The sequence below is a fragment of the Pseudogulbenkiania subflava DSM 22618 genome (genome assembly GCF_900177275.1).
Lineage (GTDB): Bacteria > Pseudomonadota > Gammaproteobacteria > Burkholderiales > Chromobacteriaceae > Pseudogulbenkiania > Pseudogulbenkiania subflava.
This window is the reverse complement of the sequence record NZ_FXAG01000009.1, coordinates 57672-112591: the sequence shown is the minus strand read 5'-3', so window position 1 is coordinate 112591 and position 54920 is coordinate 57672. Positions and strand designations below refer to the sequence as shown.

60 protein-coding genes, 1 pseudogene and 1 riboswitch (2 of these 62 cut by a window edge) are annotated in these 54920 nt (G+C 62.8%); of the genes and pseudogenes, 38 read left to right on the top strand and 23 right to left on the bottom strand.

The window, feature by feature from the left end; all coding sequences use genetic code 11:
- From B9N72_RS10215 to B9N72_RS10205, 3 genes are all read right to left on the bottom strand, one after another.
- A protein-coding gene (locus tag B9N72_RS10215) for an inorganic phosphate transporter (RefSeq protein ID WP_085276296.1) crosses the window boundary here: on the bottom strand, positions 1–268 show its start. The gene continues 824 nt to the left of window position 1, outside the view; 268 of the gene's 1092 nt are visible here — the first part of the coding sequence; the start codon lies at positions 266–268; its stop codon lies off the left edge, out of view.
- A gap of 34 nt (positions 269–302) precedes the next feature.
- Positions 303–1340, bottom strand: a complete 1038-nt coding sequence (locus B9N72_RS10210; protein WP_085276295.1) for a methyltransferase domain-containing protein — start codon at positions 1338–1340, stop codon at positions 303–305.
- 61 nt (positions 1341–1401) lie between these two features.
- On the bottom strand, positions 1402–2040 hold the full coding sequence (locus B9N72_RS10205; RefSeq protein WP_085276294.1) for a TIGR04282 family arsenosugar biosynthesis glycosyltransferase: 639 nt from the start codon (positions 2038–2040) through the stop codon (positions 1402–1404).
- Between the two features lie 206 nt (positions 2041–2246).
- On the opposite strand from B9N72_RS10205, the gene B9N72_RS10200 reads away from it, so the two are divergent.
- Positions 2247–2699, top strand: a complete 453-nt coding sequence (locus tag B9N72_RS10200; RefSeq protein WP_085276293.1) for a hypothetical protein — start codon at positions 2247–2249, stop codon at positions 2697–2699.
- Positions 2700–2756: 57 nt separating this feature from the next.
- Here the strand turns inward: B9N72_RS10200 and B9N72_RS10195 are convergent, their stop codons facing one another.
- The 5 genes from B9N72_RS10195 to B9N72_RS10175 all read right to left on the bottom strand — a co-directional run bounded on the left by B9N72_RS10195 (position 2757) and on the right by B9N72_RS10175 (position 6138).
- On the bottom strand, positions 2757–2981 hold the full coding sequence (locus B9N72_RS10195) for an SHOCT domain-containing protein (protein WP_085276292.1): 225 nt from the start codon (positions 2979–2981) through the stop codon (positions 2757–2759).
- Between the two features lie 114 nt (positions 2982–3095).
- Positions 3096–3317: an anti-sigma factor family protein gene (locus B9N72_RS10190; RefSeq protein WP_200810937.1), complete on the bottom strand. Its 222-nt coding sequence runs from the start codon at positions 3315–3317 to the stop codon at positions 3096–3098.
- Entirely contained in the window at positions 3314–3928 is a 615-nt protein-coding gene (locus tag B9N72_RS10185; RefSeq protein WP_085276291.1) for an RNA polymerase factor sigma-70, read from the bottom strand. Before B9N72_RS10185 ends, B9N72_RS10190 begins: the two co-directional genes overlap by 4 nt.
- A gap of 109 nt (positions 3929–4037) precedes the next feature.
- Entirely contained in the window at positions 4038–4994 is a 957-nt protein-coding gene (locus B9N72_RS10180) for an HD-GYP domain-containing protein (RefSeq protein ID WP_234985941.1), read from the bottom strand.
- Entirely contained in the window at positions 4975–6138 is a 1164-nt protein-coding gene (locus B9N72_RS10175) for an FAD-dependent oxidoreductase (protein WP_085276290.1), read from the bottom strand. Before B9N72_RS10175 ends, B9N72_RS10180 begins: the two co-directional genes overlap by 20 nt.
- Positions 6139–6331: 193 nt before the next feature.
- Between B9N72_RS10175 and mtnP the strand changes: the two genes are divergently transcribed.
- The 14 genes and pseudogenes from mtnP to B9N72_RS10105 all read left to right on the top strand — a co-directional run bounded on the left by mtnP (position 6332) and on the right by B9N72_RS10105 (position 15350).
- A complete protein-coding gene (mtnP, locus tag B9N72_RS10170; protein WP_085276289.1) occupies positions 6332–7204 on the top strand; it encodes an S-methyl-5'-thioadenosine phosphorylase in 873 nt (290 codons plus the stop codon).
- A gap of 148 nt (positions 7205–7352) precedes the next feature.
- Positions 7353–8075, top strand: coding sequence for a TVP38/TMEM64 family protein (locus tag B9N72_RS10165; protein ID WP_085276288.1), 723 nt, complete (start codon positions 7353–7355; stop codon positions 8073–8075).
- A 93-nt stretch (positions 8076–8168) separates the two neighbouring features.
- Complete coding sequence (locus B9N72_RS10160) at positions 8169–8444, top strand: BufA1 family periplasmic bufferin-type metallophore (RefSeq protein WP_234985940.1); 276 nt, start codon at positions 8169–8171, stop codon at positions 8442–8444.
- A gap of 11 nt (positions 8445–8455) precedes the next feature.
- Positions 8456–9319: an MNIO family bufferin maturase gene (gene bufB / locus B9N72_RS10155; protein WP_085276287.1), complete on the top strand. Its 864-nt coding sequence runs from the start codon at positions 8456–8458 to the stop codon at positions 9317–9319.
- Complete coding sequence (locus B9N72_RS10150) at positions 9294–10085, top strand: HvfC/BufC N-terminal domain-containing protein (RefSeq protein WP_085276286.1); 792 nt, start codon at positions 9294–9296, stop codon at positions 10083–10085. The genes bufB and B9N72_RS10150 overlap by 26 nt, the downstream gene beginning before the upstream one ends.
- Positions 10085–10633, top strand: a complete 549-nt coding sequence (locus B9N72_RS10145) for a DoxX family protein (protein ID WP_085276285.1) — start codon at positions 10085–10087, stop codon at positions 10631–10633. The genes B9N72_RS10150 and B9N72_RS10145 overlap by 1 nt, the downstream gene beginning before the upstream one ends.
- An 89-nt stretch (positions 10634–10722) precedes the next feature.
- Positions 10723–10986, top strand: a complete 264-nt coding sequence (locus tag B9N72_RS10140; RefSeq protein ID WP_085276284.1) for a thioredoxin family protein — start codon at positions 10723–10725, stop codon at positions 10984–10986.
- Between the two features lie 10 nt (positions 10987–10996).
- Entirely contained in the window at positions 10997–11419 is a 423-nt protein-coding gene (locus B9N72_RS10135; protein WP_085276283.1) for a heavy metal-responsive transcriptional regulator, read from the top strand.
- Positions 11416–11685 carry a glutaredoxin family protein gene (locus B9N72_RS10130; protein ID WP_085276282.1) on the top strand — a complete coding sequence of 90 codons (270 nt, stop codon included), beginning with the start codon at positions 11416–11418 and terminating at the stop codon, positions 11683–11685. The genes B9N72_RS10135 and B9N72_RS10130 overlap by 4 nt, the downstream gene beginning before the upstream one ends.
- Entirely contained in the window at positions 11675–12370 is a 696-nt protein-coding gene (locus B9N72_RS10125) for a cytochrome c biogenesis CcdA family protein (RefSeq protein WP_085276281.1), read from the top strand. Before B9N72_RS10130 ends, B9N72_RS10125 begins: the two co-directional genes overlap by 11 nt.
- Before the next feature lie 8 nt (positions 12371–12378).
- Positions 12379–12804 carry a hypothetical protein gene (locus tag B9N72_RS10120; protein WP_085276280.1) on the top strand — a complete coding sequence of 142 codons (426 nt, stop codon included), beginning with the start codon at positions 12379–12381 and terminating at the stop codon, positions 12802–12804.
- Between the two features lie 231 nt (positions 12805–13035).
- A complete protein-coding gene (locus B9N72_RS10115) occupies positions 13036–14049 on the top strand; it encodes an IS110 family RNA-guided transposase (RefSeq protein ID WP_085276279.1) in 1014 nt (337 codons plus the stop codon).
- Positions 14050–14466: 417 nt separating this feature from the next.
- A pseudogene (locus tag B9N72_RS10110) lies at positions 14467–14661 on the top strand (heavy-metal-associated domain-containing protein); the annotation flags it as partial.
- Positions 14658–15350 carry a hypothetical protein gene (locus tag B9N72_RS10105; protein WP_085276277.1) on the top strand — a complete coding sequence of 231 codons (693 nt, stop codon included), beginning with the start codon at positions 14658–14660 and terminating at the stop codon, positions 15348–15350. The pseudogene B9N72_RS10110 and the gene B9N72_RS10105, both read left to right, overlap by 4 nt.
- Positions 15351–15575: 225 nt before the next feature.
- Here B9N72_RS10105 and merA read toward each other — a convergent pair whose 3' ends face one another.
- From merA to merT, 4 genes are read right to left on the bottom strand one after another with little or no spacing between them, the layout of a single operon-like run.
- Positions 15576–17264 (bottom strand): mercury(II) reductase, encoded by a 1689-nt coding sequence (gene merA / locus B9N72_RS10100; protein ID WP_085276276.1) that lies wholly within the window; start codon positions 17262–17264, stop codon positions 15576–15578.
- A 36-nt stretch (positions 17265–17300) separates the two neighbouring features.
- Positions 17301–17723 (bottom strand): organomercurial transporter MerC, encoded by a 423-nt coding sequence (gene merC, locus B9N72_RS10095; protein ID WP_085276275.1) that lies wholly within the window; start codon positions 17721–17723, stop codon positions 17301–17303.
- Between the two features lie 15 nt (positions 17724–17738).
- A complete protein-coding gene (gene merP / locus B9N72_RS10090; protein WP_085276274.1) occupies positions 17739–18014 on the bottom strand; it encodes a mercury resistance system periplasmic binding protein MerP in 276 nt (91 codons plus the stop codon).
- 13 nt (positions 18015–18027) lie between these two features.
- The gene (merT, locus tag B9N72_RS10085; protein ID WP_085276273.1) at positions 18028–18378 is read right to left on the bottom strand and encodes a mercuric ion transporter MerT; all 351 of its coding nucleotides are present in this window, start codon (positions 18376–18378) and stop codon (positions 18028–18030) included.
- Positions 18379–18449: 71 nt separating this feature from the next.
- Here merT and merR point away from each other — a divergent pair, with 71 nt between their 5' ends.
- Both merR and B9N72_RS10075 read left to right on the top strand, forming a co-directional pair.
- Positions 18450–18857 (top strand): Hg(II)-responsive transcriptional regulator, encoded by a 408-nt coding sequence (gene merR, locus B9N72_RS10080; RefSeq protein WP_085276272.1) that lies wholly within the window; start codon positions 18450–18452, stop codon positions 18855–18857.
- Between the two features lie 53 nt (positions 18858–18910).
- Positions 18911–19867 (top strand): site-specific integrase, encoded by a 957-nt coding sequence (locus B9N72_RS10075; protein WP_143477796.1) that lies wholly within the window; start codon positions 18911–18913, stop codon positions 19865–19867.
- On the opposite strand, the gene tnpC is transcribed toward B9N72_RS10075, so the two are convergent.
- From tnpC to B9N72_RS10050, 5 genes are all read right to left on the bottom strand, one after another.
- The gene (gene tnpC, locus B9N72_RS10070) at positions 19855–20214 is read right to left on the bottom strand and encodes a Tn3 family transposase post-transcriptional regulator TnpC (protein WP_085276270.1); all 360 of its coding nucleotides are present in this window, start codon (positions 20212–20214) and stop codon (positions 19855–19857) included. The genes B9N72_RS10075 and tnpC overlap by 13 nt on opposite strands.
- 10 nt (positions 20215–20224) lie before the next feature.
- Positions 20225–23236 carry a Tn3 family transposase gene (locus B9N72_RS10065; protein ID WP_085276269.1) on the bottom strand — a complete coding sequence of 1004 codons (3012 nt, stop codon included), beginning with the start codon at positions 23234–23236 and terminating at the stop codon, positions 20225–20227.
- Positions 23237–23368: 132 nt separating this feature from the next.
- The gene (locus tag B9N72_RS10060; protein ID WP_085276268.1) at positions 23369–23641 is read right to left on the bottom strand and encodes an urease subunit beta; all 273 of its coding nucleotides are present in this window, start codon (positions 23639–23641) and stop codon (positions 23369–23371) included.
- Between the two features lie 155 nt (positions 23642–23796).
- The gene (gene ureA, locus B9N72_RS10055) at positions 23797–24099 is read right to left on the bottom strand and encodes an urease subunit gamma (RefSeq protein ID WP_085276267.1); all 303 of its coding nucleotides are present in this window, start codon (positions 24097–24099) and stop codon (positions 23797–23799) included.
- 19 nt (positions 24100–24118) lie between these two features.
- Positions 24119–24979: an urease accessory protein UreD gene (locus B9N72_RS10050; protein WP_085276266.1), complete on the bottom strand. Its 861-nt coding sequence runs from the start codon at positions 24977–24979 to the stop codon at positions 24119–24121.
- A gap of 359 nt (positions 24980–25338) precedes the next feature.
- On the opposite strand from B9N72_RS10050, the gene B9N72_RS10045 reads away from it, so the two are divergent.
- The 9 genes from B9N72_RS10045 (at position 25339) to B9N72_RS10010 (ending at position 32283) form a co-directional block, all read left to right on the top strand.
- Positions 25339–26724, top strand: a complete 1386-nt coding sequence (locus B9N72_RS10045) for a sensor domain-containing diguanylate cyclase (RefSeq protein ID WP_085276265.1) — start codon at positions 25339–25341, stop codon at positions 26722–26724.
- 338 nt (positions 26725–27062) lie between these two features.
- Positions 27063–27422: a COG4315 family predicted lipoprotein gene (locus tag B9N72_RS10040; RefSeq protein ID WP_085276264.1), complete on the top strand. Its 360-nt coding sequence runs from the start codon at positions 27063–27065 to the stop codon at positions 27420–27422.
- Positions 27423–27434: 12 nt separating this feature from the next.
- A complete protein-coding gene (locus tag B9N72_RS10035; RefSeq protein WP_085276263.1) occupies positions 27435–27962 on the top strand; it encodes a sigma-70 family RNA polymerase sigma factor in 528 nt (175 codons plus the stop codon).
- Entirely contained in the window at positions 27959–28744 is a 786-nt protein-coding gene (locus B9N72_RS10030) for an anti-sigma factor family protein (protein WP_085276262.1), read from the top strand. The genes B9N72_RS10035 and B9N72_RS10030 overlap by 4 nt, the downstream gene beginning before the upstream one ends.
- A gap of 45 nt (positions 28745–28789) precedes the next feature.
- Positions 28790–28948 carry a hypothetical protein gene (locus tag B9N72_RS21235; protein ID WP_200810934.1) on the top strand — a complete coding sequence of 53 codons (159 nt, stop codon included), beginning with the start codon at positions 28790–28792 and terminating at the stop codon, positions 28946–28948.
- Between the two features lie 64 nt (positions 28949–29012).
- On the top strand, positions 29013–29432 hold the full coding sequence (locus B9N72_RS10025; protein ID WP_085276261.1) for a cupredoxin domain-containing protein: 420 nt from the start codon (positions 29013–29015) through the stop codon (positions 29430–29432).
- A 3-nt stretch (positions 29433–29435) separates the two neighbouring features.
- The gene (locus B9N72_RS10020) at positions 29436–30062 is read left to right on the top strand and encodes a LolA family protein (protein ID WP_085276260.1); all 627 of its coding nucleotides are present in this window, start codon (positions 29436–29438) and stop codon (positions 30060–30062) included.
- Between the two features lie 29 nt (positions 30063–30091).
- The gene (locus B9N72_RS10015; RefSeq protein WP_085276259.1) at positions 30092–30583 is read left to right on the top strand and encodes an SRPBCC family protein; all 492 of its coding nucleotides are present in this window, start codon (positions 30092–30094) and stop codon (positions 30581–30583) included.
- An 86-nt stretch (positions 30584–30669) separates the two neighbouring features.
- Positions 30670–32283 carry a DUF3300 domain-containing protein gene (locus B9N72_RS10010; protein WP_085276258.1) on the top strand — a complete coding sequence of 538 codons (1614 nt, stop codon included), beginning with the start codon at positions 30670–30672 and terminating at the stop codon, positions 32281–32283.
- 81 nt (positions 32284–32364) lie between these two features.
- On the opposite strand, the gene B9N72_RS10005 is transcribed toward B9N72_RS10010, so the two are convergent.
- Positions 32365–33477 carry a nickel/cobalt efflux protein RcnA gene (locus B9N72_RS10005; protein WP_085276257.1) on the bottom strand — a complete coding sequence of 371 codons (1113 nt, stop codon included), beginning with the start codon at positions 33475–33477 and terminating at the stop codon, positions 32365–32367.
- Positions 33478–33579: 102 nt separating this feature from the next.
- On the opposite strand from B9N72_RS10005, the gene B9N72_RS10000 reads away from it, so the two are divergent.
- Entirely contained in the window at positions 33580–33852 is a 273-nt protein-coding gene (locus tag B9N72_RS10000; RefSeq protein ID WP_085276256.1) for a metal/formaldehyde-sensitive transcriptional repressor, read from the top strand.
- 55 nt (positions 33853–33907) lie between these two features.
- Here the strand turns inward: B9N72_RS10000 and B9N72_RS09995 are convergent, their stop codons facing one another.
- Complete coding sequence (locus B9N72_RS09995) at positions 33908–34912, bottom strand: sodium:calcium antiporter (RefSeq protein WP_085276255.1); 1005 nt, start codon at positions 34910–34912, stop codon at positions 33908–33910.
- 6 nt (positions 34913–34918) lie between these two features.
- Positions 34919–35118, bottom strand: a riboswitch (yybP-ykoY riboswitch).
- 474 nt (positions 35119–35592) lie between these two features.
- Between B9N72_RS09995 and B9N72_RS09990 the strand changes: the two genes are divergently transcribed.
- Together B9N72_RS09990 and B9N72_RS09985 are read left to right on the top strand one after the other, a co-directional pair.
- On the top strand, positions 35593–35979 hold the full coding sequence (locus B9N72_RS09990) for a hypothetical protein (protein ID WP_085276254.1): 387 nt from the start codon (positions 35593–35595) through the stop codon (positions 35977–35979).
- Between the two features lie 281 nt (positions 35980–36260).
- Entirely contained in the window at positions 36261–36605 is a 345-nt protein-coding gene (locus B9N72_RS09985) for a cupin domain-containing protein (RefSeq protein WP_008954152.1), read from the top strand.
- A 118-nt stretch (positions 36606–36723) separates the two neighbouring features.
- On the opposite strand, the gene B9N72_RS09980 is transcribed toward B9N72_RS09985, so the two are convergent.
- Positions 36724–37239, bottom strand: a complete 516-nt coding sequence (locus tag B9N72_RS09980) for a lipocalin-like domain-containing protein (RefSeq protein WP_085276253.1) — start codon at positions 37237–37239, stop codon at positions 36724–36726.
- 466 nt (positions 37240–37705) lie between these two features.
- On the opposite strand from B9N72_RS09980, the gene B9N72_RS09975 reads away from it, so the two are divergent.
- The 5 genes from B9N72_RS09975 (at position 37706) to prmB (ending at position 42840) form a co-directional block, all read left to right on the top strand.
- Entirely contained in the window at positions 37706–38284 is a 579-nt protein-coding gene (locus tag B9N72_RS09975) for a hypothetical protein (protein WP_234985939.1), read from the top strand.
- 391 nt (positions 38285–38675) lie between these two features.
- Complete coding sequence (locus B9N72_RS09970) at positions 38676–39245, top strand: aminodeoxychorismate/anthranilate synthase component II (protein ID WP_085276337.1); 570 nt, start codon at positions 38676–38678, stop codon at positions 39243–39245.
- Complete coding sequence (gene trpD, locus B9N72_RS09965; protein ID WP_085276251.1) at positions 39245–40273, top strand: anthranilate phosphoribosyltransferase; 1029 nt, start codon at positions 39245–39247, stop codon at positions 40271–40273. Before B9N72_RS09970 ends, trpD begins: the two co-directional genes overlap by 1 nt.
- Positions 40274–40343: 70 nt before the next feature.
- The gene (locus B9N72_RS09960; RefSeq protein ID WP_085276250.1) at positions 40344–41720 is read left to right on the top strand and encodes a phosphomannomutase/phosphoglucomutase; all 1377 of its coding nucleotides are present in this window, start codon (positions 40344–40346) and stop codon (positions 41718–41720) included.
- 217 nt (positions 41721–41937) lie between these two features.
- Complete coding sequence (gene prmB / locus B9N72_RS09955; protein ID WP_085276249.1) at positions 41938–42840, top strand: 50S ribosomal protein L3 N(5)-glutamine methyltransferase; 903 nt, start codon at positions 41938–41940, stop codon at positions 42838–42840.
- Between the two features lie 158 nt (positions 42841–42998).
- Here the strand turns inward: prmB and B9N72_RS09950 are convergent, their stop codons facing one another.
- Both B9N72_RS09950 and B9N72_RS09945 read right to left on the bottom strand, forming a co-directional pair.
- Positions 42999–43625 (bottom strand): LysE/ArgO family amino acid transporter, encoded by a 627-nt coding sequence (locus tag B9N72_RS09950; RefSeq protein WP_085276248.1) that lies wholly within the window; start codon positions 43623–43625, stop codon positions 42999–43001.
- 70 nt (positions 43626–43695) lie between these two features.
- Positions 43696–46074: an EAL domain-containing protein gene (locus B9N72_RS09945; RefSeq protein ID WP_085276247.1), complete on the bottom strand. Its 2379-nt coding sequence runs from the start codon at positions 46072–46074 to the stop codon at positions 43696–43698.
- A 171-nt stretch (positions 46075–46245) separates the two neighbouring features.
- Between B9N72_RS09945 and B9N72_RS09940 the strand changes: the two genes are divergently transcribed.
- Positions 46246–47157, top strand: a complete 912-nt coding sequence (locus tag B9N72_RS09940; protein ID WP_085276246.1) for a LysR family transcriptional regulator ArgP — start codon at positions 46246–46248, stop codon at positions 47155–47157.
- A 176-nt stretch (positions 47158–47333) separates the two neighbouring features.
- Here B9N72_RS09940 and purL read toward each other — a convergent pair whose 3' ends face one another.
- The gene (gene purL, locus B9N72_RS09935; protein WP_085276245.1) at positions 47334–51290 is read right to left on the bottom strand and encodes a phosphoribosylformylglycinamidine synthase; all 3957 of its coding nucleotides are present in this window, start codon (positions 51288–51290) and stop codon (positions 47334–47336) included.
- A gap of 142 nt (positions 51291–51432) precedes the next feature.
- Between purL and B9N72_RS09930 the strand changes: the two genes are divergently transcribed.
- The 3 genes from B9N72_RS09930 to pgaC all read left to right on the top strand — a co-directional run.
- Positions 51433–51771 (top strand): P-II family nitrogen regulator, encoded by a 339-nt coding sequence (locus B9N72_RS09930; protein WP_008954086.1) that lies wholly within the window; start codon positions 51433–51435, stop codon positions 51769–51771.
- 294 nt (positions 51772–52065) lie between these two features.
- Entirely contained in the window at positions 52066–54033 is a 1968-nt protein-coding gene (gene pgaB, locus B9N72_RS09925; RefSeq protein WP_085276244.1) for a poly-beta-1,6-N-acetyl-D-glucosamine N-deacetylase PgaB, read from the top strand.
- 8 nt (positions 54034–54041) lie between these two features.
- Positions 54042–54920: the 5' portion of a poly-beta-1,6-N-acetyl-D-glucosamine synthase gene (pgaC, locus tag B9N72_RS09920; RefSeq protein WP_085276243.1), read on the top strand. It continues 390 nt past the right edge of the window; only the first 879 of its 1269 coding nucleotides appear in the window; its start codon is at positions 54042–54044; the stop codon falls past the right edge of the window.

The following is a 54920-nucleotide window of genomic DNA, read 5'->3' as shown; positions in this document are numbered from 1 at the left end:
CCGTGCCGGCGCCGACACTCGCAAGGAACAGCGGTGCGCTGGCGACGGCATCGGGCACCAGTCCCTTACCGGAGAACTGCTGTACCAGAGTGTCGGCCAGCAGCAGCGACACCGCGCTGCCGGCCACCGTGGCCACGGTAGCGAGAATGAGCGCGCTACGATAACTCAAGGTATCCGAGCCCCAAACGGTGGCGAATCCCTTGAAGTTGTCGTTGGCGCCGTTACTGAAAGCCACGAGCAAGGCGGCGCCTATCAACAGATATTCCATTTCGTCTTCCTTTGGCCGCTAAGGTGTGGCCCGTTCAGCAGCAGGCGCTGCTGACGGGCACGGACTCCCGGCTGAATGGCAGAGTGCTCCCGCATCCTTCGAACAGGCCGTAGTGCTGCGTGAAGTCGCCGATGAAGTCGAAGTGCGGGCCGAAGCGGCTGTCGTGCAGCATGCGCCAAGTATTGCCGCACACGGGGAACACGCGACCAGCCTCGATGTCATGATGCTTGTCGAGCATGAAGCGGTGCGGGTGGTGGGGCACCGTGCCGCGATAGATCACCGCCTGCCCGTAGTCCTCGCAGGCGTTTTCTAGTCCGTCCAGCTTGAACAGGCGGTAGGTGGCCGAATAAAAGCGGATGCTCCCTGCTTTTTCGGCCAGTTGCGCATCGTCAATCACCAGCGGGCGGTCCGTCACCAGGCGCGGGTCGGCAAAGCCGTGGCGCTGGGCCAGCCGGAGAAAGTCGTTCCAGTACAGCGCCCCGCCCAGGCATTCGCCGTACAGTACCGGGTCGTTGCGCACCGACTCGGGCACACGCCGGTCGGCGTAGACGTCGGAGAAATAGAATTCCCCGCCCGGTTTCAGCAGCCGATAGACTTCGCGCAGCACCGCCTGCTTGTCCGGCGACAGGTTGACCACGCAGTTCGAGACGATCACGTCGAAGCTGGCGCTCGCAAGACCGATCTCGTCGAGACTCTCGATGTAGCCTTGTGCAAACGACACGTTGTCAAAGCCGAACAGCTCGCTGTGGTAGGCATGGTGGCGTTCGGCGACGGCGAGCTGTTCTTCGGTCATGTCCACCCCGAGCACGTGACCGTGTTCGCCCACAAGCTGCGCCAGCACATAGACATCGCGCCCGGCGCCACAGCCCAGGTCGAGCACGCGGCAGCCTTCCAGCAGCGGCGGGCACACCAGGCCGCAGCCGTAGTAGCGGGCGGTCACTTCGGGATGGACCCTGGCCAGGAGCGGCTTCAGCCATGCGGGCGTTAGCGAGGGGTCACAACAGGCGGAAGTTTTCAGGTCGTCGGAGTGTTGCAACTGGTGGCCGTAGTAATCTTTGACGATATCGTGCATGACTCAACTTCCCTTGGAATCGGACGGGTATGCACCTTGGTCGCCACCCGGCGCGGTTTGCTTACACCGAGGTCGTGATGACTCCACCCGGTGACACCCAAGCAGCGGGCAGCCGCCGCAGATCCGCCGGTTCGTCGACGTCGTGCAGCATGGAGCCTTGCCGCAGCGACCAACCCAGCCTCGCGATGCGGCAAGTGGTATCGAACGCGACGGTATCGGTACTCCAGGCAATGTCGGAGAACAGCAGCGGGTGATAGCGGTTGAGCCCGAGCAAGGCGTAGCCGCCGTCGACGGTGGGATACAGCACCGCATCGTGCCGGCGCAGCGCAGCGGCCGCTTCGCGCAGCAACGCCGCGCTCATTTCCACGCAATCGGTGCCGATCAGCAGCACTGTCTCGCCGCGCGCGACGGCCTGCTCTGCGGCCCGTGCAAGGCGAGCGCCCAGGTCCCCGGCTCCTTGCTCCCCTATCGCAACCGCGCTGGGCAGGGTGACACCATGCCACTCCGGGGTGTCGATAGCAGGTGTCACCCGCAGCTCGATCGGCCCTAGTTCGGCCGCCAGCGCGCTATCCACCGTGCTATCGAGCATGCGCCGCGCCAAGTTGGCGGCTCCCTCCGCATTGAGTGCCGGGATCAGGCGGGTTTTGGCAAGCCCGGGGCGCGGGGCTTTGGCGAAAATGATGGTTCTGACCGGTTGCATCGTAGGCTTCCCCTCGTAGCATTCATTCACCTGTCTCTTGATCGACAAGCAATGAGCCGTAGTCGTGCGGGAGGGCTAGGTTCTTACATCAGTGCGCACGAGCTTTGGCGATTTTGCTGGCAGGACGATTCTGGAAATCCGGGTGTAAGAAAGGGGTTGGGGTGCACGACTACTGACCGTTTCGTTTAGTCGCTGGAGAGACTGCCATGAACTGGTACGCGCACCCCGAATCCTGGTCGTTTATTCTGCGCAGGTATCTCCCGCGTCTGGCGCTCTGCAGTCTGGTTTGGGAGATCGTGCAGTTGCCGCTTTACACACTGTGGGCAGCGCCGCGCGTGGGGTGGATCGCTTTTGCGGTCGCGCATTGCACCGTGGGCGATGTCATGATCGGAGCGACGGTCTTGATCCTCGCCATGATCCTGAGCGGCGCCGGTGAGCCCGTCAACTGGCCGAGGACAAAGCTCAATGTGATAACGGTTGTTCTTGCGGTTACCTATTCGCTGCTGAGCGAGCGAGTCAATCTGGCCAGCGGGAGTTGGGCGTATTCCGCATGGATGCCGGTATTGCCCGTGATCGAAGTGGGGCTGGCACCGCTGCTGCAGTGGGTCATCGTGCCTATTGCGACTTGGTGGTGGGCAAACCGACAGCCGCCAGCCTAAGCCAGTCGTCTCGGATAAGCCGGCCCACACGCCACGCCAGCCCCTCGGTCAGGATGGTTATTCTTGCAGCTCTCGGCGCTTTTGCTCGTATTCTTCCTGATTGATTTCCCCGCGCGCATAGCGTTTCTGCAAGATTTCGAGCGCTGAGCCCCGTCGAAGTCCGCGGCCGGCCAGCAGCCAGATCAGCGCGATGATGCCGAACACGGCAAGACCCCAGAACAGGATCATGAAGATCCAGCCGAATCCCATTCCCCAACTTGCGCCACAACCCCAGGACATCATCACAACCTCCTATTCCTACTCCATTCACCTGATACCTTCATAGCTCGGCATCACAGAAAGGCCGTGATCCAGCTCAAAACCTTGCATGGCCATGCAAGCTGGGGGCGGCGAATGCTACACATCCTGCGATGGAACGCTTGGCTCCGACTCACCCTCGTCCGGCTTGTGCGCATAGGTTTTAGCGATCAGCCGCAGCATCTGCATCTGCTTACCGAAGTTGCGACAGCCAGAACACATCATCGTATGCATGTTGAGCGCCATCCGTTCCTTGATGACCAGGTGGCGTTCCAGCGATTCGGAAAGCAAGCGCGTGGCATTGAAGCAGTTCAACATCATTGGACTCCCTGAGCGAACCAGTTGTTTTCCAGGCATTCGCGCAAGCGCAAGCGCGCCCGGTGCAGCATCACGAACAGATTGCTGACAGTGATGCCAACGGCTTGGCAGATCTCCTCTTTTTCCAGCTCGACGACTTCGCGCATCATGAACACCCGAGCCTGTTGCGGCGGCAGCCGCTCGAGGCAGGCTTCGAACATCTGCCAGAACTGCTTCTGATGAAACGATGCCACTGGGTCACTCCACGGGATCGGGCGCTCATCCGGCTGCCAGAAGCCCTTGCGATCGAACAACGAGGTGAAATCTTCCCCTTCCTCTTCCTCGCGCAGCAGCCGGCTGGCATCGACTAGGCGCTGATTGCGCCGCAGGATGTCGGCGATCTTGTTTTTCAGAATCGCCAGTACCCAGGTCTTGAGCGCCGCCCTGCCACCGAACGAGCCGGCGTTCTTCAGCGCACCGATCAGTGCCTCTTGCACCGCGTCTTCTGCCGCGTGGCGATCGCCCAGTTGCAAGGTGGCGAACTTGAGCATCTGCCGGCGCAAGTCCTCGATAAAGTTGCTGTCGTGCAGGGCATCCCATGCCAGCGACGCGGCTTGGCCGTTTTCATGGCTCATTTACAGACCTCTTCTCGATTTCGTTCTTGGCCCCACTATAGGTGGAAACACATCCAATGCATTGCCGACGATGCGCGACCGTATCGCAGCCTTGAGCAGGGGGGCATCGTCACGCCCCGGCGGTCGAGTAATGCTGCTGCATGAGCTCTCGCACCGGCATCGCGCGCACCGCAGCCTCCACCGCACGCGCGATTAGCGCTTCGTCGACAACCGTTTGCAGCTCGGCTGGGGTACCACAGCGCCCTGTAGGCTCGGCCAAGAGCGCACGATCGCCGTCCACAAGCACGAATTCACCGCCGCAATTGCGGCAGTAGACATGCTCGCCCGGCAATTGCTCCCGCCTGATCGTAAGTGTCGGGCCACACATCGGGCAAGACTGCAATGGAATGCCGTCGTCACTATGGCCGCGGATATGATCGAGCTGGCCTGCTTCGCCGAGCTCGATCAGCAAGCGGCCGAAACCTTGGTCGAACTGGTGTCCCAAGTAATCTCTCACAATGCCCAGTGTGCACTCCTGCGGCATGCCGGCACGGTAAGGTCGATGGCTGGTCATCGCATCGAAGGCGTCGCATATCCCTACGATCCGGGCTTCCAACGGAATGCTTTCGGGCTTCAAGCCGCGTGGATAGCCCAAGCCGTCTGGGCGCTCGTGATGTAGGTAGACGGCGTTCTTGACCAGGCCGGCTAGTGGATGCCCCGCAAGCATGTGCATGCCCATTTCCGGGTGCGTCTTGATTACGGCGTATTCTTCGTCGCTCAAGCTAGCCGGCTTGCGTAATATGGCATCCGGTACTCCGATCTTGCCCAAATCATGCAGGAACCCGCCCAAGCTGATGCGTGCGACTTCGGTCGGTTCCAGCCCGGCGGCCTCGGCAAGCAGGCGTGCGTACTGCGAGACGCGCCACAAATGCCCGCCGGTGTACGGGTCGCGCGCCTCGACAAACCACGCCATCACCATCAGGCTCGCCAGCATCTGGCTGAAACCGATTGCCGCCTCGCCGTCCGGTTCCGGGCAATCAGCCCGATGCAGCAGCTGAACGACCCGCTCAATGAGATTCATGCTCATATGGTGACTCCTGTAAAGGGTGGTATGGCTCCGTCACATCGTGTGGCATACGATGACGGCGGATGAAACGTCGATCGATCCAGTCTTTCCAGTGCCAGACCCAGGCGCCCTCGGTGCTCCAGCTTCCCCAAGAAGCGATGGCGTGCTTGGGACCGGTCGAGATCAGATAGAGTGAGCAGGCGCGCGGGACATACGCGCGCATGGCGCCACCTTCCAGCGCGGCGCGCAGGTTGTACGCCAGTACCGGACCGGCATGCACCGCATGCACGCCGGAGCGCGCCACGGCCGCATCTTCGCGCGCACAGACGTCGCCGGCGGCGAACACGTGCGCGTGTGAACGGCTACGGTGGGCGTCGTCCACTGCGACATAGCCGTCTGGATCGAGCGCCAGTTTGGACAGCGCGAGCCAGCATGGCGCCCTGGCGCCGGTGGCGGCGACGATGCGATCCGCCGCCAAGTGTTCGCCATTGGCCAGCAGCAGTCCGCTGGCCGTTCCGGCGGCGCGCGAGCGATGCACGGCGATGCCACGAGCGACCAGCCAGCGCTCCGCCCGCGCGACGACCGCCGGCGCATGGCCTGCCAACAAGTCCGGGCCGGACGCCACCAGGTCGACTTGTGCGTCGATACCGCCCCGCACGAACCCCTGGCGCGCGGCAAACGCCAATTCGACGCCGGCGGCCCCGCCGCCGACCACGGCCAGACGAAAACCGGCACGGCTTACCGCCTGTTCGAGTACTTGCGGCCAGGCGGCAACAAAGCTGCCAAGCGGGCGCACCGGCAGCAGCCGCCGTTGCGCCGCATGCAGCCAGGAGACGTCTGTCTCACTGCCGACGTCGAGCGACAGCAGGTCGTACTCGAGATACGTGCCATCGGGCAAGACAATACAGCGGCGCTCTGCATCCAGCCCGGCCACCGGCGCCAGAATCAGCCGCGCGCCGGCCGCCCGCGCCAGTGGCTGCAGGTCGATACCGCACTGATCCAGCCGGTAGTGGCCGGCCATCCAGCCCGGCACCATGCCTGAATAAATCAGCTGCGGCTCAGGTGTCACCAGCAGGACCTCGGCCGCCCGGAGCCGGCGCATTGCCAGCGCGCGCAGTACGCCGAGATGGGCATGCCCGCCGCCGACCAGGATCAGGCGCTTCATGGCCGCCTGCCTGCCCGATTCGGGCAGGAACGATGCCGAGCGCGCATCATGGTCTTATTCATAGCCGCCATCTCTTCAATTGTTGGACTGTCTGTAGTCGTGCCATGGCCTCGCTTTCTTACAGATGGGTTGTAAGATCCGCTTCCTTCCCTGCGACTACAGTCCGAAGGTTGCTCAAACAGGAGGAGATCACATGTCGCAAGCCAGAATCGGCATCATCGGCGGTAGTGGGTTGTATCAAATGGAAGGAATCGAACAGGCGCGGGGATATGAGCTGACCACCCCATACGGCACGCCGTCCGACCGGATCGTGACCGGTGTCTTGCACGGCGCACCGGTCGCGTTTCTGGCGCGGCATGGTCGCGACCACCGCTACCTGCCAAGCGAAGTTCCATACCGCGCCAATATCTACGCACTGAAAGCGCTCGGCGTGCGCTACCTGATCTCGATTTCTGCGGTCGGCTCGCTGCAGGAACCGTTGCGCCCGCTGGATATGGTGCTGCCCGACCAGTTCATCGACCTGACCCGGCGGCGTGACAGCACTTTCTTCGGCAATGGCGCCGTCGCGCATGTTTCGATGGCTGCGCCCGTCTGTTCCGTGCTCGCCGATGTGCTCGCGCAGGCGGTTCACGACACCGGTCTCGACAACATTCAGCTCCATCGGGGTGGCACCTATGTCTGCATCGAAGGCCCTGCGTTCTCGACCTATGCCGAGTCGCAGTGGTACCGCAGCATCGGCGGCAGCGTGATCGGGATGACCAACATGCCGGAGGCCAAACTCGCGCGCGAGGCGGAGATGGCTTATGCCACGCTGGCCCTGGTCACCGATTACGACTGCTGGCACCCAAGGGAGGCACACGTCACCGCCGAACTGGCCATCGCCAACCTGATGCAGAACGCCGCCAACGCGCAGCGTGTGGTCAGCCAGGCGGTACGGTGGCTGGCACTCGACTGGCCTCGCTCGGCTGCGCATGACGCGCTCGCAGCCGGGCTGGTCACGCGACCGGCGGCGATGGAACCAGCAACCCAAGAGCGCTTGGGGGTGTTGATTCGTGACTATCTGTGAGTCGCGTGCCGAATTTTTCCAGTTTTGTAAGCAAACGGCTTGGCTGAGCGACCGATACGCGATCGCTGATGCAACCGCATCGCCCCCCAAAAAAACCGGCCGGGCGCGAGCAAAACACGCGCCGCGTGTGACAGCGCAGGAAATCGCAATGAAACCCGACCGCACCACGCCAACAGACCACCGCCCGTCATCATGGCGGCGGCTGGAAATCGTTGCCGTGCTGCTGGCGGTCGGTGGCTGTGTTTTCTTGGTCTTATGGCTGGTGCCGCACCGCTTGTCGTTCGACTTTCCTGCCACAGCACAAGGAATCGTACGGTGGGTACGCTCGTTGGGCGCATGGGGCGTAGTGGGGTCGCTCCTGCTGATGGTGGCGCATTCTTTTCTGCCGTTTCCCGCCGAGATGGTCGCGCTGGCCAACGGCATGGTTTATGGTCCGTTTTGGGGCGCGGTTATCACCTGGTGTGGTGCGATGCTGGGGGCGGCAACCGCCTTCGGGCTCACCCGGCGACTGGGCCGGCCGTTCGTCGAGCGGTGGATGACGCCGGGTTCTCGGCGTGAACTAGCGCGCTGGTCGCAGCTGCATGGTGCCACCGTGCTGTTGGCCTGCCGCTTGATGCCGGCGATTGCCTTCAACCTGATCAACTACGCGGCCGCCTTGGCCGGCCTCTCGTGGTGGACCTTTCTGTGGACCACCGCGCTCGGCATTCTCCCGTTGACGATCCTGCTTGCCGTTCTGGGCGACCGCATTCTGACCATCCCGTTCACAGGCTGGCTGCTGATGAGCCTTGCTGTCGCCATGACCGGATGGCTATTGATCCGGCTGCGCGCCAGGGCACGGCGCTCGACGGATTCGAGTAACGGTACGTCGTAAAAGTTGCGTGCCGACGCATCCGTGTAATGGATCCTGCAGGCCACGCGACTAAGTCGGCACCGGAATATTCCGGACATCCAACAGGAGACCACCATGCAATCGCAAAATGTCATCAAGGCTGCCTTGGCACTGAGTTTGATTGGTCTGGCCGCAGGCGGCCAGGCCGCAGAGAAGAAGATGGAACAGCCCGAGAAGAAAATGGAACAGTGTTACGGCGTCAACGCCGCCTACAAGAACGACTGCAAGGCGCCTGGCCACTCCTGCGCCGGCCAGGCCACCAAGGCGCGCGACCCGAATTCGTTCGTGGCGATGCCGGCCGGCCTGTGCAACAAGATCGAAGGCGGTTCGACCAAGCCGAAAGAATCGTAAGGAGGCCGCCGATGCTCGCCGCCACGTTGCCGAACACTGAAATTCCGGCGCACGCCGGTATCGGCCTGCGACCCATACACTTTGCCCAAGTGCTGGCCGAGCGGCCGTCCGTGCCGTGGTTCGAAGTGCATAGCGAGAACTTCTTCGGTGCCGGCGGCGAGCTGTTGTCCGTGCTGGAGGGGGTGCGGCGCGACTACCCCATCAGCCTGCACGGCGTCGGATTGCACCTGGGATCGGCCAGCGGGCTCCAGCACGATCACCTGGCCAAACTCGGCCGGCTTGTCGATCACATAGACCCCGGCCAAGTCTCGGAACATTTGTGTTGGGGCGCAGTCGACGGGCACAGCCTGAACGAACTGCTTCCCCTTCCCTATACCGAGGAAGCGCTGGATCTGATGATCGAGTGCGTCCTGGAGACTCAGGAGTTTCTGGGGCGGCAGATTCTGATCGAGAACGTGTCGAGTTATCTGAGTTATCGGCACTCGACCATTCCGGAATGGGAATTTCTGGTCGCCCTGGCCGAGCGCAGCGGTTGTGGCCTGCTGTTTGACGTCAACAACGTCTACGTCAACAGCGTCAACCATGGCTTTGACCCGCAGGAATATCTGCATGCCATCCCAGCGCACGCGGTTGGCGAGATGCATTTGGCCGGATTCAGCCGCAAAGAGGGTTTGCCGGTGCCCTTGCTGATCGATACCCATAGTCGCCGCGTCGACGCGGCGGTGTGGGCGCTATACCGCGAGGCGGTGCGCCTATTGGGCGCCAAGCCGACGCTGATCGAGTGGGATCAGGATCTGCCGGCGTTCGCGGTCCTGCAGGACGAAGCCCGACTGGCCGAGGAGATCCTCCGTGACTACCGCCCCGTCCTTGCTTGAGTTGCAGCGCGCCTTCAGCCGTAGTGTGTTCACCGGCGATCCGGCCGGGATCGCGCCGTGGGTCGCACCGCACGGTCTGACTGCCGATGAGCGCCTGCAGATCTACCGCAATATGGTGTTCAACACGCTGGGCAGTGCGCTGAAGACCAGCTATCCGTCGGTACTGCGCCTGGTTGGGGAAGACTGCTTTGATGGTGTGGCTGCCCGCTATATCGCGGCCGTGCCATCGCAAAGCAGCAATCTGCAAGACTACGGCGCGGCGTTCCCGGACTTCCTGGCGGCCATACCGGAAACCGCCGAACTGCCGTACCTAGCCGACATCGCCCGCTTGGAATGGGCGCGCCAGCTGGCTTACCTGGCGGCGGAGGCCACGCCGCTTGCACCGGGGCGCTTGACCGAGCGGTCGGAAGACGAGTTGGCCAGAACCGTGTTCGTGCTCCACCCCAGCGTTCATCTGATCGACAGCCGCTATCCGATCCTCGACATCTGGCGCTTTTGCCAGGAGGCCGACAGCCAGGATCGGCTGCAACTGGGCGGGCATGGCCAAACAGTGTTGCTCTGGCGCAGCGACACGCAGATTGCGATGCAAACCATCTTACCCGGCGGAGGTTGCTTCATCGCCGGACTGTTGTTGGGAATGCCGCTAGGCATGGTAATCGACAAGGCGCATGCGCAGGACCCTGCCTTCGACCTGGCGGCGCACCTGCACCTGCTCTTGCAGAACGGTCTGCTGATCGATGCTCATATTGAACAAGGGAGATCATGATGAAACACTGGATTCAGTCAGTTGCCGACAGCTATGGGCGCCTGGTCGGCTGCCTGGAGCAGGCCGCACCATTAAGTTTGCTGCTATTCCGTCTCTGGGTGGCGCTCGCCTTCTGGCGCGCCGGCGTGGTGAAGTGGGATGACCCGGACAGCACCCTGGCGCTATTCCAAAACGAATACCACGTCCCCCTGTTGCCGCCGGAGTTTGCAGCGCCACTCGGCACCTTTATCGAACTGGTGTTCCCATGGTTGCTCGGGCTTGGCCTGCTGGGCAGACCGGCTGCAGCCTTCCTGTTCGTCTACAACATCGTCGCCGTGATCTCGTACCCGGAACTGTGGCCAAACGGCATCTGGGCCGATTTCTGGGGCAACGGCTTCGTCGACCACAAGATCTGGGGCATGATGCTGCTCGCGCTGACCGTTTACGGCCCGGGCAAACTGTCGATCGATGCCGCCCTACAGCGCTGGGTTATGCCACGTTGGCTGCGCCACGATGATCGCTTTCCACTCACCGGCGACAAGGAAAATCCGCAGGAAAAATCCACTTGACCCTGGAGCTTACTCCAAGGTTTATCCTTCAAGCGTGGGGAACGTGGCATCTCCGCGTGATCCTACCCCATGATTGAAGGAGCCTGGAAATGTCAATGAAACGCAAGGTGGAAGTGTTCAGCGCCGGTTGCCCGACCTTCACAGACGTCGTGTCCCTGGTGCAAGGGCTGGCCTGCCCGTCGTGCGAGGTCGATGTGCTCGACATGCGCGATGTCGCCGTGGCAAAGCAGGCCAAGGCGCTCGGCGTGCGCTCGGTACCGGCCGTGGCGATCAATGGTCAACTGGCCGGCTGTTGCGCAGGACGCGGCATAGACGAAGCGAGTCTGCGCGCTGCCGGTCTGGGTCAGCCTTGAGCGCTGCGCTATGTTGACCATTGGCAAGCTGGCCCAGGCGGGCGACATCAGCGTGGACGCGCTGCGCTACTATGAGCGCGAGGGGTTGATCGCCCCCGCAGCCAAGACCGACAGCGGCTACCGACTGTATGAGGAGGATGCGGTGCGCCGCGTCCGCTTCATTCAGCACGCCCAGGCCTGCGGCTTCACGCTGACGGAAATCCGCGAGTTGCTGCATCTACGCCAGAGCGACAGAGCCTGTTGCAACGATGTGCGGCAGCGCGCCATCGAGAAGAAGCTTCAGCTTGCAACCAAGATTCGCGCCATGCAGGTGATGTCCGCCGCGCTCGACCGGCTGATCGCCGAATGTGCCGACGGCACGCAGTCAGTCGATGACTGCCCGATCCTGGCCGCCTTGGAACAGGTCGATGACGACATGGAGCGTGCGTCGTGAAAGTCGAACTGTTCTATGCGCCGGGTTGCACCAAGTGCACCGCCACGAAGGCCGATCTCGAGGCTGCCGCCGAAATGGCCGCGACAGGCGTGGAGTGGTGTGAAATCAACGTGCTCGACTCGCTCGACCGCGCGGTCGAACTGGGCGTGTTGACGCTGCCGGCGCTCGCCATCGACGGCCAACTGGTGTTCACCACGCTGCCCACACCCACACAGCTCGCAACCGAATTACGGCATCGCCGGGGAGTGCAGGGTCATGGAGCTTGAAGCACTGCGGCAGGCCGTGGCGCAGGGCGCCTTGGGCGCAAGCGGCGTCAGCCTGCTGGCGGGCCTGTTCTTCAGCCTCAATCCCTTGGTGCTCGCGGCGCTTCCGGTGCCGCTCGCCTATGTGATCCGTGCCAGGTCACCGAAGGACGCCGCCCGCTACGGCCTGATGTTCCTCGCCGGCATGATTGGCGCGCACGCGCTGCTCGGCCTGCTGGCCGGTTTCGGCGGTCAGTGGGTAGAGACGCTGGTGGGCCGTTACTGGGGGCTCGTTCTCGGGCCGTGGCTGATCGGGCTGGGTCTGCTGTGGACCGGATGGTTCAAGCTTTCCCTGCCTGCCTTCGGATTCAAAGCCGCGCGCGCCAAAACGGCGTGGGGGGCGTTCGCCTTGGGTGTGCCGTTCTCGGTTGCAGTCTACCCGGCGTGCACGCCGGCGCTGGTCGTGCTGCTGGGCGCTTCGGCCGCTGGCGGCTCTCCCGTTCTGGGGATGGCAATGCTGGCCAGTTTTGCCGTGGGGCGCGCCATTCCGCTTGCGCTTGCGGCCTCGGCGGTGGGGTGGATGGAACAGCTGAGACCGCTGGGGCGTTTCCGGCGATCTTTCGAGCTGGCAGGGGGCATCCTGCTGATGTTCACCGGCCTCTACCTGCTCAACGCCTACTTTGTTTTCGTGCCGGCGCTGGCGGGATAGGAGCGATCATGACATCTGGCCAAGCGCACCCATCCAGCTCCCCCTCGGAATCCACTGCGCGGGGCACGACGCTACACTGGCTTGCGCTGCTGTCGTCGTCGGGCACCTTGGTCTGCTGTGCGGTGCCGATCCTGCTGGTTTCCATCGGCCTCGGCGCGACCGTGGCCACGATGACCAGTGCGCTCCCCCTGTTGGTCACCCTGGCTGCGCACAAAGCCTGGCTGTTCGCCGGTTCGGCCATGCTTCTGGCGTTGGCCGGCTATGCCACTTTTCGCACAGGTCGAGCCTGCCCGGCCGATCCAACCCTGGCCGCGGCCTGTCAGCGAGCACAGCGCCTGAGCGTGCGCCTGTTCTGGCTGTCGCTCGCCATCTGGGGCATCGGCTTCCTCACGGCCTATCTCGCCTTGCCGATACGCATCTGGCTGGGCTACTGAACCACTGGTGGTGAAAGCGATGGAGGTTCCCATGCGCAAGTTGACATTGAAAGCGGGATTGGCTGGCCTGGCCCTATGGCTACCGCTGCTGGCCTGGGGCACACCGATACAGGTCGTGGACATCGACGTGCAGGGCCTGACCTGAAAATCATCTAGCCGGCCTCCCGCCGCCGCAGTTGCGGCGGGGTTAAAGTGAGTTTGCGAACTTGCAATAACCATCGGAGGCCGGAAATGAAATATAGCGGAATTGACCTGCACTCGAACAACAGTGTGGTGACCGTGACGGATGAAGAAGACCGAGTCGTGGCGGAGAAACGGTTGCCCAACGACTTGGCGAAGATTCTGGCATTGCTCTCGCCCTGGCGCGAGGAGTTGGCGGGGGTCGTGGTCGAATCGACCTTCAACTGGTACTGGCTGGTCGATGGTTTGCAAGCGGCGGGCTTCAAAGTGCATCTGGCCAACACCACGGCAATCAAGAAATACGAAGGACTCAAGCACAGCGGCGACGAAACCGATGCGCGCTACCTTGCACACCTGCTGCGGCTGGGGATTCTGCCGACGGGAACGATCCTGGCGCCGGAGCAACGCGCCGTGCGTGATCTGGCCAGGAAGCGCATGCAACTGGTGCGCAGTCGCACCACGCACATCCTTGCTGTCGAGAACATCACCGCCCGCCAACAGAGTGCCCGTATCAGCAGCAATCAAGTGAAGCAATTGACGGCCGATGCCGTCGATCGAATGCCCTGGCCGGAAGATGTGGCGCTGGCGGTCAAAACCAACGTGGCGGTCATTGCCACGCTTTCCGCGCAAATCGATCTTCTTGAAAAGCGTCTGCAAGAAAAGGTGGGGGCGCGAACGGAGTACGGACTCCTCACCAGCGTGCCGGGCATCGGCCAGGTGCTGGCAACCACGATCCTGCTCGAAACGGGACCGATTGATCGCTTTGCCGCCGCCGGCAACTTTGCTTCCTACGCCCGCTGCGTCGACAGCGTGCGCACCAGCAACGGCAAGAAAAAAGGAGAGGGGAACACCAAGAACGGCAACAAGTACCTGGCCTGGGCGTTCGTCGAGGCGGCCAACTTTGCGCTGCGCTACTGCGCCGAAGCGAAGCGTTTCTACGAACGGAAGAAGGCGAAGACCAACAACGTGGTGGCGATCAAGGCGCTGGCGCACAAGCTGGCGCGAGCCTGCTTCCACATTCTGAAGGAGCGCAAACCGTTTGACGTGACGCGCTGCTTTGCATGAGTAACGACGGCGGCCGGCAAGCCCGGATTTGGGGACTGGAGTGACAGCCATTTGGTCTGAATGGGATGTCGTGCCGCCGTCACCGATTTGCAGTACAAGCGGATCGCCCGCAACGTGAGCCAGCCAAGGATTGGCGCCGGGGAACCGGCAACCACGGGTCTGTGATGAACCCATTGGACACGCTGCGGCACCAACGTTCTTCTGGGGCGGCGAAGCCGCCAGGGCGACAGGCAGTTTCATTGCCGCTCGCTTGATCCTGATGGGTGTCTGGCGCGATTCGTCGCAGCCATGATTTGAAGAAACGGGCGTGATCGGCAACTGCAAGCGGTGGATGAAGAGATTGAAAACAGGCGGCTGGCGCCGCCATGGGTTTGTGCGTTCGCTTGACTTGGGCCGGCTAATGGGTGTCCCTTTTGTGTTTACGGCTTGTCAAAGAACCTCGGCAAGACGGCGGGAGTCGCCAAGGCGGAGGTCGATCTCGATGCGCACCGCGCCCGCATCGAACTAAAGCCCGGCCAGCAGCCCGACATCGAGCAGTACAAGAAGATCATCCGCGACGCCGGCTTTACTCCAGGCGCCGCTCGCGTGCACAGTGAGGAGGGCCGGCCATGAGGGCCATTCCCATTGCCCTGCTGCTGATCGTCGGCACGGCCGCGCTGCCCGCATCGGCCATGGGGCTGCGCGCCTTCGTGGCGCTGCCGTTGGAACAGGGAGGCAGTGTAGTGCGGCCGCTGCTGGAACACGACCGCGACGCGGATACGACCCAGCTCACCACGGAGTTCGCCTACGGTCTGTCCGCTACCCAGACCCTCATGTTCGCCCTTCCATACCGCATCGCTGGCGGCAGCGGACAACGTGCCGGCGATCCGATGGCGTTCTATCGCCACCAGCTCTGGTCGGCTGACACCAATGTCGGCACCGCGCGCTGGTCCTTGCTCGGCGGAGCGGTGCTGGATCATGACGGCCATGCGCGAGCGCAGCTCGGCACGATCGCCACCTGGTTCCGCGAGCGACACGAAATCGACGCCGACCTGGTGGCAGTCGGACGCGGCAACGGTAATCCAGCCAGCGCCCGCTATGACCTGTCGTGGCAATACCGCCTGAATCCTGGCGAGCGCGCCTGGTGGATGTCGGTGCTGGAACTCGGCGGGCGCCGGCACAAAGGATCGAACATGACCCAGCAACTCACGGTCGGGTTGCAGCACATCGACGGACCATGGGTGATTGAGGGTGGGGTTGTGCACGACCTCAACAACCGCCACGACACCTCGGTGTTGTTGGGCATGCGCCACCACTTCTGAGAATGGGTCGTCCCCGATGGGCCCCGTCATTCTTGAGTCCGTCTTGACCTGCCCGCACTGCGGCTTCGCCAAGCATGGAAACCATGCCCACGGACGCCGGTCACTTCTACTACGAGTGCAGCAACGGCAAGACGCTGCTACGGCCCAAGCCGGGGACTGCTGCGTGTTTTGCTCGTCTGGGCCAGACGCGACACCGTGTAGGCGTTCATCGAAACCTCCTTTCCCTCATCCGGCGCAGCAGGATAGCTGCTTCACATCCTTGTTGAAGGTCTGCGCCGCGAGTTTCAGTCCCTCGACCATCGTGAGATACGGGAATAACTGGTCGGCCAGTTCCTGCACCGTCATGCGGCTGCGAATGGCCAGCGCTGCCGTCTGAATCAGCTCGCCCGCCCCCGGGGCCACCGCCTGCACGCCGATCAAGCGCCCACTGCCGGCATCGGCCACCAGCTTGATGAAGCCGCGTGTGTCGAAGTTGGCGAGCGCACGCGGGACGTTGTCCAGCGTGAGTAACCGGCTGTCGGTCTCGATGCCGTCGTGGTGCGCTTCTGCTTCGCTGTAGCCCACCGTCGCCACCTGCGGATCGGTGAACACGACTGCCGGCATCGCCGTCAGGTCCAGCGCCACGTCGCCGCCGGTCATGTTGATCGCCGCACGGGTGCCGGCTGCTGCCGCGACATAGACGAATTGCGGTTGGTCGGTGCAGTCGCCGGCGGCGTAGATGTGTGGCGCACTGGTGCGCATGCCGCGGTCGATGACGATGGCCCCCTGGGCGTTGACCTCGACACCTGCCACTTCGAGATTCAGGGAGCGAGTATTCGGCGCACGGCCGGTGGCGACCAGCAGCTGGTCGGCGCGTACTTCGCGGTGTTCGGTGGTCAGCACGAATTCCCCGTCCGCATAGGCGACCTGGCTCGCCTGGGTATGGTCCAATACCTCGATGCCCTCGGCGCGGAACGCGGCTGTTATGGCCTCGCCGATGGCCGGGTCCTCGCGGAAGAACAGCGTGCTGCGCGCCAGGATCGTGACTTGGCTACCCAGCCGGGCAAAGGCTTGTGCCAGCTCCAGGGCAACGACCGACGACCCGATCACGGCCAGTCGCTCGGGGAGCGTGTCGTTGGCCAGCGCCTCGGTGGAGGTCCAGTAGGGGGCGTCCTTCAGACCAGGAATAGGCGGAATCGCGGGGCTGGCGCCGGTGGCGATCAGGCAGCGGTCGAACGCTACCACGCGCTCGCCGCCGTTGCTCATGCGCACCGTAATGTGGCGACCATCCTGGAAACGGGCCTCGCCGTGTAGCACGGTGATGGCCGGGGTGCTCTCCAGGATGCCTTCGTACTTGGCATGGCGCAGTTCATCCACTCGCGCCTGTTGCTGCGCCAGCAGCCGCTCGCGCTGGATCGTCGGCGGTGTGGGTGGCATGCCGCCATCGAACGGGCTTTCCCGGCGCAGATGGGCGATATGGGCAGCACGGATCATGATCTTGGACGGTACGCAGCCGACGTTGACGCAGGTGCCGCCGATGGTGCCGCGCTCGATCAGCGTGACCCGTGCGCCTTGCTCGACGGCCTTCAGCGCCGCCGCCATCGCGGCCCCGCCGCTGCCGATGACGGCGATATGCATCCCATCGCCGATGTGGCCGGCCTTGTTGTCGCCCCCGCCGACCCATTCCTTTACCCTGTCTAACAGTCCACCTGGCACCGGAGCAGCTGGAGCGTCGGCCAGCGCTGCGCGATAGCCGAGCCCAGCGACGGCGGCAATCAGGGCATCAGGGGACGTGCCGGCTTCGATGGTGAGCCGGGCGCTGCCCTTGGCGTAGGACACCTCCGCCGCTTGCACGCCGGGCACGTTTTCCAGCGCCTCTTTGACGTGGGTCGCGCACGAGTCGCAGGTCATTCCGGTGATCTTCAACTGTGTCATATAGTTGTTCCTCTCAATTTGTTGTGACCAAGACGGTCAGCCGTGCTTCGCGGGCAACTCGCAGCCGTCCGGGCTACAACGGCGATGCGCCGGCGACACCAGATCCCAGATCGAGATGCCGACCATCAACGCCAGGCCGGTGTACACCAGGCGAGCCGTCCACCAGTGACCGAGCAACCAGACCGTTCCGGCGAACACGATGGCCGGTCCGATCATGCCGAGCAGGCTGCGGTGCCATTGCCGGTGGCGCAGCCAGCCCAGCGCATTCGCCAGCAAGGCCAAGGCGGCGAACAGCGGCAGCAGCTTGGAGATGAACAGCCCTTCGTATTCCTGCAGGAAGCCCAGGCCGATGGCCGCACCCAGGCTGGCGAGCGCAGGAAAACAGACGGCGCAGCCCATCGCCGAGAGGACGGCACCGAGTGCCCCGGCCTTGTCGGTGATACGCGCAATCGGTTTCATGGCATCACTCCAGACTCAGCGTTTGACGCTGGACGGGTAGCCCGCGTCCGCAGTTGCCTTGGTCAACTTCTGCACGCTGGTTTTGGCGTCATCGAAGGTGACGACGGCCTCGCGCCTCTCAAAACTCACGTCGGTCTTGCTCACGCCTTCGACCTTGGAGAGCGCTTTCTTAACCGTGATCGGGCAGGCGGAGCAGGTCATGCCGGGCACCGCCAGGGTGACAGTTTGCGTGGCAGCCAAAACCGGGGTTACGACGGCAGCAAATGCGATGGCAGCAAGCAGCTTTTTCATGGTGGATTCCTGATCAATAGAAGAAAGGCAACACGTAGGGGAACCCGAGCGCGACCACGACCAACGCGGCCACGATCCAGAAAATGAGCTTGTAGGTGGTGCGCACCTGTGGAATTGCACAGACCTCGCCCGGCTTGCAGGCTGCGACCGGTCGGAAGATACGCCGCCAGGCAAAGAACAGCGCAACCAACGCCGCGCCGATGAAGAGCGGACGGTACGGCTCCAACACGGTCAGGTTACCGATCCAGGCCCCGCTGAACCCCAAGGTGACCAGAACCAGCGGCCCCAGGCAGCAGGTCGAAGCGAGGATGGCGGCCAGCCCGCCGGTGACAAGGGGGCCACGCCCGCTTTGCGGTTCTGACATGAAATTATCCTTTCGAGTTTTTACTTGATGGTTTAACGTTAGTTCCGTAGTCAGGTACGGAGTCAAGCGACATGAAAGAAGATTTGGAGAACCTGACCATCGGTGCCTTTGCCAAGGCGGCCGGGGTCAATGTCGAGACGATCCGGTTCTATCAGCGCAAGGGCTTACTGCTCGAACCGGACCGGCCCTACGGCAGTATCCGCCGCTATGGCGAGGTGGACGTGGCACGTGTGAAGTTCGTGAAATCGGCCCAGCGCCTGGGCTTCAGCCTGGATGAGATAGGTGAACTGCTGAAGTTGGAGGACGGCACTCATTGCAGTGAGGCGGCTGAATTGGCCGCCGTGCGACTCGCCGACGTGCGCGCCCGCCTAGCCGACCTCGCGCGGATGGAGATGGTGCTGTCAAAACTGGTCAGCGAATGCTGCGCGCAGCAGGGTCATGTGTCCTGTCCGCTGATCGATGCGTTGCACGGCGGTTGAACGAGGGGAGTTCGACTCAGCGTGCTATTTTTCCGAATTCTGTGAGCTCCCTTATGACTAAACTAGATGATTACCTTGCCGCGGCCACCCGAGAGAACACCCGGCGCAGCTATCAGTCCGCCATCCGCCACTTCGAAGTCGAATGGGGCGGTTTTCTGCCGGCGACCGCCGATAGCATCGCTCGCTATCTAGTCGACTACGCCGAATCCCTGGCGATCAACACCCTACGACAACGTTTGGCCGCCATCGCCCAATGGCACGTCGAGCAAGGCTTTCCCGACCCGACTAAAGCGCCGGTGGTGCGTAAAGCCCTCAAGGGCATCCAGACGCTTCACCCCACACAGGAACAGCAAGCCAAGCCGCTGCAGATCGACCACCTGGCCCAGGTCGTCGACTGGCTGGATCAGGCGATCGGCTTGGCAAAGAGCCGACAAGATCTGGCAATGGAATTGCGCCACACACGAGACAAAGCCCTACTGTTGCTCGGCTTCTGGCGCGGTTTCCGCGGGGATGAACTGGTGCGCCTACAGGTCGAGTATGTCGAGCTGGAACCCGAACAGGGCATGCGCTGCTTCCTCCCGCAGAGCAAGGGTGACCGCCAGCTACAAGGGAAAACCTACAAGGTGCCGGCGCTCTCGCTGCTCTGTCCGGTGACAGCCTACACCGACTGGATCACGGTGGCGGGGCTAACCAACGGGGCGGTGTTTCGTGGCATCGATCGCTGGGGGCACGTACGCGAAACGGGGCTGCACATCAACAGCCTCATTAAGCTGATGCGCAGCCTGTTTGCCCAAGCGGATCTGTCCGCTCCGGAAGGTTTTAGCAGCCACTCCCTGCGCCGCGGCTTCGCCGGCTGGGCCAATGCCAACGGCTGGGATGTCAAAACCCTGATGGAGTACGTCGGCTGGAAGGACGTGAAGTCGGCGATGCGCTACATCGATGGCGCCGATCCTTTTGCACGTCAGCGCATAGAGCGCAGCCTGCCGTCATTGCCGTCTCAATCGCCCTGATCTGGCCTCAACTCAGCCAACGGCTCCACTTGCTCGGCTGCCTGCAGGAAAACCTTCGCTAGGTCACGGAACTCGTTCGCCAGTTCGGCGGCTTCCTCCCAGATATCCAGATCACCTGATGGCCGAGACAACGGGTTGCCATTCAGTACCGTGTGGGCCATGCCATGCAGCCGGAGCAGATCGTCCCGGATGCCGCCGATAGGTTTTAGCCGGGCTTGTAGTCCATCCAGCCTGTCGACCAGCTTCAGCAACGATGTCGTGTCAAAGCTGTCACGTAACGACTCGAGTCGCTTGGCATCGACGTCGCCATAGGGCGTCACCTGAAAGGTCGGTTCTGGCAGATCCATGTCATCTCCCTTACGTTGGCGTCGTGTGGCGCTGACGCCGAGCGATGGCCACCGCCTGCTGGAAAGTGTCATCGTGAATCCATGCTTCATGGGGCCGTTTGAGCTTCAGGTTGTACTCACCAAAGCGCTTCACATGGCTGACCTGGTAGGGGCTCAGGAAGGACACATCTTCTTCAGAAATTTTCCAGCCCTCCCGTTCCAGGACATTGAGCGTGCGCATCATGTCCACCGTGTTCTGCAGAATGAGTGCCGAAGCGATCAGGTCGTTGTAACGAAGGCGCTTCTGCTGTTCGTCCGGCTCGTTGACGGCAATGACATCACCACCAAAGGACAGCCACTTAGCGAAGCCGTTGTACGACTCGATCTTGTTGGTGTTGGCGGTCACCTCCTGGCGCAGCTCACGACTGCCAACCCATTCCAGCAGAAAGCCCGTGCGCACCACATTGCCAAGTTGCTGGGCAGCGAAATACAGGCGGTTCTTGCGGCTGTAGGAGCCCAATTTGCGCAGCAGTGTGGCCGAGGAAATCTTGCCGGCATGGATCGAGAGCGCCACCTGCATCAAATCCTGCCAATGCTTCTCAATGAGATCCCAATCCGCCGACTCGTCGAACAGGCGGTTGATATGCTGATATTTGGTGGCCTTGTCGGGCCGGTACAGGGTCAGGTTTTTCCAGTTGCGAATTCGCGGCATCAGCTTGATGCCCAACAAGTGGGTGAAGGCGAAAACGGTGGCAGACTGGCCTTGCGTATCCGCGTGCACCGTATCCGCCTCGACGCTCAGTCCTGCCTTCAGCAGGCCCTCGATCACATAGATGGCCTCCCACACGCCGGGCGGGATGAAGTGCCGGAACACGGCAATGTAGTTGTTGGCCACATGCCGGTAGGCGACAGCCCCCATCTTGCGGTAGCGGAAATGGTAGCCGGCCAGCAGGTTTTCGTCGTAGAAGTCGTACTGGGTACCGTCGGCTGCCACCGTCTTGCCATCGCCCCAGAGTTTGGGGAGGTCGAGCCGCAGGTAGACCTCGTTCAGCTCCCGTTGAGCGGCCTCCAGGCTCTCCAGCGAGAGGTGGCGACGGTTCACGAACGAGAGCATGTGGGCGGTCACGTTACTGTTGGCCAGGTGCCGGGCCGCCTGGGTAGGGCCAAGATTGCAGCCCATGGCGAAGATGGTCATCAGGTAGCGCTCGGCCGGCTGCTTTAATTTGGCCTCGTTGCCGGAGAGTGGTCCGAAGTGACGGGTAAAACCCATCCAGTGCTCAATATTGGCCAGCACATCCAGAATGTGTCGTGCCGGCATACGCTGGGTCAGCGCGTTCTGCAGCGAAATCGCGGAAGGCGGTATTTCCCGGGCGGTGACTTTCCGCAAAACCGGCTCACCGTTGGCGTCGAGCGCCACGTCACCACGGCATGTGGGAAATTTGTCGTCGAGTTGCTGTGCGGTCTCGGTCAGCCATTCACGCAGACCGCTCACGAACGACTCGGCATTGGCCGGCAGTCCAATTTTCTCGCAATAGGCCGGCAGCAACGCCTCACACTCCTCCCAAGGCAGCAGCTGCTCGCGATAATCGGCAAACTCTTCGGAGCCCGTCACGCTGAGGTCTCCAGAGCGCAGTTCATCCGCCAGATAGGAGAAAACACAGACCTCCAGGACGCGCCGATTTACACCAACCCCGTGCCCTAGCGACTGGAGTAGCAGCTTGCGCCAACGGTCCGATGCAAACGACAGGTCAACGTTTTCATCGATCCATTCAATCCGGTGCTTGTCGTGATAGGTTTGGATGACATCCAGTGCGTCCACTAAGGCCGTATCCTGGCTGGTGGGGAGAATCTCAATAAGACTGACTAGGCGGAACAAAATCGAACGATGGCTCTTGAAGTGTTTCCAGACCAAGGGTAGGTAATTGCTGCCGCTGGTGGCCTGCACCTGAGCGCAAGACAGGCGAATCTGATTGATGCCACCCACCGGTACCAGGTATTCCCGAATCTGGCCACCGGCCTTAGTGTCGTCCGGCTCTTGCTCGAGAATGGCCATTACGCTATCGAGCGTGCCAATCAGGCGCTCAACCTGGCCACGCTGTTTGGTCTGGATCTGCTCCAGCTCTTCCTTTGCCCGCTTGTGAATCGTGGTGACCCGGCGCAGGAACATCTCGGTGAGCTGATCACGGGCGCGAACCTGCATCCGGTGAATCAGTGCCAGCATGAGGGTGTACCGCTTGGGCTCGGTACATTCACGTAGTTCGGAAACATCATAAGCCTGCGCTTGGCTTGCAAAGTGGCGGACCTTTGTATCCGGCACCCCGGCGAATATGCCGTCCATTTTGCCGAGCGACTCGAGCCAGTCCAGATGATCGACCAGCATCTCAAGGTGCTTGCGAGTCGATCGCTTGGCCGACTTCTTCAGGTCGTTGTACTCGCTTTGCCGACGCTGAAGACTATCGGTCTGAAGCAACGTCGTAAGGGTCGTGATGTGGCTGGGGGAGAGCCGTCCGAAGACGGTACTGAAAATTCGTCCCTGGAGCTCTGCGTGCACACGTTCGGCGAGCTCATCCAGCGTACGAAACGCCGGCAGCTCAAAGCGTTGGCTTACCAAGCCTTCGATCACGGCATTGATGATGTCAACCCGCTGGTCCAGGAGCTCTGCAGCAGAGTAGGCGCACTTCTGTGCAGCCTCTGTTGCCGCGTGCCCATAGGCTGGGGAGACCTGCAGATAATCACGAACTGCCGCCATATGACGGTAGAGCGTGTGCTTCCCCGAGTAGTCAACTTGCACACGCTTGCTGTAACCGAAGGCATCGCGAATATGATCGATGATAGGCACAGGGATTTCATCAATCGCAGGGAAGTATCGCAAGTGTTGGAAGCTCTTCAGCAGGACGGCAAGGCCCAGCCGCAACGAAGCTGATGGGGTTTTGGTTTTCACCCACTCAACCTCGTATTCCTCAGGAGAAAAGTGCTGCTTTAACTCCTTGGGACCGTAGGAGGGAGAGAAGATGGGGTATGCAGTACGTTCAACCGACGCCATACAGCCTCCAGCGCGACTAACAGCAAACGATTGGCATAATGCCACGTTGTCATATCTGGCGACAACAACCAAACAATATCAACTGGTTATGATGTTGCATGGGGGAAATTCGGCTTCATCCCGGTCATACCCCTACACCACGCGCGCGCCGGCTAGTTCGACCAGCTCGACGGTGCGCGTCTGGCCCGGCTCGAAACGCACGGCGGTGCCGGCCGGAATGTTGAGGCGAAAGCCGCGAGCAGCCGCACGGTCGAAGGCGAGCGCATCGTTGGTTTCGGCGAAGTGGTAGTGCGAACCGACCTGGATCGGACGGTCGCCGGTGTTGGCCACGGTCAGCGTGAGCGTGCTTCGGCCAACGTTGAGTTCGATCTCGCCGGGCGCGGTGAGGATTTGTCCGGGAATCATGTGTTCTCCTCCGGGAAAGGGTCAGGACCTGTCGCGCATAGGCGCTGGCACGGCGCGGCCACGGCACATGGACCGGCATGTACGCGGCAGTGCATCAGGATTCCGAGCAGAGCCCAAGCCGTGATCACGGCTGCGCAGCAAGGTCATGGCCCGTCCTAAACGATGGGTTGATGGACGGTCACGAGCTTGGTGCCGTCGGGAAAGGTCGCCTCGACCTGGATCTCCCCGATCATCTCCGGCACGCCCTCCATCACCTCGTCACGCGTCAGCAGCGTGGTGCCGTAGTGCATCAGTTCGGCCACGGTCTTGCCGTCGCGTGCGCCTTCCATGATGGCGGCGCTGATGAAGGCCACTGTTTCGGGGTAGTTGAGCTTGAGGCCACGCGCGCGGCGCCGCTCGGCCAACAGGCCGGCGGTGAAGATCAGCAGCTTGTCCTTCTCGCGGGGGGTCAGTTCCATGGGGTTTCCATTGTTTGGTTCAGGTCGCCCAGATGCGCGGGGATTGCGCCGGGCGGCCGTGGGTGAAGGGATGGAGCAAGGAGCGCAGCTGGCGCAGCCAATGGTGGGCGTCCTCGGCCGAGTCGCCGATGAAGCGCGCCAGCCAGACCCCGGGCAGCTGCGTGGCGGCGGCCCGGCCTGAGGTGACGACCTCCAGCGCAGCCTGATGCAGTTCGTCCGGCACGGCGGGGCCGGCCCATAGCAGCGTCGCGACCACGCTATGACCGGCCAGCCCCACCGGCGAGGCGAGCAAGGGGCTGGCGCCGGGCAGTACGGCGTGCTCGCACCAGATCAGCCGGCCGTCGCGTTCGATCTCGGCGAGCTGACGCCATTGGCCGCGGTCGAAGCGCTCGCCGCAGGCGGGGCGGCCGAGGCAGATCACATCGCCGTACAGCAGGCGGGCATCGCCTGCGAGCCGGATGCGGCTTTCCAGTCGCACATCCGCGCCGGCGTAGAGGATGGTTTCCAGCGGCAGCCATTCCAGCCGGGCACCGTCGGCCAGGACGAGGGAGACCGACTGGCTGGCGGAGCGGCCGAAGCCGTCGTACCACTTGGCGGCACCCGGGCTGGTGATCAGCACATCGGCGCCCTCTTCCAGCGTGATGTCGATGCACAGCGTGTCACCACCGGCAATGCCGCCCGGCGGGTGCACGATGATGTGCTGGCACGTTCCAGCCGCATCGATGAAATGCTTTTGCACCCGTAACGGGCCAACATGGCGCCGCCGCACCGGGATCGTGCCGCCGTGTCGACGGGCATATCCCAGTTCCAGTGCCGCATGCCAGCCGGCCGACAGGCTGGCGGGTAATCGTGATGACAAGATGGCAGGCGCTCGTTCCATAGTCGTTTCAATCAAGCCGCGTTCAGGCCGGTCTGACCACCCTTGCAAATTTCATACCGGATTGTAGAAAATCCCGGCCGGACTTATTCCCCGCACATGCCCTGCTGTGTGCAGCGATCTTGCCATGGCATGTTCGGCGCGAGCAGGCAACGGCAGAGTGACAATTGCATAACCCTATTGGTATTATTCACACCCATTGAGAGCCCCCCTCCCTCACCGGCAACCGACCCTTAGCCCGCCCGTCTCATGGCTACCCCTACCCCTGGGCAAATGACCCATCGCGGGGAGCGGGCAGAACACCATCGCCGAGTCCAACGACCGCCCGCATTGACAAAAAACCGCCCAGAACGGTACCCCCCATGGAAGACAGCTTCTCGACCGCCCCCTCCCGCCGCAGCCTGCTCCTGGCCGGCCTCATCGCCACCGCGATGACGGCCGCCGTGCTCATGATCCTGCCCGACATCGACGTCCCAACGACACTCGGCGGCAATCTGCGGCCGGTGCAGATCACCGCCCTGACCGTCACCAACAGCATCATCGCCTACCTGGTGCTGCTGCAGTTCTATGCCGACCACAAACTCAGCAATGGCCTGCTCAGTGTCGCCTTTAGCTACTCGGCGCTGATGTCCGGCTATATGCTGATTAATCTGCCCAGGGTGTTTTCCACCAGCGGAGGGTTCCCGCCGGGCTCCCACATGGCGACCTGGCTCTGGCTGGCCCGTCTTGGCGGCACCGCTTTTCTGATCCTGCTCGCCATGCTGGTACTGCAGCGGCAGCAGGATCGCCCGCTGTCGAAGCGCGTTCGCTTTCAGGCGCTGTCCCTTTGCGTAGTCGCCCCGCTCGGCCTGGCCTGGTTCGCGATAGCGGTACTGTCGCGGCTGGTGCCGGACCTGAACAGCCTGGTCAAAGACAACGGCGATTACAGCGCGCTGACCCACAGCGGCATCGGCGCCTTCCTGCTCGCAAGCTGGTTCGTGGCCTTGCTGAGCGTCCTGCTGGTGACGCGCCTGCGCAGTGCGTTCCACTGCTGGCTCGCGCTCAGCGGCTATTCCTATCTGCTGTACCTGATCATGGCGTGCTCTTCATCGATCCGCTATACCGTCGGCTGGCACGCCTCGCGCTTTTTCGAGCTGGCGGCGGCGGGCATCATGCTGGGCGCCTTGCTGTTCGAGGTGCTGAAGCTGCAAACGCGGCTGCAACACTCCTACCGCCAGGCCTACGAAGCATCGATCCACGACAGCCTGACCGGGCTCCACTCGCGCCGCCATTTCGATGCCATGCTGGAAATGGCGCTGCAGCAACAAGCGCGACACCCAGCGCCGCTGACCCTGCTGATGGCCGACATCGATTTCTTCAAGCAGTACAACGACCATTTCGGGCACGTAGAAGGCGACCTGTGCATCCAGCGGATCGCCGCGTGCATGGCCGAGCAACTGCGCGGCGGCGACACCGTGGCGCGCTACGGCGGTGAAGAGTTCGTCGCCATACTGCAGTATTGTGACCAGGTGCAGGCACGGCAAGCCGCCGAACGCTTCCGCGCCGCAGTGGAAAGCCTCGCCCTCCCTACTCCGCCCGGCAGCCTGCGACCGGTGGTGACAGTCAGCGTCGGGCTGTATTGCCATCCGGCTGGCAGCCCGGCGACGGCGGGCTGGCTGGTGGAACAGGCCGACCGCTCGCTCTATGCCGCCAAGCATGCCGGCCGCAACCGCATCGGTCCGCCCGAAACTTCCCCCACGGCTGCTTAGATCGCCAGCAGTTCGCAAACGCCGTAGTCCCGTTCTCAGCCCACCCGACCGCGCAACGCGGCCGGCCCCCTTCGGCGTCGAGCCGCCGCTATCGCCGACCTTGGCCCCGCCGACACCTCGGCCATCGGACCATCTCACCCCCCCACCCCGCTGCCATCGACTAGGCTTAGCCCATGGCACTGCACTTTTTTTGCGCCTCCCGCGATACCGGTGGGAATAAACCTGGCCGCTGAAACGTTTAGTGTGCGTAGACACGTTGCGCCGGCGACGCACCGATTCGGCACCGGCGAAAAAGAACCCGAAGGTTCCCGATTTCCCGACTCACAAGGAGCATAACCATGAAACACCCCCTGATCCTGCTGGCACTGGGCAGCACCCTGGCCCTGCCGGCATTGGCCGAGCCGCCCAAGATGATGAAGGGCATGGCGGTCGACGAGCACGGCATGACCCTCTACATGTTCGACAAGGACAGCAAGGACACGAGCACCTGCGCCGGCGCTTGCGCCGACAACTGGCCACCGGCCGTGGCCGATTCGTACGACAAGGCATCGGGCGACTGGGGCATGATCACGCGCAGCGACGGCAAGAAGCAGTGGACCCACAAGGGACACCCGCTCTACCGCTGGTCGATGGACAAGAAGCCGGGTGACATGAACGGCGAAGGCTTCAAGGGCATGTGGCACACCGTCAAGCCCTGAGCCCGGCGGGCCATGAGCTTCGAATCCGACCTGCTGGTCTGGCTTCCGCACCTGCGTCGCTACGCCCGGGCGCTCACGCGCGATCCGGCCTGGGCCGACGACCTGGTGCAGGACACCCTCGAGCGGGCGTTGAGCAAATGGCGCTGGGGGCGCGGCGGCAATCTGCGCGCCTGGCTGCTGACCTTGCTGCGCCACCGCTTCATCGACCAGTTGCGCTCCCGGCGCGAGGTGGCATTCGACGATGAGGATGCCCCCTGGCAGCAGCAACCGGCCGCCACCGGCGCGGTCGACGGACTGCTGCTGCGCGACGTGGAGCGCGCCCTCTACCGCTTGCCCCTGGAACAGCGCGAAGTGCTGCTGCTGATCGCGCTGGAAGAGCTCAGCTACCAGGAAGCTGCCAAGGTCCTGAAGGTACCGGTGGGCACCGTGATGTCGCGCCTGTCGCGGGCAAGGGAACGCATGCGTATCTTGCTGACCGAGCCCGCCGCCGATGCGACACCCGGCCGGCCCCCATTGAAAGTAGTGAAGCACTCACCATGAACGAGCCACGCGACACCACCGCCAACACCCCTGACAGCGCCGACGAGCTGCGTCCGTTGTCGGCGCTGGTGGATGGGGAACTGTCCGACGCCGAGCGTAGCGCCTTGCTGGAGCAGCTCGGCAACGACCCGGCTGCCGCGGCACGAGTGGCACATTACCGCAGCCAGAACGCGGCGCTGCGGCGGCTGTTCCCGCTCACCGGCGAAACCGCGAACCTGTTCGTGCAGCGCCGCACGCCATGGTGGCAACTGGGCGCGGCCATCGCCGGGGGGCTGGCCCTCGGCCTGATGCTCGCCGTCATGCTGCCGGCACCGCTGCTGCCCGGCGGCTTCGGCCAACCTGCCTTTGCCCAGCGGGCCGACCTGGCCTATGCCGTGTATGCCCCGGAACGCCGTCACCCGGTGGAAGTCACCGTCCAGGAAGAAGCACACCTGCTCAGTTGGCTGTCGGCCCGCCTGAAGCGTGCGGTAACGGCACCGTCGCTCGGCGAGTATGGCTATGCGCTGGTGGGCGGCCGGCTGCTGCCGGGCGAATCCGGCCCCGCCGCGCAGTTCATGTACCAGAACAGCGCAGGCAAGCGCCTCACGCTGTACATCTCTCCCTACCCCTCCCGCGAGATCAGCTTGCGGCTGTTGCGCAACGGCACAAGCCGTACCGCCTACTGGGCCAACCACGGCATGGGCTACGCCCTGTCCGGCACCGACAACGAGCCCCGCTTGCGGGCGATCGCTGCCGACGCCTGCACGGCGCTGGGTGGAGACGCGGGCGCCTGGTCCGGTTAAGCCGGGCCGGTCCCTTTCCCAACTCGACAGATGAAGGAGATCAACATGAACAGGAAGCACCGGCTGGCCGGCTGGTTGCTGTTACTGGCTCTGGCCTTGGCATTGCCTCTCGGCGGCTGCCGCATGATGGACGACCACATGGGCGGGACACCAACGCACGACAGCGACATGGGCAGCCACGGCCGCAGCGGGGGCGGCTACTGACGCCTGCATCACCACAAGCCGGGCGCCGCTCCCGGGCGCGCCCGGACGAGACACAGGAGTCACCATGCACAGGACCAGACTCATCCTCGCCGGGTTGGCATTGGCACTCGGCCTCTCGCTGCTGGCAGGCGGTGCCCGTGCCGCCGACGAGCCCTATCGGGTGCCGGTGGCCAGCGACGGCGTGCAGCGCGTCGCCATCGTCGGCGGCAGCTACTTTTTCAGGCCTGCCCACATCGTGGTCAAGGCCGGCACCCCGGTCGAACTGTCGGTCAAGGTCGAAGCGGGGCTCATCCCGCACCGCTTCGTCCTCAAACTGCCGCCCGACCAGGTCGCCATCGACAGCCGCCTTGGCGAGGAACCCCGCACCTTCCGCTTCACCCCGACCATGGCGGGACGCTATCCCTTCCATTGCCCCAACAAGCTGCTGTTCTTCAAGAGCCACGAAGAAAAAGGCATGGCCGGTGTGCTGGAGGTCGTGGAGTAAGCCATGCTCTGGCCCTTGCTTGCCACCGCCCTAATCGCCCCGGTCGGCCTGGCGGACCCGATCGCCGCCGCGCAGCAGCAGTTCGAACAACTCGACAGCTACCGGGTCACCGTCCGCTCGAGCGCACCGCACACCCAGCCGCAAGTCGTCCGTTACGCCTACCGCAAACCAGGTTTCGTACGCATGGAGTTCGTCACGCCGCATCCCGGGGCACTGATGATCTACAACCCGCACAGCAACAAGGTCCGGGTCTGGCCCTTCGGCCAACCTGGCTTCGCGCTGGCGCTGGCGCCCAATAACCCGTTGATCCGTGGCCCGCATGGGCACCGTATCGACCGCTCCCATGTCGGAATGCTGTTGCAAGCGGTGCACGCCCTGCAGGGCGGCGGCGAAACGACGTCACTCGGCAAGGGCGCCATCGGCCGCTGGCCCGTTCAGGGATGGAGCATCACCGGCGCCCCCGGCAACACGGTGGCCGGGGTGCATCGTTTCCAGCTCTGGCTGACGCAAGACACGCTGTTTCCGGTCAAGGTGGTCAGTTTCGGTCTTGACGGCGAGGTGCAGGAAACCGTGCTGATGGACGACGTGGAAATCGACGTGCCGCTCTCCGCGGATTTTTTCCAACCCTGAACCGTCAAACACAGGAAAAGCGAACAGCCATGGCGGAATACCGCTTCTCCACCCTATGGTACCTGGAGGCTCCCGTGGAGGCGGTATGGGACGCCATCTACCACTCGCGCCGCTGGCCCAGCTGGTGGCGTGGCGTGGAACAGGTGCTGGACCTGGAAGCCGGCGACGACGATGGCCTCGGTGCGGTACAGCGCTATACCTGGAAGAGCGTGCTGCCATACCGCTTGACCTTCGACATGCGCGTCACCCGCATCGAACCGCTGGTTTGCCTGGAAGGCACGGCGAGCGGCGAACTCGAAGGACATGGCCGCTGGAGTTTCAGAAAAGAAGGTGTGATCACCGTGGTCTGCTACGACTGGCAGGTGCGCACCACCAAACGCTGGATGAATCTGCTGGCCCCGGTCGCCCAGCCGCTCTTCCAGTGGAATCACGACGCCGTGATGAATGCCGGCGGACAGGGCTTGGCCCGTCTGCTCGATACCCGGCTGATAGCCATGACCCATCGACACCCGGCAGGGTAACGATGGCTTGAGCGGGCGGCCACGACATTGCCCGCACCCGAGCCCGGCCGAAGCCCGACTCACCTTGCATGCCCTGGAGGCCCGCCATGCCCCAACGCATCCGACGTTTTATGACCCAGTGCCTGGTCCTGGTTTTTGCTGCTGCCATGGGCCTGGCGACCGCCCCGACCGCCGTCGCCCAGGACGCCGAGTATACCCAAGCAGAGCTCGACCAGATGCTTGCGCCGATCGCCCTCTACCCCGACTCGCTGCTGTCACAAGTGCTGATGGCGTCGACCTACCCGCTCGAAGTGGTCGAGGCGGCCCGTTGGTCGCGCAACCATCCCAAGCTGAAGGGCGACGAGGCCGTGCGAGCGGCCAACCGGCAAGACTGGGACCCCAGCGTGGTATCGCTGGTCGCCTTTCCCCAGGTGCTGCAGATGATGGATGATCACCTGGAATGGACCCAAGAACTCGGCGACGCCTTCCTGGCCCAGGAGGACCAGGTCATGGACACGGTACAGCGCCTGCGTGACAAGGCCTGGGACCAAGGCTATCTGCGCTCCAACCGCTATGTCCGCGTCGCCAGCCGCGAGCCGGTTATCGTGCTCGAACCGGTCGACCCGCTGGTCGTCTACGTGCCCTACTACGACCCGCTGGTGGTATACGGCCCGTGGTGGTGGCCGGACTACCCGCCCTACTACTGGACCTGGCCGGGCTACTACGTCGGCCCGAGCGTGGGCATCTATTGGGGTGTTGGCTTCACGCTGAGCGTGGGTTTCTTCTTCGGCAACTTCGACTGGCCGCATCACCACGTCACCATCGTCAACATCAACAACTTTTACGTCCAGCCGCGCATCGTGCAGCGCGAGTGGATCGGCCGCAAAGGGCCGTTCCGCTGGGAACATGATCCGGAGCACCGCGGTAACGTCCCCTATCATGGATTCATCCCGCGTGACATCGAGCGGACGACACCGGCCAAGCGCCTGCCACCACTGCTTACCCAGCCGGGTTTGGAGAATAAGCCGTTGCCTTCGATCATCAACCCCGCCCGCCGTCCCGAAATCGAGCGTCGCCACGACCAGCGACCTGATTGGTCACGTGGCGGCCAGGAGCAGCGTGGCAAGGGTTTTTCCCCGCCCGGCCGCCTGGGTAACCAGGGTGAGCGCAAGATCGACATCCCGCGTACCCCGCGCCCGCAGGAGCAACCTTTCATGATCCGCCCCGAACAGGGCCGGCCGCAACAGCCTGATATTGGCAACGCCGAGCGTCGAGGAGGTGATAACCGTCGCTTCGAACGGCGCCAACAGGACATCAACACCCCACGCGCACCGCGTCCGCAGGAAATGCCTACCATCATCCGCCCCGAGCAGGCTCGGCCAAATCAGCCGGATCGCGGCAATGCCGAGCGTCAGGGAGGCGACAACCGTCGCTTCGAGCGGCGCCAACCCGGAGCCGAGACGCCGCGCGTGCCACGTTCAACGGAGATGCCCACCATTATCCGGCCGGAACCACCCCGGCCCCGTCAGCCGGACGTCGGCGTCCCAGAACGGCGCAGAGAGGCCCCACAAATCGAGCGGCGCCAGTTCGAGCGCCCCAATCCCGCCCCTTCCGCCCGCCCCTCGTTCGCTCCTCGCTCCGAGGAACCGCGCCGCGGCGGCCAGGTTCCACCCCGCCAGATCATCAACCAAGGCAACCCAGGCGGCGGGCAGGATCATTAAGAACAACAGCTCGGATGCGCCATGGCATGGCGCATCCGAGCTGTGCGGGAGGTCTGGCCTGAAACGCCCCCCCGACGGGCGTCAGAGCAAGACGCTCAGTCCCTGGTAGCCGACATACAAACCGACCAGCACGATCAGTGCACCGGAAAAATACGGCGCCTTGCGGGCGAACTCGCCAAATCCGCTCCAACTGCGCGAGACGTGCTTCACGCTCAGCGCAGCCAGCGCGCCCGATGCCACCATCGTCAGCGCCAGACCGACGCTGAAGCACAGCACCAGCGTGGCACCGAGGGCGATTTTTTTCAGCTGCAGACACAACAACAGCACCGTGATCGACGCCGGGCACGGAATCAACCCGCCGGTCAGGCCGAACAGGATGATCTGGCTGGTGGTCACCTCCCGGTTGGCAAAGCGGCGGCGGATGTCGTTGGCGTGGGCCAGTTCGTGCGGGTCCTGGTACCCCGGCGCGGACAAATCCAGCCCCTCGTAATCCTTGATCGAGTGATGATGGTCCGGCTCGACAAACTCCACGTCGTAGTCGTGGCGGTGCTGATCGTGCCCCAGGCTCAGCCTGGCAACGAACTCGTGCGGCTCCGGAATGGTCTCCACCGATTCCACAAAATCATCGCGCTGCACGAAGGTGAAACCCTGGCGGCTGCCGTCGGCCCGCTCCGTCTCGATCCGCACCTGATCCGCCGGCCAGCGGTGGCCGTGTTTGCTCGCGTGGTGCAGACGAAAACGCGGCGGCACGCCCTGTTCGAACACTTCCAGCCGGACGACGCCGTGGCCGGTATCGATCAGCTTGGCCTCGTCATGGTGATGGTGATGATGATGGTCATGATCGTGCGCCAGCTGCTGATGGCGCCAGGTGCGCCAGATCATCCACGCCGCCACGCCGATGATGAGTACCGCGGAGGCCACCTGAAAATAGGGTTCCGTCGCCTCCGCACTCCAGTTGCGGCCGAAATACAAGCCGGCCATCGCCACCGCCCACACCACCGCCGTGTGCGACACCGTCGCCGACAGGCCCAGCAACACCGCCTGCGTCAGGGTGCCCCGAATGGCAACGATGAACGCCGCCATCATGGTCTTGGAATGCCCCGGCTCCAGGCCGTGCAGCGCCCCCAGCAGGATGGCACTCGGGACGAATAACCAGGCATTGCCTTGCTGCAACAGGGTCGAAAACTCGGGCATGGCGCACTTTCGCTACGTGAGATCAGATCGCCGCATTATACTACCCCCCAGTATATGCATGTTACCCTTCCATCCATTTTTCAGACATGGGGTAAAGCGGACATGGCACACACCGTGAGAGACAAGGCCAAACTGCTGGCCCGAGTCAGGCGGATACAGGGGCAGACGGCCGGATTGGAAAGACTGCTGGACAGTGAAACGGATTGCACCGCCGTGCTCCAGCAGATCGCCGCCATCCGCGGCGCGGTGAACGGGCTGATGGCCGCCGTGATCGAAGGCCATCTGACCGATCATGTCGTCAAGGAGCCCGAGCAGGCGCAACGGCAGCGCGACCTGGATGCCGTGCTCCAGGTCATCAAGTCGTACCTGAAATAGACCCGCCGCGGCGCAGCGGGCCCAGCCGGCCAGGACATCCTGGCCGCACGCTCACTCAGTGTGGGAAATAGGCGGCAACCAGCAAGGCAAAGACACCATACAGCGAGCTCACGCCGAGCAGCACCCGGCCATCGACCGCGCCGCGGCGGAAGATGCGCCATAGGAAGAGAATCGCCAGGGCCGTGATGACGCCGGACGCCAGCAGCGTGCCATCGAACTGCCAAGGCGTGAAGAAGATGCCCAGCGCGCTGGGGATGGTGGCCTGGATCATCATGGCACCGGAGATGTTCGCCAGCGCCAGCCGTTCCTTGCCCTGCCGCACCCAGATCAGGGCATTCATCGTTTCAGGCAGCTCGGTCGCCACCGGGCTCAACAGCAGCGCCACCAGGTGCGGCGACCAGTGCAAGCCAGTGCCGATCGCCTCAAGCTGGCCGACAAAGACATGCGACGCCACGCCGATCGCCACCAGCGCCAGCGCGACCTGCAAACCCGCCCACGCCAGCGAGGGTTCGGCCATGTTGGGGCGGATTTTCAGCGGCTCCAGCTCCTCTTCCTCCGGCGCGGTATCGCTGTCGCGGATTTCCCGCCAAACGTAGACGCCATACGCCATCAGGAACAGCACCCCCAGCCACGGCTTGATGGCAAAGGCCACCAGGCCCAGCGTCACCTTGACCGCAAACACGGCGAGGAAGGCGGCCTGGTCCCGACTCAGGCGGACATGATCCACGCGGACCTCGTGCGTTTCACGCGCCAGACGTCGACGGTTCAGCATCAAGGCAAAGCCGACCACGGCGTAGGCCAAGGTTGCCAGAACCAGCGGGCCACCCATCGCGGCCCCCACGCCGAGGTCTTTCTGGGCGGGGGTGTTGCCGAATACCACGGCGGTGAAGGTCACGGCGCTTTCCGGGAGGGCGGTACCGAAGGCGGCCAGCACCGACCCGACGGCCGTCGCCCCCAGATTCAGACGACGACCAAGCCATTCCACGCCATTGACGAAGAATTCACAGGACCAGTAAATGGCCCCGGCAGAAAGAAAAAACAGGGTGAAAGCGAGAAGCATGAGCGTAATCCGGCCGGGCGAGCAAGAAACCGATGGCGCAACGATACGCCTCGCCCGGCCTGGGTGAGCGCATCGCGGCCAAAGGTCTCGCCTGGCTCTCTCTGCTGGTGCAGAGGCTGTTCACGCCATGAGGCCATGGCCTCAAGTTTGTTGACGTGAACTCCTTAGCAAAGGGCTAAGGATGGCTACTCCCCAATGACAACATCGCCATTCTAACAGCCCTCACGCCACCTGTCTCCATGAGCCCCCACGCTTTCCGCATTCGGCGTCATTACCCCGACAAAAAAGAATGCACTGCCTGGCGCTGGGAATCCGTGACGACCAACATCGGCGGCCGATGCCTCGGCCAAGGCGACGGCCGCCGCCCGGCAATGCCGATATAAACGACCTAGCACCTGCCTCATCGCGACGAGCTGACTCGCGCAGTCGCTGTCGCCCTGCGGGAAGCGCTAGCGGCCAGACAGCAGCAGCCAACAACCGCTTAGCCGGTGACCGAGACCACACCGTGCCGCCTGGAGGCATCACGATGTCGGTTTTAGGACGGATTACCGCGCGCTCGTCCGCCACCATGAACGTCATATCGATCGATGATCTTCACCGTGCGGATCGCTGGCCGGAGTGTTGGCTTCCGGCCAACGGCGACTCCGGCACCGGCATTGTTTCAAGGAAAGGACGACTGCATGAGCACACGCTACGCCGGCCACTCGCTGGCCGAGATCAAAGAGGCGGCGACGACATCCGCTGACAACGGCACTCCCGTCCCGACCAACCCCGCCATGCTGTTGGCCCTGATCAGCCGAATCGAGGAGCTGGAGCGCACCCACGACACCGTCCGGCTGGCCGGCTTCAAGGCGGCCCAGGAAATGGCGGCCCGACAGTGCGACACGTTGGCCGAAGAATTCTACAGCGCCGCTGCCATCCGCTGCGCCAGCAGCGTCCGCGCCATGCAGCCACCCGACCCCTGGGATGCGATCACCAGCGAGGCGTCCGGCAGACACCCCCTCCGCCCCATCGAGGCGGAATGGCCCCACCCCGATGGCTTCCCTGCCATCGCCGGCATGCCCTGAGTCTTGATTACGACTCGACACCCCTTCCCGACACCGGCCTGGAGCCGGCGTTTTCATGGCCACAGTTCCCTCTTGGTCGTCCTTTGGATAACGAGGACTCCTCGGCGCTCGCCAGCACTCGCAAGATCGACGAGCGCGACGTGCCGACCATGTCAGGCAGTCGCAGGTCACGGTCTTGCGGACGTCGCGTTTACAGGCAATTCCATGTCGAAAACAGGCAGTTGCCGGCATGACATTGAACCTATGATGACGGACCTTTCATCTGATTGTTTGGAGCCGACATGTCCGATTTCATCACCGTTCTGCGCGAAACCTGCCCGACCCCGGTCGTTGACGCCACCAAGTGGAAGCGCATCGGCGGCGACCCGCACACCGTGAACCTCAACGCCTACCTGTCCAAGGACGGCAGCAAGATCATGGGCACCTGGATCTGCACCCCGGGCAAGTTCGAGGTGAACTACGAAAAATGGGAGTACTGCCACTTCCTCGACGGTTACTGCATCATCACGCCGGAAGGCGAGCAGCCGGTGCATCTGAAGGCCGGCGATGTGTTCGTGATCGAACCCGGCATGAAGGGCACCTGGGAAGTGGTGGAAACCGTACGCAAGTACTTTGTCTTCGCCTGAGTCTTCAGGACGTTACGTTGGGCCGAGCCAGGCAAAGCCCAACGGCTTCCCCCTGCCAGGGAGGGGCATGCTCTGCAACCACATGGCTGGCTCCGACCACCCTGTGGTTGCCGCCCTCCTACCTCGCTCGCTTCAACACAACCTCGGCAATGCCATCGCCTGTCGACGCAAGGGTTCGCCACGTAAGTTCATCCCCAGTCACCGTGAACGGTCGTTTCTGCTCAGTTCCGTTCCAGTTGGGAAACGTACTGGTTTCAATGTGGAACGTGATGGTCCTGTTCGCCTCGTCGACGGTGTATCTGCCGAAGTGAGCGATCGACCCTTGCACAACGGCCTTGTCCTCCTCCGGAGTGCCCTCCATCCGATTGCTGGAGGCGAATTTGGCCTGTCCAGCCCGCACAGTCATCAAGATATAGCGACCATTGCCATCAAAGTTCGCCTGGCCTTGTGGATTAGGACCGAAAAGGGGTATTCGCGTCCCGTCGGGGCGGATAAGGTCGACAGAGACATACGACCAGGTTCCGACGAGCTGGTCCTTCAGGGCAGGTTGCGCGATTGCCGTGCTCCCGGGTAATGCCATGCCAAGAAGGAACAACGCCCTGGCGGCCCGCAGGCGCATGCCGAATCGGTACATGATACTTCTCCTCAAAGGCCCCATAGGCCCTCTCCAGATGGCGCTTTTTCTTGGTTCGGGGGCCATTCCCAGCGGCACGTGGCGGTGAACCTGCCCTGGTGGTCTGATAGCGATGGCTACGTTAACCATAGCCAAAACACCTCGGCGACGACAGGGACAGGCGGTCAGAGGGGGATGCCCGCGGGTGGGGTCCGGCAATGCAGTGAGGGGGCAAAGGGCGTGCGCAGTGGAGTGTAGCAACCGGCCCGGCCGACACGGTTGAGCAGGGACGTTTTCCTGCACTGGTTACAGGCGACGCACGGCACTGCGCCGCGCAGCGGGCCTACGGAAGGCATCGGTTCCGGCCTCGATCGCCATCCCGATGTAATGGTGCCGCTGACACGGATACTGGCTAGCGTGTTCATTACCTGCCGCCCGTCCTCACGCACACCATTGGCCCGATAGGCATAGTAATTTTGCCGGTGATATGATGTACGAGTTGTCAGCCTTGCTGCCTTGCGGCGGCAAACCAGTGCTCCCCGGCGGCCATGTCAACTGGGCGGCTGATCCATCGCTATCGGCTCAGGCGCCGCCGACACAAGGGGTATCGGATGAGCGCCTGTCATCTCCAAGGCCAGCCTTTAACCGATTGAGATTACTTATGAATTACAAAAAACTCACGGCAATGTGCGTTACCCTTTTGGGGCTCAGCGCTCCATCTTTCGGCTGTACGTTCACCTGGCACCACTATGGCCCGGACCAGGTTAACGATCTCATAAAGGCCAAAATCGGCTCCGCCGTGTCAGATGAGTACTGCAAAAAGTACAACGCCAAATACGAAATCGTTGTCATGTCAGATACGTACGTGAATTCTCAAAGAGCCTTGGCGCACGTCTCGGTCGGTTTGCGCAAACGTGGCTCAAACATTTTCCCCTCGAACCGATTCAGCGCCTACAAATTCGAGGATGGCGATTTCGTGATTGGCAAAGGCTACTCATTGGCCTCGGCTCTCGCCATCGACACGGTCATGGACGTCATGTCAGACCTCAAGTCGTACACCAACTAAACCAGCCGGTTTCACCCACCCCAGCCAACGCCCTCGTACGAGGGCGTTTTCTGTTGGCGCCGTTAAACGGGCAGGCAGCTCGCGGCAACGGCTGTCGCAGAAAAAGCTCGGGAGCAAGCACGGCCTGAAGAAGACAAAAAAACGGCCCAAGATCGATAAGAACGAGTGCCCTATCCCGATCAAGATCGGCGCGGCATCACGCTGACGGAGAGCGAAACCGACGAGCAGATGACGAGCCGGCTAAAACAAGCATCATGATATTCGGCATGTTATCCTGTGTGCTGTTCCGCAGCATTCCGCTCAATATCGCTGCAGCACAGGGTAAAATACTGGACAAGATTCGATGTTTGCGGCACTTGAAGCCGCGCAGAATAAGGCTTTGAGTACCATCATGTTACTGATGATCGACAACTATGACAGCTTCACCTACAACCTGGTGCAGTACTTTGGTGAGCTGAAACAGGATGTGCGGGTGTTCCGCAATGACGAGATCACGCTGCAGCAAATTGAAGAACTGGCGCCGAAATATCTGGTGGTTTCCCCTGGCCCCTGCACGCCGAACGAAGCCGGCGTATCCGTCCCCGCCATCAAGCACTTTGCCGGCAAGCTGCCCATCCTTGGCGTTTGCCTCGGACACCAAAGCATCGGCCAGGCCTTCGGCGGCAACATCATCCACGCCAAGCAACTGATGCACGGCAAGGTATCCCCGGTCACTCACCTGGACAAAGGCGTGTTCCGCGGCCTTCCCTCTCCTGTAACCTGCACCCGCTATCATTCGCTGGTGATCGAGCGCGAAACGCTGCCGGATTGCCTGGAAATCACGGCCTGGACCGACGACGGCGAGATCATGGGCGTACGCCACAAGACACTGCCGATCGAGGGCGTGCAGTTCCATCCGGAATCCATCCTGACCCAGCACGGCCACCAGATGCTCGACAACTTCCTCAAGGAGTTTGCCTGATGATTACCCCGCAGGCCGCGCTGAACCGTCTGATCGACGGCAATGAACTGTTCTACGACGAAATGCTCGATCTGATGCGCCAGATCATGCGCGGCGAAGTCTCGCCGGCGCAGCTGGCTGCCATTCTGGTCGGCCTGCGCGTCAAGGTGGAAAGCGTGCTGGAAATCGCCGCCGCCGCCACCGTGATGCGCGAATTCGCCACCCACGTCCCGGTGATGCATCGCGAGCATCTGGTCGACACCTGCGGCACCGGCGGTGACAAATCGCACACCTTCAACATCTCCACCACCTCGGCTTTTGTCGCCGCCGCCGCCGGCGCGCGCGTGGCCAAGCACGGCGGCCGCTCGGTGTCGTCGAGCTCCGGCAGCGCCGACGTGCTGGAAGCGCTGGGAGTGAATCTGGCGCTGACGGCGGAGCAAGTAGGCCGCTGCATCGACGAGATTGGCGTCGGCTTCATGTTCGCTCCCAACCACCACAGCGCGATGAAGTACGTGGCGCCGGTGCGCAAGGAACTGGGAGTACGCACCATCTTCAACATCCTGGGTCCGCTGACCAATCCGGCGGGTGCTGACAACCAGCTGATGGGCGTGTTCCATCCCGACCTGGTCGGCATCCAGGCGCGCGTACTCAAGCAACTCGGCAGCCGCCACGTGATGATCGTACACGGCAGCGACGGGCTGGATGAAATTACCCTGTCCGGCACCACCATGGTGGCGGAACTGAAAGATGGCGACATCAGCGAATACCAGCTCAACCCGCGCGATTTCGGTCTGGAATTGAGCGAACTCAAATCCCTGCGCGCCGAATCGGCGCAAGCTTCCAAAGACATGCTGCTAGCCGTGCTGGATGGCCAGCCCGGCCCGGCACGCGACATCGTGCTGTTGAACGCCGGCGCCGCCATCTACACCGCCGACGTGACTGGCACTCTGGCCGATGGCATCGCTTTCGCACGCGAAAAGATCGACAGCGGCGCCGCGCGCGCCAAGCTCGACCAACTGGTGACACTCAGCCAGTCCTTCGCAGCCTGAAACACTTGGCGGCCGGCTAGCCCGGCGGCCACCTCACCCTCTTCTGTCTTCCCGGGAACAAAAAAAGCTCATGAGCGCACCGTCCAAAGACATTTTCAAGGCTTACGATATCCGCGGTATCGTCGGCAAGACCCTGACCACCCAAACGGCCTACCAGATCGGCCGCGCCATCGGCTCCGAGGCACGTGCACGCAAGGTCAAGGCTATCGTGGTCGGCCGTGACGGCCGCCTGTCCGGCCCCGATCTGTGCGAGTCGCTGGCTGAAGGCATCGTCAGTTCCGGTATCGACGTTATCGATGTCGGCCGCGTCGCCACGCCGATGCTGTACTTCGCCGCCTACGAGCTGGGCACGCTGTCCGGCGTCATGGTCACTGGCAGCCATAACCCGCCGGATTACAACGGCTTCAAGATGATGCTGGCCGGCGACACCCTGTCCGGGCCGGATATCCAGGCCCTGTATCAGCGTATCGTCGACGAGGATTTCAGCGAAGGCAACGGCCAGTACCGCACGCACGACATCGTCGAGGCCTACCTCGAGCGCATCACCGGCGACATCAAGCTGGAACGCCCGCTGAGCATCGTGGTCGATTGCGGCAACGGCGTGCCGGGTGCCTTCGCGCCGGTACTGTACCGCCGCCTCGGCTGCCGCGTGCGCCAGCTGTTCTGTGACGTCGACGGCACCTTCCCCAACCATCACCCGGATCCGGCCAAGCCGGAAAACCTGCAGGACGTGATCGAAGCGCTGGCCAAGACCGACGCCGAAATCGGCCTCGCCTTCGACGGCGACGGCGACCGCCTCGGCGTGGTCACCAAGGAAGGCAACATCATCTGGCCTGATCGCCAGCTGATGCTGTTCGCAGCCGACGTGCTAGAGCGCAACCCGGGCGCCAAGGTGATCTACGACGTCAAGTCCACCCGCCTGCTCGGGCCGTGGATTCGTGACAACGGCGGCGAGCCGGTCATGGCGCGCACAGGCCACAGCTTCATCAAGGCCAAGATCAAGGAAACCGGCGCCCTGCTGGCCGGCGAGATGAGCGGTCACGTGTTCTTCAAGGAACGCTGGTACGGCTTCGATGACGGCATGTATGCCGGCGCCCGCCTGCTGGAAGTGCTGTCGCGCGTCGAAGACCCGAACGCGCTGCTGAACGCCCTGCCCAACGCCGTCTCCACGCCGGAACTCAACCTCAAGATGGAGCACGAAGGCGAGAACCACGCGCTGATCGAAAAGCTGCAGCAGACTGCGCGCTTCGACAACGCCGAATCGGTCATCACCATCGACGGCCTGCGCGTGGAATACGCCGACGGCTTCGGCCTGATGCGCGCCTCCAATACCACCCCGGTGATCGTATTGCGCTTCGAAGCCGATGATGAAGCGGCGCTGGAGCGTATCAAGAACGATTTCCGCCAGGTATTGAGCAAGGCCACGTCGGCCCCGCTGCCGTTCTGAAAGCTTGTAAATAAATCTGCTGCGTGCCCCCATCCCGGCCCTGTGATGCTCGCCGTGCCACTTGTACGGCTGTGCTTCTCGCACCGGCCTTAGGGCGCGGCGATGACCGCAGGGAATCCCTGTGGGACGATTTCTTTTACAAGCTTTGAGCCACCATATCGGACATTACAATTCCAGGGACAGGCACTGCCTGTCCCTCGCCTTTGAAAGGACCCGCATGTACGCCCAAGCTGCTACCGTCATGACCACGGTGCGTGACCTGCTGCGTTTCGCTGTTTCCCGCTTCAACGATGCCGGCCTGAGCTACGGCCACGGCACCGACAATGCTTACGACGAAGCCGCCTACCTGGTGCTCTCCACGCTCAAGCTGCCACTGGATCAACTCGAGCCGTTCCTTGACGCCAAATTGCTGCCGACCGAAATCCAGGACGTGATCGACATCATCGAGCGCCGCGCCGAAGAACGCATCCCGGCCGCCTACCTCACCCACGAGGCTTGGCAGGGCGAATTCAGCTTCTACGTCGACGAGCGCGTGATCGTACCGCGCTCCTTCATCTTCGAACTGCTGGGCGAGCAACTGGCGCCGTGGATCGAACACCCGGAGCTGGTCCACCGCGCGCTCGACCTCTGCACCGGGTCGGGCTGTTTGGCGATCCAGCTGGCGCACCACTACCCCGACGCCGAGATTGACGCCGTCGACATCTCTCTCGATGCGCTGGAAGTGGCCTCGATCAACGTGCAGCGCTATGACCTGGAAGACCGTATCCAGCTGATCCACACCGATCTGTTCCAGGGGCTGGAAGAAAAGTACGACCTGATCATCTCCAACCCGCCCTACGTGGACGAGGAATCGGTCGACGAACTGCCGCCGGAATACCTGCACGAACCGGAACTGGCGCTGGGCTCGGGCCGCGACGGCCTGGACGCCACGCGCGAAATCCTGCGCCGCGCACCGGAGTTCCTCAGCGAGCACGGCGTGCTGCTGGTCGAAATCGGCCACAACCGCGACGTGCTGGAGGCGGCCTTCCCGCAGCTGCCGTTCATGTGGATGGAAACCAGCGGCGGCGACGGCTTCGTGTTCCTACTGACCCACGACGATCTGGTCAACAACCCGATCTGACCCACCTAAAAACGCTTCGGCCAACCTCCACAGGTTGGCCGAAGCGTTTTTTCATGACGGGATCACAGCGCTCCCGGCGAGCTCATGACACCGACTCGGCAGACAAAATCCCTCTGCGTGTAACGCACCACAAAGCCGCCACGCCGTCCCAGTTCGCATTACAGATACTGCAGACCGTGCTGCTGGATCAGCGAGGCTGCCGTCATCACCATCAAGATCCCGACCATCACGTCCAGCACACGCCAGCTGCGTTCCTGCCGGAACAGTGGCGCCAACTTCATGCTGAACACGCCGATGGCCACGAACCACAGCACCGACGCCGTGGAACTGCCCGCCAGGAACGACAGCCTGGCTTCCGTGCCGTACGCCGCCGACAAGCTGCCGATCAGGATCACGGTGTCGAGCCAGACGTAGGGGTTGAGCAGCGTAACCGCCAGCAGTGTACGGATCACCTCGCCGCGATCGCGCACGCTGCCGCCTTCCGTTCTCAAGGTAGCCGGCTTGCAGGCCGAGTGGAACGCCTTGATGCCGAGCCATAGGATAAACACCGCTCCGGTCCAGGTCACCAGAGGCAGAAACCCGGGAATCGACAGCACCATGCTACCCATGCCGAACACCCCGGCAGCGATCAGCAACAAGTCGCAGACGATGCAGATCAAGATGATCGGCAAGACATGGCTGTGGCCGATGCCCTGCCGGATGACAAAGGCGTTCTGCGGGCCGATGCCGACGATCTGGCTGAGTGACAAGGAGAAGGCAGCGAGGGCAACCTGTGTGTTGAACATGGCAAGCTCCGGAATTCGAATGTTGCCGACAGCTTAGCCCCGCGCCAAAAATAAATAAAACTACTAAATATTATGATGTATAAGAAATATTAATATTCGCACCAGCCTGCTGTCGCAAGGCCCATTCGATCAGCACCTCCGCCGGTACCGGCCGGGAAATCGCGTAGCCCTGACCCACGGTACACCCCAGTTCCAGCAGCCGCAGCCAGATGGCCTTGCTCTCCACCCCCTCCACCACCAGCTGACGTCCCGTGTAGCGGGCGAAGGCCACCATGCTGTGGATGATCGCCTCGTTGCCCGGCGCCTCCAGCAGCACCCGCACAAAGCTCTGATCCATCTTGATGGTGTCGAACGGCAACTGCTGCAGGTGCACCAACGAGGACGCTCCAGTGCCGAAGTCATCCAGCGCTATCGAGATGCCGAGCCGGCGGCAGCGCTCCAGCTTGTGCACCACCTGCTCCGCTTCTTTTTGCGACACGCTCTCCAGCACTTCCAGTTCGAGCAGGCCGGCAGCGTCGGGGAAGCTCGCCAGCAGCAGCTCAATGCCGGGCAGGAAGCCCTCCTGCTTCAACGTCATCGCGGACAGGTTGACGCTGACCTTGATGACGTGGCCACGCGCCTTCCAGGCGGTAATCTGCTTCAGGCTCTGACGCAGCACCCACCAATCCAGCTCGCGCATGAGGTCGGTGTGCTCGATCGCCGGAAAGAACTCGCCGGGCGACACGAACTGATCCTGCCGCTTCCAGCGCACCAGCGCCTCCACCCCTTGCAATACCTCGCTGCGCAGATCGATCTTGGGCTGATAAAACAGCTCCAGTGCATTGTTCGCCAGGGCCTCGGCAAACGCGGCGCGAAGGCTGTGGATGCGCTGGATTTCCTCGTCCATGCGCTGGTCGTAGTGGCGGTACTGGTTGCCCCCGGACTCCTTGGCGCGGGCCAGCGCAACCTCGGCACGCCGCAGCAGCGTCGCCGCATCGCTGTCGGCATGACTCACCACCACCCCGCAGCTGGAACGCACGTCGACCCACTGGCCAAGGCACTCTGCCGGCTCTCGCATCACCTGCAGCAGACGATCCAGCAGGCTCTCCAGCCGGTCGTTGAAGCCGCTGGTGATGACAAAACGCGCGGCACCGACACGGCCGACGCGCCCGGTATCGCCCAGGCACTGCTCGATGCGCCGGGCCGCCTCGCACAGCACCAGGTCGCCGCCTTCATGCCCCAGACGGGCGTTGATCTGGTGGAAGCTGTCGATGGCCAAGGCAATCACCACCACCGGTTCAGCACCCTCCCCCTGCTCGATGCGCCCCTGTATCAACGCCTGCATGTTCTGGCGGTTGGGCAGGCCTGTCAGAGGGTCGTGGTCCGACAGATAACGAATCTGCGCCTCGGCGCGCGAGCTGCGATCGAGCGCATCCAGGCGCTCCAGCGCGTGGCCGATCTCGCTCGCCATGGTCTGTACCAGCGCCACCTTGTCGAGATCGAAAAAATCCGCCAGCCGCGAATGCAGCGTCAGCGTCCCGACCACCTTGCCTTCCATGAACAGCGGCACCGCCAGCAGGCTTTTGATGCCTTCACGCTCGAACAAGGCGCGCCAGGGAGCCATCATCGGCTCGGCCTCGCAGCAGTTGACCACTTGTGGCGTCATGGTGAGCACCGCCTGACCGGTCGGACCCCTACTGTAGGGGTTGGACGGGTCGAGCGATAACGCCCGTGACAACTGATGGATGAAATCGGTGGATTCCGGTCCGGCGAAGACCTTGTATTCGAGGTGGTTGGTGGCGGTATCGATCCAGCTGATGCCGGCGTAGGTCGCCCCGCCTTTTTCCACGCAGGTGGAGCAAATGGCGTGAAACAGTTCGTCGCGGCTACGCGAGTGGATCAAGGCCAGGCTCACCCCGCTCAAGGTGGCGTACATGCGAGACATGTCGAGCATGTGGCGGTGCTGCAGTTGGGTTTCGGCCGAAATCGACTGCTGAAAACCCTGCAGCTGCAGCAGCATGTCGAGCAGGATGCGCTTGCGGATAGCCCGGGTCAGTGGCCGCCGCACCTCGTCTGGGTAGTGCGCGTCGTTGAGTCGGCTCAGCATGTGCGACAGATAACGCTCGTACGCCCCCGCCACCCATACCATGCTGACGCCGATACGGTGGTGCATCTGGCCCAGCGCGATCACCTTCTCCGCCTGCACTGCGCTCAGCGGCTGCGACACCACGCCCTCGAAGTAATCCATCTGCTGGCTGATCAGACGGTCCAGCCCCTCACCGCTCATGGCAGGCAACAAGGCCGACGTTTCCGGATTCTTCAGCAGGTACCAGTAAAACTCCTTACCCAGTACCTCGCGGCCCAGCAACAGCTTGTCTTGATGACGTCGTAAGGTCTCGCCGTCTTCCTCTCGAAAGCCAAGCAATCGGCTGAGTGAATGCAATGGCTCGTCGCCATGGCTTGTCTGCATAGTCTCCCCTGTCTCCCAACCTTGGCCGAAGCAGGTCGTATATCTTATTATGCTTTTTTCATGAGTTCGCCACGGTCTTTGCCGTGTGGGCTAGAGCCTAGCAGATTTGCCAAGACCCTACCATTAACATAACTTTGCCCGGCACCCGCCAGGCCACCGGACACACGACACATGCTCGACCCCAAGCTGCTGCAGGCCCTCGCTGCCGTCGTCGAAAACGGCGGCTTCGATAAAGCCGCCAAGGCGCTGTTCCTGACCCAGTCGGCCGTGTCCCAACGCATCAAGCAACTGGAAGAGCGCCTGGGCCAGCCGGTGGTGACACGCACCACGCCAGTCGATGCCACGCCGCACGGACGCCACCTGATCCAGCACTTCCGCCAGCTCACGCTGATGGAAGCCGAGCTGATGGAAACGTTGCAGGCAGGCGACGGCCATGCCGGCTTCTCGACGCTGGCGGTGGCGGTGAACGCCGACAGCCTCGCCACCTGGTTTCTCGACGCGGCACGACCGGCACTGGAAGCGACGCGTCTTCTGCTCGACATCCGCGTCGACGATCAGGAGCACACCCACGAGCTGCTGCGCGGCGGCCACGTCAGCGGCTGCGTCAGCAGCCGCAGCCAGACCATTCAGGGCGGAGAAAGCCATTATCTGGGGTCGATGCGCTACCTCTGCCTGGCGGCGCCGCACTTCGTCGAGCGCTATTTTGCCGACGGTGTCAGCCACGCCGCGTTGAGTGCGGCGCCGGCGCTGCTGTTCGACCGCAAGGACAGCCTGCACCAGGCATTCCTGCAGCAGCAACTGGCGTTTACCCTCGACTTCCCGGCGCTCACCCTTCCTTCGGTGCAAGGCTTTCTCGATTACACGCTGGCCGGCATCGCCTACGGCCTGATTCCGGAAGGCATGGCAGAGGCGGCACTGGACGACGGACGGCTGATCGATCTGGCACCCGGCAGGCACCTCGACGTGCCGCTCTACTGGCACCACTGGCAAATGGAAGTCGCACTGGCGCGGCAACTGACCGCCACCATCATCGAACAGGGCCGGCGCGTTCTGCGCCAGCGCCCGGACAACCTCCCCACGTAGGGCGGAAGCCTGGGCAAGCCGGGGCGTTCCGCCACAAGCCCAGCCATTAAGCCAGGCCACTGCAAGCCGGAAGCGGCGGAACCCGGCCCTGCCGGTTCCGCCCTACCCCCTGCCCAATCCGCGCATAAAAAAACGGACGCCGAAGCGTCCGTTCTTTATTGCCAGCGAGGAAAGGCTCAACCCACCCACTTGCGTGCCGAAGCGAACATGCGGAACCAGGCGCCGTTCTCGCCCCAGTCGGCAGGATGCCACGAGTTCAGTACGGTACGGAACACGCGCTCCGGGTGCGGCATCATGATGGTGAAGCGGCCGTCGGCGGTCGTCACACCAGTGATACCCGCCGGCGAACCGTTCGGGTTCAGCGGATAGGTCTCGGTCGGCTGGCCGGCGAAGTCGACGTAGCGCAGCGCCGTGATCACCTGCTCCTGATGGCCCGGCACGAACACCGCGCGGCCTTCGCCGTGGCTCACCACCACCGGCAGCTGGCTGCCCGCCATGTCGGCCAGGAAGATCGACGGTGAAGCCGGCACCTCGACCATGGCGAAGCGCGCCTCGAACTGCTCGGAAGCGTTGCGGTGGAACTTCGGCCAATGCTGCGCGCCCGGAATGATGCCGGACAGGTTCGACATCATCTGGCAGCCGTTGCACACGCCCAGCGCGAAGGTGTCGCCGCGTTGGAAGAAACCTTCGAACTCGTCACGAGCACGGCCGTTGAACAGGATGCTCTTGGCCCAGCCCTCGCCGGCACCCAGCACGTCGCCGTAGCTGAAGCCGCCGCAGGCGGCCAGGCCCTTGAAGTCGGCCAGCGACACACGGCCGCCGATGACATCGCTCATGTGCACGTCGACCGCATCGAAGCCGGCACGGGTGAACGCCGCCGCCATTTCGATCTGGCCGTTGACGCCCTGCTCGCGCAGGATGGCGATGCGCGGACGCGCACCGGTGGCGATGAACGGCGCAGCCGGGTCGGCGTTGACGTCGAACGACAGCTTGGCGAACAGGCCGCCCGAAGCGGTGTTATCGAGCTGGGCGTACTCGCTATCGGCGCAGGCCGGGTTGTCACGCAGGCGCTGCAGGCGGTAGCTGGTTTCCGACCAGGCGCGCTGCAGGTCGAGGCGGCTCTCATCGAGCAAGGTCTCATTCTGCTGCTGGATCACCAGGCGCTCATCGCCGTTCACCGAACCCAGCACAAACAGTGCGCGTTCCAGGCCCGCCTTGACGAAGCGGGAGATCACCTCGGCGGTGTTGGCCTTGGCCACCTGGATCACGGCGCCCAGTTCCTCGTTGAACAACACACGCATCACGCGGCCATGAGCGGCCGCTTCCGGCGTCGGCGGCACGAAATCGTCCAGATAGGCCTGGGTATTCTTGCGCTCGATCACCAATTCCTGCAGGTCGACGGTCACGCCGACGCGACCAGCGAACATCATCTCGGCCAGCGTGGCGAACAGGCCGCCGTCGGCACGATCGTGGTAGGCCAAGACCAGTTGGTCGGCCAGCAGCGACTGCATGGTGTTGAAGAAGCCCTGCAGCTCGGCCGGGCTCTCCACGTCCGGCGCCTTGCCATCCATCGCCTTCCACACCTGCGCCAGCGCCGAGCCGCCCAGACGGCAACGGCCATGGCCCAGGTCGATCAGGATCAGGTCGGTAGCAGCGTCGTTCTTCAGTTCCGGCGTCACGGTCTTGCGCACGTCGTCCACCGGGGAGAACGCCGAAACGATCAGCGACAGCGGGGCGGTCACTGCCTTCTTCTCGCCCTGCTCTTCCCACACCGTCTTCATCGACAGCGAATCCTTGCCCACCGGCACGCTCACACCGATCTGCTGACATAGGTCGGACAACGCTTCCACGGTCTGGTACAGCTTGGCATCCTCGCCCGGGTGGCCGGCAGCGGCCATCCAGTTGGCGGACAACTTGACGTTGCCGAGGTCGCCGACGTTGGCCGAAGCCAGGTTGGTCAGCGCCTCGCCCACCGCCATGCGGCCGGAGGCCGGAGCCGAGAACAGCGCCAGCGGCGTGCGCTCGCCCATCGCCATGGCCTCACCGCGATAGGTGTTGAACCCCATGGTAGTGACGGCCACGTCCGCCACCGGCACCTGCCAGCGGCCCACCATCTGATCGCGCGCGGTCATGCCGCCCACGGTACGGTCGCCGATGGTGATCAGGAACGACTTGTCGGCCACCGACGGCAGGCTCAGCACACGATAGGCGGATTCGCGCAGATCGAACGCCGAAGCGTTGAACAGGCGTGGAGTCACGTCCACGCTCTTCACATCGCGGGTCATGCGCGGCGGCTTGCCCAGCAGCACGTTCAGCGGCATGTCGACCGGCTTGTTATCGAAGATGTCGTCGCGCACCTGCAGGTGACCATCATCGGTCGCCACGCCCAGCACTGCGAACGGACAGCGCTCGCGTTCGCAGATGGCGGTGAAGGTGTCGAGATCCTGCGGCAGGATGGCCAGCACGTAGCGCTCTTGCGACTCGTTCGACCAGATCTGCATCGGCGTCATGCCCTTCTCTTCGAGGTGCACCTTGCGCAGCTCGAAGATGGCACCACGGCCGGCATCGTTCACCAGCTCAGGGAAAGCGTTGGACAAACCACCGGCGCCGACGTCGTGAATCGACACGATCGGGTTCTTGTCACCGCGCTGCCAGCAGCGGTCGATGACTTCCTGGCAGCGACGCTCGATTTCCGGGTTGCCACGCTGTACCGAATCGAAATCCAGGTTTTCGCTATTGGCGCCGGTATCCATCGAGGAAGCCGCACCGCCACCCAGACCGATCAGCAGGCTCGGGCCACCCAGCTGGATCAGCAGAGCGCCTTCCGGAATGATGTTCTTGCGGATCTGCTGATGCTGGATGTTACCGAGGCCGCCGGCAATCATGATCGGCTTGTGATAGCCGCGCATCTCGCCTTCGAACATCTCTTCGAAGGTACGGAAGTAGCCGGTCAGATTCGGGCGGCCGAATTCGTTGTTGAAGGCGGCGCCGCCAATCGGGCCGTCCAGCATGATCTGCAGTGCCGAGGCGATACGACCCGGACGGCCATACTCGGCCTGCCCCTCGCTGAACGTCTCCCACGGCTGCTTGAAACCAGGGATGTTCAGGTTGGATACGGTGAAACCAGTCAGGCCCGCCTTCGGACGCGAACCACGGCCGGTGGCACCTTCATCGCGGATTTCACCGCCGTTGCCGGTCGAGGCGCCGGGGAACGGCGAGATGGCGGTCGGGTGGTTGTGCGTTTCCACCTTCATCAGGATGTGAGTCTGTTCCGAACGGAAGGCGTACTGGTGGCCCTCCGGATTCGGATAGAGGCGCTCAATCTCGGCGCCTTCGATCACCGAGGCGTTGTCGTTGTACGCCACCAGCGTGCCCTGCGGGTGCGCCTCGTGGGTGTCGCGGATCATACGGAACAGCGACTTCTGCTTTTCTTCGCCGTCGACGATGAACTGCGCGTTGAATATCTTGTGACGGCAGTGCTCGGAGTTCGCCTGGGCGAACATCATCAACTCGACGTCGGTCGGGTTGCGGCCCATGCGGGTGAAATTCTCGACCAGATAGTCGATCTCGTCCGGCGACAGCGCCAGGCCGAGGTCGCCGTTAGCCGCCACCAGGGCATCCCGGCCACCTCCGAGAATGTCCACCGTAGTCAGCGGCTGCGGATCGATATGGGTAAACAGGCGGCCGGCCTCGTCGAGCGAGGACAACACGGTTTCGGTCATGCGGTCATGCAAGAGACCGATCAATACGCGGCGCTGCTCATCGGACAGCGCAGCGGCGGTCTGCACATGGAAGGCCGTGCCGCGCTCGATGCGCTGGATGCCTTCCAGCCCGCAATGCTGGGCAATATCGGTAGCCTTCGAGGCCCACGGCGACAGCGTTCCCAAGCGCGGGGTGACAAGGAACAATTCGCCCGAGGGAGCGGCAGCGAGCGGCGGCTCGCCATAGGTCAGCAGCTTGGCCAGAACCGATTGCTCTTCTTCGGAGAGCGCCCGATCGCTTTCCACAAAATGCCAAAACTCGGCATTGAGCGTGAGCGAAGGCAAACCAGCCTCGCGCGCAGCGGTCAGGAGTTTGTCCAAACGGAACTGGGACAGGGCAACACCGCCCCGCAGCTTGAGAATGTGCGACATTCAACACCCGCGACAATTATCAGGAAAGCGCGTAATAATACAGCAAAAACCCTTGGAACTTAAGGCCGGCAGCCGTCATGGCGGGCAAAAAGTCCCAAATCTACCTGCAATGAACACACGTGCCGTCAAGGAGCACCCCAAAATGAAAAAGGTCGAGGCCATCATCAAGCCGTTCAAGCTGGACGAAGTGCGCGAAGCTCTGTCGGAAATCGGCGTCACCGGATTGACCGTCACCGAGGTCAAAGGCTTCGGGCGCCAGAAAGGGCATACCGAGCTCTACCGCGGCGCCGAATACGTGGTGGACTTCTTGCCTAAGGTCAAACTCGAGGTGGTCATCGCCGACGATCTGGTCGACCGCGCCATCGAGGTCATCATCAATGCCGCCCGCACCGGCAAGATCGGAGATGGCAAAATCTTCGTCTCCCCGGTCGAACAGGTCATTCGCATCCGCACCGGCGAGACCAACGAAGACGCAGTCTAAGCTCAGCGAAAGCGGGGCAAGACCCCGCTTTATCCCTTTTAATTCAATTGCTTGCCAATCCACCTCGTCACACAGACAGATTACGGCAAGCTTAACGAAACCAGCGCGTCCCCTTTCCGCCACAGCGCCTCTTTTGCACTGCACATAAACTCATTTTCCCGCTCGCAATCACGCCCACTCCTGATAGAATGACGCGCCTCCCGGGACTCCCGCCGGGCCCCTGTCGCCTCCGGCACAGAGTTTAGCGGCACCGTTTACGCTGACCCGACTTAAACCGACATATAAAAACGACTGATGACCACTCGACTGATGCCCTTGCTGTGGGGATTCTTGCTGTGCTTGCTCAGCAGCGTTGGTCTGGCCGCTACGCCGGACAACAAGCTGACTATCCTTACCTATCACGAAATCGCCGACAAGAGTGATGCTCTCGAGCCGGCCTTTGCCGTCTCGCCGACCAATTTCGTGCGCCAGATGGACTGGCTGAAGAACAATGGCTACCACTTCGTCAGCATGGACGACGTGCTGGCCGATCGCAGCGGCAAGAAGCCGCTGCCGGAAAAAGCCGTACTGCTGACCTTCGACGACGGCTACCGCTCGATGTACGCCAATGCCTTCCCGGTTCTGAAGATGTTCAAGGCACCGGCGGTGGTCGCGCTCATCGGCAACTGGCTCGACACCAACGGTACCGTGCGATTCGAAGGCAAGCCCGTTCCGCGCAACGTCATGCTGATGTGGGACGACGTGCGCGCCATGACGCAAAGTGGCCTGGTGGAAATCGCCAATCACACCTACAACATGCACGAGGGCATCCTGGCCAACCCGCAAGGCAATATGCAGCCGGCGGCCACAGCACGCCGCTACCTGCCCGAGCTCAAGCGCTACGAGGACGAAGCCAGCTACCGCAAACGCATCTACGCCGACCTGAAGCGCAATAGCGATCTGCTGCGCAAGCACACCGGCAAGGCGCCGCGCATCATGATCTGGCCGTACGGCCGCTACAACAGCACGTCGAGCGACGTGGCGCACCAGCTCGGCATGCCAATCGGCATGACACTGGACGACGGAGCCAACAACGAGCAAACCCCGCTTCACGCACTGCGCCGCGTCCTGATCGAGGGCAATATCACGCTCGACGCATTCCGCAAGGAACTCGCCATCCGCGAAGCCAACATCTCCGACAACGATCGTCCAGGCAAGATCATGCACGTCGATCTGGACTACATCTACGACCCGGATCCGGCGCAACAGGAGCACAACCTGGGCCGCTTGCTCGATCGCATCGTCGCCATGGGCGTAAATACTGTCTACCTGCAAGCCTACGCCGACCCGGACGGCAACGGCGCTGCCGATGCAGTGTACTTCCCGAACCGCCACCTGCCGATGCGCGCCGACCTGTTCAACCGCGTGGCCTGGCAGATTCGCACCCGCACCCCGGTCAAGCGCCTGTACGCCTGGATGCCGATGCTGGCTTTCGAACTGCCGAAGAACGAACCGGCAGCGAGCGACAAGGTCGTCACGCTTCCCAACAAGGCCAACCACCTCACCATGGGCTATCCGCGCCTGTCGCCGTTCTCGCCGCGCGTGCGCCAGGTGATCCGTGACCTCTACCAGGACCTCGCCCGCTCCACGCCGTTCGAGGGCTTGCTGTTCCACGACGACGTCACGCTGTCCGATTATGAAGACGCCAGCCCGATGGCCCTAAAAACCTATAAGGAATGGGGCTTGCCGACCTCGCTGGAAGAAATCCGCAGCAATGACGATCTGCTGGGGCGCTGGACCATCCTCAAGATCAACACGCTCGACAATTTCGCCATGGAACTGGCCGACGTGGTACGCCAGGAGCAGCCGGGCCTGAAGACGGCTCGTAACCTTTACGCCACCGTGGCGCTCAATCCGCGCTCCGAAGTGTGGTACTCGCAATCGCTCGACAACTCGCTCGCCAACTACGACTTCACTGCCATCATGGCCATGCCGTACATGGAAAACGCCGCCGATCCGATGGCTTTCCTGCACGAAATAGTCGATAAAGTGAAGGAGCATCCGGACGCCATGGACAAGGTGGTATTCGAACTGCAGGCCATCGACTGGCGTAGCAACAAACCGGTGCCGAGCCAGGAAATGGCGGACACCATCCGAACGCTGTATGGTTGGGGGGCACGCCATGTCGGTTACTACCCTGACAACCTGCATCGCGATCATCCGGATCCAGCCGTGCTCAAGCCGGTTCTGGACAGCAAGCCGAACGCACCGGACATCCACTAGGCAGACTGATGGTTATTGCATTACTGAAAACACTATGGCAGGGACTGCTGGGTTTCGTGTTTTACTACCCGCTGTTCATGTCCTATTTGTGGATGATCGGCGCCGCGCTGTTTTACTGGCGCCATGAACGCAAGGATGGTCCGTACACCCAGCCCACCCCCTTGCCGGACACGCCGCCGGTCAGCATCCTCATCCCCTGTTTCAACGAGGGGGATAACGCAGAGGAAACCATCAGCCACGCCCTGGCGACCGACTACCCTGACTTCGAGGTGATCGCCATCAACGATGGCAGCAAGGACAACACCGCTGAAGTACTGGACCGCCTGGCCGCCAAGTACGGCCACCTGCGTGTGGTGCACCTGGCACAGAACCAGGGCAAGGCCATGGCACTGCAGGCCGGCAGCCTGCTCGCCAAGCATGAAATCCTGATCTGCATCGACGGCGACGCCCTCCTCGACCGCAATGCCGCGCACTGGATGGTGCGTCACTTCGTGCAGGACCCGGAAGTCGCCGCCGTTACGGGCAACCCTCGCATTCGCAATCGTTCCACGCTGCTTGGACGAGTGCAGGTTGGCGAGTTCTCCTCCATCGTCGGCATGATCAAGCGTGCCCAACGCAGTTTCGGCCGCCTGTTCACCGTGTCCGGCGTGATCACGGCCTTCCGCAAGTCGGCCGTGCACCAGGTGGGCTACTGGAGTGCCGACATGCTGACCGAGGACATCGACATTACCTGGAAGCTGCAGCGCGATGGCTGGGACGTGCGCTTCGAACCCAATGCCCTGGTGTGGATCCTGATGCCGGAAACACTGAAGGGCCTCTGGAAACAGCGCCTGCGCTGGGCCATGGGCGGTGCCCAGGTCTTGCTGAAGAACCTCGATGTCATTCGC

Bases quoted from the DNA above. Each gene is read 5' to 3' on its own strand.
- B9N72_RS10210 (WP_085276295.1), bottom strand. From the start codon at position 1,340: ATGCACGATATCGTCAAAGATTACTACGGCCACCAGTTGCAACACTCC.
- B9N72_RS10205 (WP_085276294.1), bottom strand. From the start codon at position 2,040: ATGCAACCGGTCAGAACCATCATTTTCGCCAAAGCCCCGCGCCCCGGG.
- B9N72_RS10200 (WP_085276293.1), top strand. From the start codon at position 2,247: ATGAACTGGTACGCGCACCCCGAATCCTGGTCGTTTATTCTGCGCAGG.
- B9N72_RS10195 (WP_085276292.1), bottom strand. From the start codon at position 2,981: ATGATGTCCTGGGGTTGTGGCGCAAGTTGGGGAATGGGATTCGGCTGG.
- B9N72_RS10190 (WP_200810937.1), bottom strand. From the start codon at position 3,317: ATGATGTTGAACTGCTTCAATGCCACGCGCTTGCTTTCCGAATCGCTG.
- B9N72_RS10185 (WP_085276291.1), bottom strand. From the start codon at position 3,928: ATGAGCCATGAAAACGGCCAAGCCGCGTCGCTGGCATGGGATGCCCTG.
- B9N72_RS10180 (WP_234985941.1), bottom strand. From the start codon at position 4,994: ATGAGCATGAATCTCATTGAGCGGGTCGTTCAGCTGCTGCATCGGGCT.
- B9N72_RS10175 (WP_085276290.1), bottom strand. From the start codon at position 6,138: ATGAAGCGCCTGATCCTGGTCGGCGGCGGGCATGCCCATCTCGGCGTA.
- mtnP (WP_085276289.1), top strand. From the start codon at position 6,332: ATGTCGCAAGCCAGAATCGGCATCATCGGCGGTAGTGGGTTGTATCAA.
- B9N72_RS10165 (WP_085276288.1), top strand. From the start codon at position 7,353: ATGAAACCCGACCGCACCACGCCAACAGACCACCGCCCGTCATCATGG.
- B9N72_RS10160 (WP_234985940.1), top strand. From the start codon at position 8,169: ATGCAATCGCAAAATGTCATCAAGGCTGCCTTGGCACTGAGTTTGATT.
- bufB (WP_085276287.1), top strand. From the start codon at position 8,456: ATGCTCGCCGCCACGTTGCCGAACACTGAAATTCCGGCGCACGCCGGT.
- B9N72_RS10145 (WP_085276285.1), top strand. From the start codon at position 10,085: ATGAAACACTGGATTCAGTCAGTTGCCGACAGCTATGGGCGCCTGGTC.
- B9N72_RS10140 (WP_085276284.1), top strand. From the start codon at position 10,723: ATGTCAATGAAACGCAAGGTGGAAGTGTTCAGCGCCGGTTGCCCGACC.
- B9N72_RS10135 (WP_085276283.1), top strand. From the start codon at position 10,997: ATGTTGACCATTGGCAAGCTGGCCCAGGCGGGCGACATCAGCGTGGAC.
- B9N72_RS10125 (WP_085276281.1), top strand. From the start codon at position 11,675: ATGGAGCTTGAAGCACTGCGGCAGGCCGTGGCGCAGGGCGCCTTGGGC.
- B9N72_RS10120 (WP_085276280.1), top strand. From the start codon at position 12,379: ATGACATCTGGCCAAGCGCACCCATCCAGCTCCCCCTCGGAATCCACT.
- B9N72_RS10115 (WP_085276279.1), top strand. From the start codon at position 13,036: ATGAAATATAGCGGAATTGACCTGCACTCGAACAACAGTGTGGTGACC.
- B9N72_RS10105 (WP_085276277.1), top strand. From the start codon at position 14,658: ATGAGGGCCATTCCCATTGCCCTGCTGCTGATCGTCGGCACGGCCGCG.
- merA (WP_085276276.1), bottom strand. From the start codon at position 17,264: ATGACACAGTTGAAGATCACCGGAATGACCTGCGACTCGTGCGCGACC.
- merC (WP_085276275.1), bottom strand. From the start codon at position 17,723: ATGAAACCGATTGCGCGTATCACCGACAAGGCCGGGGCACTCGGTGCC.
- merP (WP_085276274.1), bottom strand. From the start codon at position 18,014: ATGAAAAAGCTGCTTGCTGCCATCGCATTTGCTGCCGTCGTAACCCCG.
- merT (WP_085276273.1), bottom strand. From the start codon at position 18,378: ATGTCAGAACCGCAAAGCGGGCGTGGCCCCCTTGTCACCGGCGGGCTG.
- merR (WP_085276272.1), top strand. From the start codon at position 18,450: ATGAAAGAAGATTTGGAGAACCTGACCATCGGTGCCTTTGCCAAGGCG.
- B9N72_RS10075 (WP_143477796.1), top strand. From the start codon at position 18,911: ATGACTAAACTAGATGATTACCTTGCCGCGGCCACCCGAGAGAACACC.
- tnpC (WP_085276270.1), bottom strand. From the start codon at position 20,214: ATGGATCTGCCAGAACCGACCTTTCAGGTGACGCCCTATGGCGACGTC.
- B9N72_RS10065 (WP_085276269.1), bottom strand. From the start codon at position 23,236: ATGGCGTCGGTTGAACGTACTGCATACCCCATCTTCTCTCCCTCCTAC.
- B9N72_RS10060 (WP_085276268.1), bottom strand. From the start codon at position 23,641: ATGATTCCCGGACAAATCCTCACCGCGCCCGGCGAGATCGAACTCAAC.
- ureA (WP_085276267.1), bottom strand. From the start codon at position 24,099: ATGGAACTGACCCCCCGCGAGAAGGACAAGCTGCTGATCTTCACCGCC.
- B9N72_RS10050 (WP_085276266.1), bottom strand. From the start codon at position 24,979: ATGGAACGAGCGCCTGCCATCTTGTCATCACGATTACCCGCCAGCCTG.
- B9N72_RS10045 (WP_085276265.1), top strand. From the start codon at position 25,339: ATGGAAGACAGCTTCTCGACCGCCCCCTCCCGCCGCAGCCTGCTCCTG.
- B9N72_RS10040 (WP_085276264.1), top strand. From the start codon at position 27,063: ATGAAACACCCCCTGATCCTGCTGGCACTGGGCAGCACCCTGGCCCTG.
- B9N72_RS10035 (WP_085276263.1), top strand. From the start codon at position 27,435: ATGAGCTTCGAATCCGACCTGCTGGTCTGGCTTCCGCACCTGCGTCGC.
- B9N72_RS10030 (WP_085276262.1), top strand. From the start codon at position 27,959: ATGAACGAGCCACGCGACACCACCGCCAACACCCCTGACAGCGCCGAC.
- B9N72_RS21235 (WP_200810934.1), top strand. From the start codon at position 28,790: ATGAACAGGAAGCACCGGCTGGCCGGCTGGTTGCTGTTACTGGCTCTG.
- B9N72_RS10025 (WP_085276261.1), top strand. From the start codon at position 29,013: ATGCACAGGACCAGACTCATCCTCGCCGGGTTGGCATTGGCACTCGGC.
- B9N72_RS10020 (WP_085276260.1), top strand. From the start codon at position 29,436: ATGCTCTGGCCCTTGCTTGCCACCGCCCTAATCGCCCCGGTCGGCCTG.
- B9N72_RS10015 (WP_085276259.1), top strand. From the start codon at position 30,092: ATGGCGGAATACCGCTTCTCCACCCTATGGTACCTGGAGGCTCCCGTG.
- B9N72_RS10010 (WP_085276258.1), top strand. From the start codon at position 30,670: ATGCCCCAACGCATCCGACGTTTTATGACCCAGTGCCTGGTCCTGGTT.
- B9N72_RS10005 (WP_085276257.1), bottom strand. From the start codon at position 33,477: ATGCCCGAGTTTTCGACCCTGTTGCAGCAAGGCAATGCCTGGTTATTC.
- B9N72_RS10000 (WP_085276256.1), top strand. From the start codon at position 33,580: ATGGCACACACCGTGAGAGACAAGGCCAAACTGCTGGCCCGAGTCAGG.
- B9N72_RS09995 (WP_085276255.1), bottom strand. From the start codon at position 34,912: ATGCTTCTCGCTTTCACCCTGTTTTTTCTTTCTGCCGGGGCCATTTAC.
- B9N72_RS09990 (WP_085276254.1), top strand. From the start codon at position 35,593: ATGAGCACACGCTACGCCGGCCACTCGCTGGCCGAGATCAAAGAGGCG.
- B9N72_RS09985 (WP_008954152.1), top strand. From the start codon at position 36,261: ATGTCCGATTTCATCACCGTTCTGCGCGAAACCTGCCCGACCCCGGTC.
- B9N72_RS09980 (WP_085276253.1), bottom strand. From the start codon at position 37,239: ATGTACCGATTCGGCATGCGCCTGCGGGCCGCCAGGGCGTTGTTCCTT.
- B9N72_RS09975 (WP_234985939.1), top strand. From the start codon at position 37,706: ATGATGTACGAGTTGTCAGCCTTGCTGCCTTGCGGCGGCAAACCAGTG.
- B9N72_RS09970 (WP_085276337.1), top strand. From the start codon at position 38,676: ATGTTACTGATGATCGACAACTATGACAGCTTCACCTACAACCTGGTG.
- trpD (WP_085276251.1), top strand. From the start codon at position 39,245: ATGATTACCCCGCAGGCCGCGCTGAACCGTCTGATCGACGGCAATGAA.
- B9N72_RS09960 (WP_085276250.1), top strand. From the start codon at position 40,344: ATGAGCGCACCGTCCAAAGACATTTTCAAGGCTTACGATATCCGCGGT.
- prmB (WP_085276249.1), top strand. From the start codon at position 41,938: ATGTACGCCCAAGCTGCTACCGTCATGACCACGGTGCGTGACCTGCTG.
- B9N72_RS09950 (WP_085276248.1), bottom strand. From the start codon at position 43,625: ATGTTCAACACACAGGTTGCCCTCGCTGCCTTCTCCTTGTCACTCAGC.
- B9N72_RS09945 (WP_085276247.1), bottom strand. From the start codon at position 46,074: ATGCAGACAAGCCATGGCGACGAGCCATTGCATTCACTCAGCCGATTG.
- B9N72_RS09940 (WP_085276246.1), top strand. From the start codon at position 46,246: ATGCTCGACCCCAAGCTGCTGCAGGCCCTCGCTGCCGTCGTCGAAAAC.
- purL (WP_085276245.1), bottom strand. From the start codon at position 51,290: ATGTCGCACATTCTCAAGCTGCGGGGCGGTGTTGCCCTGTCCCAGTTC.
- B9N72_RS09930 (WP_008954086.1), top strand. From the start codon at position 51,433: ATGAAAAAGGTCGAGGCCATCATCAAGCCGTTCAAGCTGGACGAAGTG.
- pgaB (WP_085276244.1), top strand. From the start codon at position 52,066: ATGACCACTCGACTGATGCCCTTGCTGTGGGGATTCTTGCTGTGCTTG.